This window comes from Variovorax sp. AB1(2024) (assembly GCF_037482385.2).
Taxonomy (GTDB): domain Bacteria; phylum Pseudomonadota; class Gammaproteobacteria; order Burkholderiales; family Burkholderiaceae_C; genus Variovorax.
Genome location: NZ_JBBHKP020000001.1, coordinates 3,046,570 through 3,102,678, shown reverse-complemented (window position 1 = coordinate 3,102,678; position 56,109 = coordinate 3,046,570). Strand labels below are relative to the sequence as shown.

Sequence of the window (56,109 nt, the reverse complement as noted above, 5' to 3'; positions counted from 1 at the left end):
GCGGCGGCATGAAGCTGCGGCTCAAGGGCCGGGGCCTCGCGGGCAAGACGCCCGGCGACCTGTACCTGCTGATCGAAATCGCGCTGCCGCCCGCCGACAGCGACGATGCCCGCAAGGCCTACGAGCAGCTGGCGCAAGCCACGGCATCGTTCAACCCACGCCAGCATCTGGGAGTCTGAGCATGGTGAATTTCACACTCACGACCGCCACCGCCATCAGCGCCTCGCAGCCGCTCGCGGCCAGCGACCTGGCGCATGCCGTGGGCGCAGACACCGCATGGGTGGTGCAACTGGTCGAGGTCGGCATCCTTCGCATCGAAACGCCCGAGACACAGCCCGAGCGCTGGCAGTTCTCGAGCACCGACCTGCAATACGCACTCGAGGCGCGCCGCCTGGAACGCGACTTCGGCGTGGGGCTGGACGCGGCGGCGCTGATCCTCGACCTGCAGCACGAAGTGCGGCGGCTGAAGGCGATGCTGCACGCGCACAGGCTGGGCTAGGCGGGCGGGATGAGCCAGCAGCCCCCGAAAATCCGATGCGCCTGGGCCCAGACCGACCCGCTTCTGGCCGCCTACCACGACGCCGAATGGGGTGTGCCCGAGCACGATAGCCGCGCGCTGTGGGAGAAGCTCATGCTCGACGGCTTCCAGGCCGGCCTGTCGTGGCTCACCATCCTGCGCAAGCGCGACGCATTCCGCAAAGCCTTCAAGGGCTTCGTGCCGGAGAAGATCGTCAAGTTCACCGAAGCCGACATCGAGCGGCTCATGCAGGACGCCGGCATCGTGCGCTCGCGCTCGAAGATCGAGGCCACCATCGGCAACGCGCGCGCCTACCTCGCCATGCAGGCGGCGGGCGAAGACTTCTCTGAATTCATCTGGGGTATGGCGGGCGGCAAGCCCATCGTGAACCGCACCGGAAGCGTGCCTGTGAAGACGCCGCTGTCGGAGGAAATCTCCGCCGCACTGAAAAAGCGCGGCTTCAAGTTCGTCGGGCCGGTGATCGTCTACGCATGGATGCAGGCCACCGGCATCGTCGACGACCACGCCGCGGACTGCCACCGGCACGGCGCCAGGCACAAAGCCAGGCCCCAATGAAAAAACCGGACGCTGCTTTCGCAGGTCCGGTTTTTCATTGGCTTGTGACCGAAGCGGCTTGCGCCGCCTTCATCGATTACAGGCCGGCTTGGCGCGTGAAGCTCAGGCTCTTGGCTTGAGCGGGGATCACGCTGCCGGCGAAGGTTTCGGGGCGCAGGTTCTGGCCCGGTGCGTGTGCAGCGGCGACGGCCTGGCTACGAACGGTGGCGCGGTCGACGGAAGCGGCCAGGACCGGGGTTGCGGTCGATGCGGCGCCTTCGTTGTCGCCGTAGGCGTTGCCGGCACGGGCGGCTGCCACGGCTTGGGGCGCCACGTCGGCGCGGCTGTAGCCGGAGGTCAGGGGCTGCACGCCTTCGTAGGTTTCTGCGTGGGCGCCAGCGGCGGCGAGCAGGGACAGAGCGGCGGCGGCGAGGATGTTCGAGGTCTTCATTTCAATTTCCTTCTTCATTGGGCTTTTGAGTGCCTCAAGTGTGCACCACGATTCCTAGGGAAAACCCTATTCAATCGAACCGCAGTGTTCATGAAATTGAAACAATGACGAGGAACTTTCTGACGCCGCTAACTCAATTGCCCTTTCATGCGCTGGAAACGTGCCGATTTGCGTATCCGCTCGCGGCTCGACAAGCTGCATGCACATTGCGTGCCAGTTGCTAGTCTTCCTTCATGCCCGTGGCCTTGACCACGCCGCCCAGCCGCACGCGCTCTTCGTCGACGAACTTGGTGAAGCTCGCCCGCGTGCCGCCGATAGGCTCGATGCCCATGCCCTTCAGGCGCTCGACCGTGGCCGGGGCCTTCATCGCGGCGTCGACGGCCGCGGCCATCTTGTCCAGGATGGCGTCGGGCGTGCCGCGCGGCGCATGCACGCCGGCCCAGTGGGCGATGCGGATCTCGGGGAAGCCCTCTTCCGCCGCCGTCGGCAGGTCGGGGTAGGCCGAAATGCGCTGTGTCCAGGTGCCGGCCAGCGCCTTCAGCTTGCCGCTCTTCACATAGGGCAGCACCACGATGCTGGCTTCCGAGGTGGCCTCGACCTGGCTGCCGAGCACCGCGGTGATCGACTCCGAACCGCTCTTGTAGGGCACAACGTCGAGCTTGCTGCCGTACTTCGTCTCGAGAATGCCTTCGACGAAATGCGGCGTGCTGCCCGTGCCCGCGGTGGCCCAGTGGAAGCCGCCGCCGGACTTCTTGGAGGCCGCGACGAACTCCTTCAAGTCTTTGTAGGGCGCATTGGCCGGCACCACGATGACCGAAGGCGCCAGACCGATCATTGCAACCGGCACCAGCGCATCGTCCTTGTACGGCATGCTCTTCTTGATCATGCTGTTCGACACCACGCCGGCCGCGCTCACGAGAAAGGTGTAGCCGTCAGGGGCGCTCTTGGCGACCACGTCGGCCCCCAGGATCGCGCCCGCGCCGGGCTTGTTGTCGACGATGACCGGCTGGCCGAGCTGCTTCGACGCGCCCTCGGCCGCCGCGCGCGCCATCAGGTCGTTGGCGCCGCCAGCGGAAAAGGGAACGACCAGCCGGATCGGCTTGGTGGGCCATGCCTGGGCGGCGGCGCCCTGTGCGATCACCGACACGGCAAGCCCGATGGCCAGCGAAACAATGCGGATGGGAAACATGAGTGAGGTCTCCTGTGTTGTTGTGGGATATGAGGAAGAAGGATCGAACCCGGGACGCCGGGCGTTTTCATGATGCCACGCGCCTCCGGATATGCGACGGCGACCGCCAGGGGCCGCCCCTGCGGCAACGCGGGTGCTGCGCTCAGGAGCGCGGCCAGCCGCGTATCAGCGTGCGCAGCGCCACCCCGCCGCTGCCCTTGACCTCGGCGCGGTAGGTTCCCACCAGCGCCTCGCGCTCGGCCGCCGCCTGCGGCTCGTTGCGCCAGGCCAGCAAGGCGGCCACGTCTTCGTCGGGCGACGCGGCCAGCAGCGCCTGCGTGACCTGCTTTTCGAATTCGCGCGCCACGATCATCAGGTTGCGCGGGCGCGTCGAAGTCACGCCGCGCGACCACAGGGTGTCCAGCGCCATGTCGAGCGTGCTGTCGGGCAAGGCGCTGAGCTGGCCGCCGTTGCCGCGCGCCAGCTGCTTGACCACCGCGCTCATCAGCAGCTGGCTCGAGAAATCGATTTCGCGCACGTCGCCCACGGCCATGCGTTCGAGCAGTTCGGTGCGCGCCGGGTCGGCCGGCTTGGCGCGTTCGCGGCTGAAGAATTCGGCCTTTCCGGCCTCGCTCATGGCGGCGTAGTCGGCGCGCAGCTTCGCGAAGCGGGCGACGGCGGCCAGCACCTGGGGGCTGGGCGCGGCACCGCCGTTGCCGGCAGATGCCACTTCCTGCTGGATTGCGGCCACGGAAGCCTTGGCGCTGAATGCCCGGCTGGCGGCGGCGTCGAGTGCCTTCAGGGCCTTGTCGGCGATGGCCTGGTCGTCGGGCTCCAGCAGCTCGCGCGCACCGCGCGCCACCGCGCCCGGCGCATACGAAGCCTGGTAGCGCGCCTGCACGCCTTCGAACTGCAGCAGCGCTTCCGCGCGGCTTTGCGCCCAACCCATCAAGGGGGCCAGCAGCAACGCAAGCAACAGAAAGAAACGGGTCGGGGAAAGTCGGTTCGAAGAAGGCATGGCGCCATTATTGGCACGCCCGCATTTCCCCTCCCTTGGCCGCTCAGAACAGGCTTGCGCCGATGTTGATGAGCAGCGCCAGCACCGTCGTGTTGAACAGGTACGCGAGGATGCAGTGCACCGAGCCGATGCGCCGCAGGGGCTTCGACACGAAGGACACATCCGCCGTCTGCCCCGAAGTGCCGATCACTGCCGAGAAGTAGAAGAAGTCGCCATAGGTCGGCACCTCGTCATCGGGAAACTGCAGCCCCGGCTTGCGCCCCTTGCTGACTGCCGCGTAGTAGTCGTGCGCATAGTGCAGCGTGAACATCATCTGCGTGAAGGCCCACGACGACATGACCGTGAGCCCGGCCAGCGCGATGTGCGCGATCTTCTCGAAGCCGTGCATGTCCTTAACCACCGCCAGCTCCCCGCCGATGGCCGCGAGGCTCGCGATGGCAGACACCACCACCAGCACGAGGATGACGATCTGCCCCTCGTCCTGCAGCTGCGCGCGGTAGCGCATGTGCTGCGGCGACGACCGGATCATCATCGTCGCGGCCAGTGCCACGTAGAGGCATGCGCCGGTGTTCCATGCGATGAGCAGCCGCGTGACCAGGTGGGCCTCGATGGCCGACGGCAGCAGGATGCCGACCGCGATGGCGATGGCCGCGGCAATGAAGAGCCGCGGCCGCGCGACCAGCGGGCGAAGAAGTGGGTGTCTTGAAGTTTTCATGTGGATCCGCAGAACGCCGTCGAGGATACGGCGCGCGCGCCGAACTGGCGACTGCGGGCGAAACTTCATCCACGCCCCAGGTTCATCTCATGGAAAGCCTCGCAGGTGCAGGCAAGCTGATCAGGGCCGTCCGGATTTGCCGGTCCGGTCGGCCGAGCCGCGCGAGCCGTCGAGCATGTCGGGCGCGAACATCGGATTGCCCTGGTGCGGCTCGATGTGCGAGAGGTTTTCCTCCACCGGCAACAGGCCGCCGAAGTCGGTGGCCGCGAAATCGGCGTCCACGTGCACGCCGTGCTCGTCGCGTCGCACGAGGCCGCGGCTCTCCAGGTCGCGAATGGTCTTGTTGACCACCTCGCGCGAAAGGCCGGAGTAAGAGGCGATCACCGACTGGGTGATGCGCTTGTCGTAGCCGCCGGTCACGGCCGGGGCGAGCTGGGTCAGCTGGTGCAGCACGCGGCTGACCAGGTCTTCGGACGACAGCGCGGAAATGCGGCGCAGTTGCCCGCGAATGACCGACATGCGCTTCATGGCGAGCCCCAGCAGGCCGATGGCCACTTCCGGGTACTGGCCGCACAGCTTGCGCACGGCCGCCACGGGCACGAGGTAGACCGAAGACGGCAAGGCCGCGACGAGCGTCTGCATGGCCTGGTAGCGGTCTTCGGAGAATGAGGGGCTGAGAAAGAAGTCGTCCTGGCGAATGAAGTCGGTGGTGACGTCGCCGCCGTCTTCGCGGCCGTGCGCGACCACGCGCAAGAGGCCGCTCGCCACACAGTAGATGCGGTCCGTCCATTCGTCGGCGTTGAGCACGACGTCGTTGCGCCGGTACGAGCGCAACTCGCTGCACTGGACCAGGGCCGCGCGTTCGGCGGGCGGCACTTTGGCTATGAGGGGATGCAGATACATGGCTGAAGGTTTTCCTGGCGAGAGGGCAAGCCGGAAGCGATGTGGATCGATCCGGAACCGGCGTACGGCATTGCCCAACCCGGCATGGCCCCGCCCTTGGGGCCTGCGACGCCGGACCGCGCAAGCGGCCCGGGCGGACAAGAAGCCCCGGCGAGGGAAATCCCGCCGGGGCTGGAGCGGCAACCCTTAGCGGGCCGACGCGATCGTGGACACGGCGGAGTTGCCCACCGCCGTGGCGGTGACCTGGTTACCCGCGGCGCGCAGGGTGCTGCCGTTGGTCGCACCCGTCACGCCCACGCCGTAGTTCACACCAGTGGCCGTCGCGACGATGGCGCCGCTGTTGGTCTGGTAGTTGCCGATGGCGGCGGTCGGGCGACCGGTGGCCGGTGCCGTCACGGTCAGCGTGTTGGTCGCGCTGTTGCCGTACGCCTGCGCGGCCACGGTGTTGCCCGTGACAGCCGCCGTGCCGTTGATCAGGCCCGGCACGGTGCCCACGGCCTGGCCGTTGAGCGCGACCTGGTAAGTCCCCGTGGCGTTCGACGTCACCGCACCCGAGTTGCCCTGGGTGTTCAGCACGGCGGCCGTGGCCTGCGTGGTACCCAGCGTGCTGCCGGCCGTACCGGCGGTCGAGGTGCCGTAGCTGCTGCCGGCCGCGACGTTCAGCGCGTTGGTGGCCGCGTTGCCGCGCGCCAGCGACGTGGTGCTGTTGCCGTCGATCGTCACGCCGCTGTTCAGCGCCGCGGCCGAGGCCGGTGCGGTGCCGTTCAGCTGGAACGTGGCCGAGGTGGTGGCGTTGGACGCCACTGCCGCGGAGCTGCTCTGCGTGTTGACCAGGCCGGCGTTGGCGCCTTGCAGCGCCGCACCGTTCAGGGCCACGCTGTTGTCGGCGCGGTTGGCGGAGGCTTCTGCCGCGGTGCTGTTGCCGGTCACGGTCACGCTGCTGTTCGCCAGGCCCGCGGTGGCGGTTGCCACCTGGTCCTGGTTGTACAGGCGCGTGCTGGCCGCGCTGCTCACGCTGGTGGAGGCAACCTGGTTGTTGTTCAGCACATGGTCGCCGGTGGCGGTGGCCGGGTTCAGGGTCGCGTTGACGGCGGCGCCGACGGGCGTCACGTTGGTGCCGGTGACGGCCAGCGTGTTGGTCACGTCGTTGATCACGCCGAGCGACACGTTCTTGTTGCCCGAAAGAGCAACCGACGAGTTCGACACCGCACCCGGTGCGTACAGCTCGAGTGCCGAGCCGGCCGACACCGCAGCCGCGCTGCTCTGCTGCGACGCCAGCGCCGTGGTGGCCTGCACGCTGTTGCCGCTCAGTGCCACGCTGTTGGCCGCCGTGTTGGCGACCGCGCTGCCGCGCTGGCTGTTGTTCGACACGCTCAGGGTCGAGCCCGAGATGGCCGCGCCCGCGGTTGTGTCGATGGCATAGGTGCCGAACACGCTGGTCGTGAGACTTGCGCCTTCGTTCACCTGCTGCACGTTCGACAGCGCATGGTCGGCCTGCGCACCGGTGCCGGAACCCAGCGGCAGCGTGCCCGCCGTTGCCACGGTGGCGCCGCTGCCCGCAGCGATGTTGCCGCCGGTGACGGACACGCTGTTGGTGGCGGTGTTGCCGGTGACCGCGCCGTTGGCGGTGTTGCCGTTGACGCTCAGCTGCGAGTTGGTGACCGCGCCGGCCACGGCGACGGTGACGCCGCCCTGGTTCGGTACGGCTGCCGTTGCGGACGCGCCGGGGATCGTTGCGTTGAAGGGTACCGATTGTGACGCGTGCAAGTTGTCGTAGGTGGTCGTCGAAACGACGCCCAGGATGTTGGCGGGTGCCGTCAGCAGACCGGCGTTCGCACCCGTGCCAACCGCCCAGCCGTTCGAGGTCAGGTAAGTGATCTCTGCAGGCGTCAGGCTGGACTGCAACACACCCAGCGTGCCGCTCGTGATTGTCGTGTTGCCGCCAAGGGTGTTGCCACCGAGGGCTTCCGGATCCAGCACGTGCGCGTTGTAAGTGAACGGCGTCGAAGGCGTAGCCGGCGAGCCAGGCGTACCGGCCAGGCCGATCAGCGCATTCACGTCGGCACTCGTTCCTTGCGAGTTCTGCAGCGCGCCCGAGGTGGCGATAGTGGTGCCCGCAAGCGTCAGGCCGTTGGTGGCGCTGTTGCTCGTTGCGGCAGCGCTGGAGCTGTTGCCGTTGGACGCGACCGTGGAGCCCGTGACCGAGCCGCCGATGTCCGTGCGCACCTGTGCGGCGAGGGGCGAAGCCGGGTTCGTGGTCGTGTCACGCTGGGTGGCGGTGACAGAGCCCGAGCCGGTCTGCACGTTCTGCACGCTGAACGAAGCATCGGTGATCAGCTGCCCGACGTTCGACACGGCGCCCTGGCGAACACCGGCGGTGCTTGCGGTGGACAGCGAATTGCCCGTCACCGACAGCGTGTTGCCGCTCGCGCGGTTGCCGTAGGCCAGCGCCTGGATCTGGTTGGTCGACGTCGAGACCGAGGAGTTCGCAAGGTTGTCCTCGATGCTCGTGTTCACCACCGAGCCACCGGACGCGGCTGCCTCGACGGCACCGGCCGCGTTCTGCACGCTGGTCACGTTCGCCACCGACGAGAAGCCGGTGGTCGTCACGCCGGTGCCCAGCGCGAGCTTCGCGCCGTTGGCCACGTCGTTGCCGTAGGCCGCGCCGACGAAGGCGTTGCCTTCGTTGGTGACGGTGCCGCGCGTGACGTTGCCTTCAACCAGCACTTGCAGTGCGCTCACCGGCAGGAGCTGCGCGGTGCCCGATGCGCTGGCGGTCACGTCGCCGAGCGCCGACTGGCTGCTCAGCACGCCGTAGCCGGCGCTGACGTTGTTGCCGGCAGCGAACACGACCGAAGCGGGTCCACCCGCCGCAGCCACGTTGGCGCCGTTGGCCGCAACGTTCAGAGTGTTGGATGCCGAATTGGCGTAGCCGACAGCGCGCTGCAGGTTGTTGGTCAGCGCCACGCTGGTGTCGGTCGAATGCGTGCCGAGGTACGCGGTGGCCGTGGCACCGACGAGTTCGGCCTGCACCGGCGAGTTGCCGTCGACGACCTGCACATTGGCCACGCCGGCGCCCGAGCCCACGCTGGTGCCGGTCAGCGACAGCGCATTGCCCGCGCTGTTGCCGACAGCCACTGCTTCCTGGGTGTTGCCGTTGACCGCGAAGGCACTCGCCTTGATGGTGTCGCCGCCGGTGCCGCGCGAATCGGCGCTCAGGCCGAGGACGGAGAGAGCGTTCGTGGCGCTGACCGCGGCGCCGTAGTTGCCTTGCAGGTTCGACACCGTTGCTGCGCCGTTGGCGTTCACGTTGCCGTCGGGCGTACTGCCGCCGTTGAGGAATGCGGTCCCGACCAGGGGCATTGCATTCGCTTCGAGCGACAGGTTCTGGCTCACGCTGCTGCCATAAGCGGTGGCCGCGATGCGGTTGTTGCCCACGGTCAGCGTGCTGGCGTTGTTGGTGCCGTTCTCGGAACCGGAGATCACGCCGACAGCCGACGGGCCGGTGCTGGCTTCCACGCTGGCGCGGTAGTTGCTCTGCTGGCTGGCCAGCGCGGCGGTGGCTGCAAATGCAGCCGCGTTATTTCCGCTGGCAATGGCGCTGGAAGCCGCGTTGCCGGTGGCTGCCGAGGTCACGCTGTTGCCCGAAAGGTTGACCGAGCCGTTGTCGATCGACTGCACCGCGGCACCGATGAACGTGCCCTGCGTCTGGCTGGAAAGCGAGACGCCGACATTGCCCTGGCTGTTGAGAATCGCCAGGTCGGCCGCCACGACGTTCGACAAGGCGCCGCCGTTGAAGCTTGCGTTGTTGAAGCCCGGGCCGCCGGAGCCGGTGACGGACATGCCGTCGCCCAGCACGATCCGGTTGCCCGCCACGCCCGCCGCGCCCAGCGACTCATTGCCGGTGACCGCGCTCGACACGGTGTTGCCCTGGACCGAGAGACCGCCCGTCAGCGTGTTGGTGACGCCCGGGGCGTTGCCGGCCACGGTCGCGCCGATGGTCGTGCCTTCGGTGACAGCGCTGTGGGTCACGCCGACGCCGGCAGCCTGGTTCAGCTGCAGGTTCGACACGACGGCCGAGCCGACGAACGTCGGCGCGCCGCCGGGCTGGATGCTGGCCGTGCTGGTCGCGGCGTTGCCCTTGAGAGTGGCCGAGACCGTGTTGTTGTCGAGCACCGGACCGGCAGTCACGGTGGCGATGGCGGGCGAGGTCAGGCTCAGCGTGACCTCGTTCTCGCCGGCCGTCGCGCTGGAGGCGGCGCCCGTGCCCATCTGCGCCGAAGTGATGGCGATGCTGCCTTGCGCGGTGGCGGAGTTGCCGCCGGGCGTGTAGCTGATGCTCGTGATGCCTGCCGTCCCGGAGGTGTAGTCGTTCGGCACCGTGCCGGCGATCGTCGAGGCGCCGCTGTTCAGCGTGGTGCTGGCCGCGATGGTGTTGGCCGTGTTCGAAGCGCTGCCGCTGGTGAAGCCGGTCAGGTCGACCTTCACGACGTTGTTGTTGGCGGTGCTCGACACCACGCCGCTGTTGGTCTGCACGCCGAGCGAAGCCGAGCCTTCGGCGCTCGAGTCGGGAGCATTGCCGGTCAGCGACAGGTCGATCGAGTTGGTGAAGGTGTTGCCGATGGCGGTGGGCTTGACCTGGTTGTTGGTCGTCGTGTTGCTGGTGCCGGCCTGCGGGCCGACCACGGTGACGCCGGTCGTCGTGTCCGAGGTGTCGGCGGAAACACCGACGGTGTTGCCCTGCACGCTCTGCACGGTCTTGTGGCCCGTGACCGTCACTGTGGACGGGGTGCCGAAGCTCACATCGGCGGCTTGCGCGCCGCTGCCCATCAGCATGGCGAGCACTGCAAGGCCGACGCTGCCGAGCGCCGGGGTGCCGGCGCCGTGATTCTTGCGATTCTTCTTCATGGATTTTCCTTTTTGGATCGGATGACTGACTCGATCCCGAAGGGGACCGATCTGGAAACGTGATGCGTTGTGGTGGTGGTGGTGCGGTTGAGGACTCGGTGTCGGTTACTTCCCTCCGGTTGCGTTCTCCTCGCGGACCGTGCGGGCCGGTCCACCCCTCCCCGCGCCCTGCACGCGGAGCTTGGCGATCTCCTGCAAGCCGGGACCGTCGCGATGGATCGACGTGTCCGCCTTGTCAGGCCGCCATGTGACGTTGATGCCGCCGGGGGCGATTCCGCGCGACGCGAGCGCGGACGTGACCACGCCGATGCGCTGGTCGGTCAACATGTCGCGCTTGCCGGCGTCCCAGTTCTCGGTGTCGCGCGCCACGAGCACGACTTCGGTCGCGCCCTTGGCGGCGGCCGCGGCGATCTGGTCGAGCAGGTTCAGCGTGCCGCCCGTGAGCGCGGCGGCGCCGAACTCGAACGGGATCTGCACGCTGGAGCCCGACAGGCTGGCGCCGGTCTGGCTGGCCGCGTTGACGGCCTCGCCCTGCTGCACCGGCGTGCCGGCCGAATCGACCAGCGGGTTGGCGACCCTGCGCAGCTTCTCGGCCGGCACCATCTGCAGCTGGTCGTTCATGCGCATGCCCAGGCAAGGCTCGGGGTCGACCTTGGAGACGGCGGCCACCAGGCGCACCACGCCCTCTTCGAGCGCGGCACGCACGCCCATCTGCACGGGTTCCTGCCCCTTGGCGCCGACGTCGATGTCGTACAGCTTGCTGCCGAAGAAGCGGAAGACGTTGAAGCCGACCTCGTAGCCGTTGAACTGCTTGGTCAGGCTGATGGTCTTGACGATCATCAGCGTCTTGGTGTCGACGATGCGCAGGTCCACGCCCACCGACTGGCTGAAGGTGCGCGCCTTGATGCCCACCTGGTTCACCGCGACCTCGGCGCCGCCGGAGTTGATGTTGTAGTTGAGCTCGGTGATGCCGCCGACGATGAAGTAGTCGGACTTGTTGATGGAACCGCCGAAGTACGGCAGCCACGGCACCACCTGCCCGCCGTTGGGGCCGGCGAGCTGGTGCGTGCGGCCATCGCCGAGCTGGCGGCGGTCGGCATAGCCGAGCTCGCGTTCGGCGATGACGGGGTCGAAGCGCTCGGCCACCTGCACCGCGCCGCCGAGCTTGCCGAGTGCCGAATACACCATCAGCGCGCCGCCCTGCGTGATGGCATTGCCTTCGTTGATGCTGTACTTGCCGGTGTAGTCCTTCACGTCGCCCACGGTGATGACGATGGGCGGACGCTGCATGGCGGCCACGTGGTCGCCGAAGCAGGCGAGCACGGGCTCCATCGGCGTGATGTTCTCGCGCACGGCTGGGCCGAGGACGATGGGCGCCTCTTTCGGCGCAAGCTGCTGCTGCGGCGCGGTCACGCAACCGGCCAGGCTCATGACGGCGGCTGCCGCCAGCAGGCCGCGCGACGCGGCCGTCTTCTTGACGCGCGGCAATGCGCGGATCGACTCGAACGTGATCATTCTTTCTTCTTCCCTGTCAGTTGAGCGCGCCGAATGCGCATGCCGAGCTGCCGCCGACGCTGGCGCTCTGGTTGCCGGTGTTGGTCTGGTTGGAGTTCAGGGCCTGGCTGGACCAGCCCTGCACGCTGCTGCTGGTGGACCCGTTCACGAACGAGCCGACGGTGCCGGTATTGGCCTGGCCCGTCGTCACCGTGCCCGCGCCGCCATAGCCCGTGTTGGCATTGCCCGTGGAATTGGCGGCCGGTCCGCTGGTGCTGGGCGAATTGGCGACCGTGCTGTTGGTGCCCTGGTTGCCCTGTGCCGTGGCCGTGATGTCGCAGTTGTATTGCTTGCCGACGTAGTTGTTGGTGGTGTAGTTGGCCGCCCCATAGCTGCCGGCCTTCTTGCGCTGGATCATGTCCTGCACCGCGGCCTGGTTGGCCTTGTCCGCGGAGGTCTGGAACTGCCAGGCGCTGTTCTCGCCCACGTTGTTGGCCGAAGCCCCCACTGCCGCGACCACGAAGAACGCATGCACACCCACTTGCATGAAGTGCCTGAGCGAAACGAAAGACAAGCGCTGGCGCAACCGGAGGTGTCGCGCGCCGGGGGGAACCTGGACGAGTTGGGTAGGCATAGGATTTCTGCGGGAGAGAGGAAACGTTGAAGGGGGAAGCGGTGTCATGCGCGCGTCGTGCTGCGCGCATCGGGCATGCGCAACGCGGCTTCGAGCGCCAGGTACTGGGCCTTGGCGACGATGTCGTCCGCACTCGCGTTGTCCGAGTGCATGACGCATTGCTGCATCAGGTCTTGCACTGCGCGTTGCAGCTGGAGCAGCTCGGTGTTCAACCGGGCAAGGCGAAGGTGCAGGTCCGTAGGCATGTTCATGAGAAGTCCACCTGTTGGCGCCGGGCGGCGGGCGCCTCGGCCTGGCTTTGCGGCTCGCTGCCGCGAACGCTGTAACCCTGAAGCCACTGCGCGCCCGCGGCCAGGGCGACGTGCACGTCGTCCTCGCGCTCGACGCCGTCGACCACCACGTGCGTCGCGAAGTGGCTGCACAGCGAGACCATTCCCTGCAGGCACTCGCGGCCGAAGGCGCTGCTGCGTGCACGGCGCAGGAAGGAAGCGTCGAGCTTCACGATGTCGGGGCGGCAGGCCTGCACGGCCGCCAGGTTGTCGCCGCCGCCGCCGAAGTCGCGCAGCGCGATGCGGCAGCCGCGCAACTGCAGCTGCACGCAGAAATCGCGCGCCGCCTCAAGGTCGGGCAGGCCGCTGCTGCCGGTGATCTCGATCACCAGGCGCGAGGCCAACGCAAACTCTTCGTCGAGCGCCGACAGCAGCGAAGCCCACCAGTGATCGGGCTTGGCGCTCTGCGCGCTGATGCGCACGCCGATGTGCGCCGAAGGACGCAGCCTCAGGGCTTCCATCGCGCGCCGCAGCACGAGGCGGTCGAAGGCGCGCGCAAGGCCCAGGCGCTGCAGGCATGGCAGGAACACCTCCGGCGCGAGCGACGCGGGTTCTCCGCGGCTCGGGGCGATGCGCGGGCGGCCCTCTCTGTAGAAGATGGTGGCGATGCCGCCCGCGTGCACCACGGGCTGCCATCCGAAGCTCAGCCCCTGGGCCAGCACGGCCTCGCTGACGTGCACGGCGACGTCCATGTCGGCGCGGTAGCGCTGGCGCCATCCGTCCGCCCTGCTCTCGCCCGACTCGGGGAAAGGCTGCGCGGTCCACAGCGTGAGCTCGATCTCGGCGGTGCCGAGTTCCTCGGGGGGGCGCACCTCGATCCAGTCGGCATGCAGCTGCGCCATTGCGGCGATCCCGCCGGCGCGCACCGGCTCCGCGCCGAGTTCGGCCAGCAGCGTCTCAAGCTCGCGGCTCACGGACGAGCCGGCGCGCACCGTGCCGGCCGCGAAGGCATCGTTGGCCCAGAGCAGGAAGCAGTCGTCGCGCAGGCGGGCGAGATCGGTCTCGGCCGAACACAGGAAATTCGCGCACAGGCGGCGCTGGATCTCGCGGCTGGCGCTCGACGCGAAATCTTGTCCGTAGGCCTCGGCGAGGTGCGGCAGGTTCGCGATGAAGACGTAGGCGCAAGGCCTGTGCCGCGGCTGGCGCGCGAAGAGCTCGGCGGGCACGGTGGAAACGAAGGGCACCGAGTCCGCATAGGGAATGCGCATCGTGTCCTGCGCGTCGCTCGCGTCGCGAGGCGGGCGGTCGTTTGCCGCGTCGCCCGTCGCCGACGCACGCGGTGCCCAGCCGGCGGGCAGGTCCGCGCCGAGAGGCCAGGTTGTCAGCGGAGAGAGAGCAGGCATTGCATCCTCGGTCGAAAATTTCTGCGTCGAAGTCACACAAGAGAAGAAAGAGCCACCGCGTTTCTTGCGGCAACAGTCGGCCATCCCACGTCGCAACGCGGGTTCGAACCGGACTTTTGGAAACTCGACGCGCAGGCGACAGCCGTCAGACGACGGGCCTTCTTTTCAGGAGGCCTCGCGATCGGCTATCGGGTCACGGCGAGGTAGTGCGCAGCGTCAGGCGGAGAACGCCTGCGCTCGCGCTGCGGCAGCTAGGAATAAGGCATGGACGTGGCCCTCGACTCATCGGCGCCACGCGTTCGTGAGGCAGACCCGCACACGGCATGGCGTGGCTTGTACGTTCGGAAGAACGGGGATCTTTGAACCATCACGTTGCAAGCTCCGTAGGACATTTGAAACAAAATGAATACTACGGATTACAGTAGCCGTTGGCATTCGCTTTCGGCCCGTGAATGTGTTCCTGCTCACATTTGTAAACAATGTTCGAAGAACACCGGACGGCTCACGGGACTGAGCTGGAGCGAGAGCGAACTGGCGCAATGGCTGTGCGAACGGCTCCAGGAGCCGTTCCGCCATCAGATCAACCGGCCGGTGTGGGCTTCAGGCCCCGGGCACGACCACATGAAGCTGGGCAACGATCACCACCGCGCCTGCGAGAGAGATGGCGCCGCCGATGAGCTTTCTGAATGTCTTCATGATGTTCTTCCAAGCTTGTCCAAGGAGAACATCGATGGTGCCGCGTTTGCCATCGCGCGTGGTTTGGCAATCTTCATGCGCGGGATAGGAAAAACATGGGCAAATGAAAATCTGCCGCAACCGTGGACTGCGTGAGAGAGTCCACGACCGCATCCCAAAGCCCGCCTTGCGCGGGCTTTCTTCATTTGAGCCTCAGTGCAGCTGCATCCGCGCTTCGACGTCGAGCAGCGAAATCCGTTCTCTCGCGAACTGGCTGGCCCGCAGCCGCACACGTGCCAGCGCGGCTTCCAGCGACGGCTGCTGCATGAAGACCAGAACGCCCCACTTGAGCCCCTGCAGGCTCAATTCGGCGACACCCGCGTAGCGGCCATTGGTGGTTTGCTTGATATCGATCCGGCTCGACCACCCGTCGGGCAGTTCGACCAGAAGTTGTTGTTGTTGCGTTGAACTCATGCGCCGAGAATAGGCCGCGGGCAATGTCACACCAAGGAATTAGTTCCTTGGTATGAGAAGAAGATTTTTCTAATGGCGCGATCGTTCTCTCGCCTTCCTCGTCTCCCGCCGCCCCTACGCACTACACGCGCTGGCTGCATCCGGTCGATGTACCGGATACCCGAGGCGGCGCCGGAGCCTCCACGAGTTGCGGCAGCACATGAATTCCGTCCTCGTCGCGTCGCACGAGCCCCCTGCTCTCCAGATTGCGCATCGTCTTGTTGACCACCTCGCGCGAGAGCCCCGAGTAAGAGGCGATCACCGACTGCGTGATGCGCCTGTCGTAGCTGCCAGCACCTGCTGGTGCCAAGTGGGTCAACTGCTGAAGCACGCGGCTCACCAAGTCTTCGGTCGGCAGTTCCGACACGCTGCGCATCTGCCCACGAATGCCGGACATGCGATTCATCGCAAGCCCCAGGAGACCGAGCGCCACCTCTGAATGCTTCGCGCACAACTCGCGCAGTGCGGCGGCCGGAACGAGGTACACCGACGACGGCAGCACCGCGATCAAGCCCTGCCTGGCTTGGTACCTGTCCTCGCTCAAGGATGGGCCGAGGAAGAAGTCGTCGGGACGAATGAAATCGGTCGTGACGTCCGTGCCATCGCCGCCGCCCGGGGCCGCTACGCGCAGCAGGCCATTCGCGACACAGTAGATGTGGCTTGTCCAATCACCGGCAACGAGAACCGGAGCGTTGCGCCGGTATGAGCGCAGTTCGCTGGACTGGACGAGCGCGTCGCGCTCGAGGGTGGGCAACTTGGCAAGAAGTGGATGCAGGTACATGACGGGAAGCGGTCTCCGGGCCGCCGCGACGTTGGCGTCGCAAGGCGGATACAGAGAGTGCTGGCTCGTCATCCACGGACTTGACCGGACGTCTCACTCCGGAGACTGGCCCTCTTCCGATTCGGTACTTTTTGACAGTTCTCGGCGATATCTAGCCGGAGCCCTTCAAGAAGAGCGCTATCTATGCGTGCAGAAAAGCCTGCATCACTCCCGAGCGCTTGAGATCCACTCCCGCACGAAGTGCGCGGCCCGCGCACATGCGCGCTCGAAGGCGCCGTCCCAGGTCAGTTGCTGGGTGATGACCAACGCGCACTTCTGCACACCACTGAGGCTCAGCCTGGCAATGCCGGCATAGGAGCCATGAAGGGTGCGGACGATCTCGAAATCAGCAGTCCAACCATCGGGCAGGTCAAGAATGTGGGTTGGTGCTCTCATCATGGTCTTGAGGATAAAAGGCACCGTCCCATAGGCACAGGAACTAGTTCACAAGCGCCAATCTGCTCGTCGAGCATTGCGCACAACCTTTGCCAATCGTGAAAAACATCTCGTCCAAGACTGAGGGCGTCAGTTCCACCGCAGGTCCAGGCCGGGTGAACCTCTGCTCGTCACGCGCAAAGAAAAACGGCCTACGCCTTGTGAGCGTAAGCCGTTGTTCCATCTACTGATTTTGGTCGGTGTGAAAGGATTCGAACCTTCGACCCCTTGCACCCCATGCAAGTGCGCTACCAGGCTGCGCCACACACCGAAGCTCTCAATTATAGCTGTGAAAATTCAGTGTCCGACAGTCAGCAGCTCACGAATTTCAAAGAGTTCGCGTCGAAGGTTCAGCAACTGCGACAGATCGGCCATCTTCGGCGCAGCGGCAGCCACGGGTGCCGGCGCGTCCTGAACGGCCGCATCGAATTCTTCCTGTTCGATCTCGATCGCTTCCATGCCTTCGAGCGGCAGTTCGCCACCGGCCTTGCGGCGATCGCGCTCACCTTGCACCAGTTCTTGCAGCTTGTTGCGTGCACCGCTGATGGTGAAGCCCTGGTCGTAGAGCAGGTCACGGATGCGGCGGATCATCAGCACCTCGTGGTGCTGGTAGTAGCGGCGGTTGCCGCGCCGCTTCATGGGCCGCAGTTGCGTGAACTCCTGCTCCCAATAGCGCAGCACGTGCGGCTTGACGCCGCAGAGCTCGCCCACCTCACCGATGGTGAAGTAGCGTTTGACAGGAATCGGCGGGAGCGTTTTCTCCATTGAAATCAAGACTGTGCGCGGGAAACCTTAGAGATTACTCTACGCAAGCGCGCAGCACCAAGCACTATTCATTCACTCGGTGCCAAGGCTCCACTCGACTTCGGTCGCCGCACCGCCCTGCGGCTCGATGCTGCCGTGAATCTGTTCCTTGAGCTTGGCGCTCGCGTGGAAAGTGGCCACGCGGCGCTCACCGATCGGAATGGCTTCGCCGGTACGCGGATTGCGCCCCGGCCGCGGTGCCTTCACGCGGATCTGGAAGTTGCCGAAGCCCGAGATCTTCACGTCCGTGCCTTCGATGAGGCTCCTTGCCACGAGCTCGAAGAACGCCTCGACCATGTCCTTGGACTCACGCTTGTTCAGGCCGATCTGCTCGAACAGCAGGTCTGCCAGGTGCGCCTTGGTGAGCGCAGGCGTTTCCAGGGCCTCGAGCGTGAAGTCGGCAGCATTCATTCTCTTCACCCCCTCAAGCGGCCGCCGAGCTTGGCGCCCAATTGTTCGACGATGGCACGCACCGCAGGCTCGACCTGCTCGTCCGTCAGCGTGGCGCTGTCGCTCTGGAAGCTCAGGCGCACCGCCATGCTCTTCTCGCCCTGTGCCAGCGCGCCCGGCGCAGCCACGGCGCCATCGCGCAGCGGCTGGGGACGGTAGATGTCGAACAGCGTCGCATCGCGCAGCAGGCCCTGCGCAGCCGTGGCCGCGCGGATGGTCTGCATCAGCGCGTCGTGCGTGACGGCTTCGGCCACGACGACGGCGATGTCGCGCTCCACGGCCTGGTGCTTGGGCACCGGCTGCGCCACGGGCACGGGGCGCGCCGTCACTGCGTCGAGATCGAGTTCGAACAGCACCGGCGCCTGGGCAAAGTCCCACTTCTGGCGCCAGCGCGGATGCAGTTCCCCGACGAAGCCGATGGCCTTGCCGTCGACCAGCACGCGCGCCGAACGGCCCGGGTGCAGCGCGGGATGTTCGGCTGCCTCGAAGCTCGGCACCAGCGGCGCGAGCAATGCTTCGACGTCACCCTTGACGTCGTAGAAGTCGATGCGCTCGGGCTTGCCGTCCCAGCGCGCTTCGTCGGCATCGCCCCATGCAAGGCCCGCCACGCGCATCGGCTGATGAACGCCGCGCACGGTGCTGTCGGTGGTGGCGACACTGTCGTCGCGCAGGTAGACACGACCCAGCTCGAACACACGCACGCGCGGCGCCTTGCGATCGAGGTTGAACTTGAGCACCTGCAGCAGCGAACCCAGCAGCGACGAACGCATCACGCTCATCTGGCTGGCGATCGGGTTCAGCAGTTTGATCGGATTGGCGTTGCCGGCAAGGTCCTGCTCCCAATGCGCCTCGACGAAACTGAAGTTGATCGTTTCCTGATAGCCCAGCGCCGCAACGGCGCGGCGCACCGCAAAGCGGCCACGCTGCGCCTCGGGCCGCACACGGGCCGTGATGGGCGCGAGCGGCGCGGTGGTCGGCAGGTTGTTGAAGCCGATCAGGCGTGCCACTTCTTCGATCAGGTCTTCTTCGATGAGCAGGTCGAAGCGATGCGGCGGCGGGGTCACTGTCAGCGTGCCTTCGCCTTCGGTGATGGCAAAGCCCAGCCGGTTCAGCGCGTCGGCGCATTGCGCCTGCGTCAGCGGCATGCCGATCACGCGCGCGGCGCGCGCCACGCGAAGCGTGACGGGGACGGCCTCGGGCACGTGCAGTTTCTGGTCGTCCATCGCGCCGGCCTGGCCGCCGCAGATTTCGACGATCAACTGCGTGATGCGCTCGATGATCTGCACGGTGCGGCTCGGATCGACGCCGCGCTCGTAGCGATGGCCGGCGTCGGTCGAGAAGTTGAAGCGGCGCGAGCGGCCCTGCACGGCGGCAGGCCACCAGAACGCGGCCTCGACGTAGATGTTCCGCGTGTCGTCCGAAACGGAGGTGGCGTCGCCGCCCATGATGCCGGCGAGCGACTCGACCTCGCGGTCGTCGGCAATCACGCCGACCTTGTCGTCCACCGTGATGGTCGTGCCATTGAGCAGCTTGAGCTGCTCGCCCGCCTTGCCCCAGCGCACGGTGAGGCCGCCATGGATCTTGTCGAGGTCGAAGATGTGGCTGGGCTGGCCGTACTCGAACATCACGTAGTTCGAGATGTCGACCAGCGGCGTCACGCTGCGCTGGCCGCAGCGCGCCAGGCGCTCGACCATCCATGCCGGCGTGGCCACCTTGGTGTTCACGCCGCGCACGATGCGGCCCGAGAAGCGGCCGCAAAGCTCGGGCGCCTCGACCTTGACGGGCAGCACGTCGCTGAACGCCGGGGCCACCGGCGCGATGGCCGGCGTCTTGAGCGGCGCGCCGGTGAGCGCGGCGAGTTCGCGTGCCACGCCGTACACGCTCAGGCCGTGCGCCAGGTTGGGCGTGAGCTTGAGGGTGAGCAGCGAATCGTCGAGCTTGAGCACATCGCGCACGTCGGCGCCGATGGGCGCGTCGGCAGCGAGCTCGAGCAGGCCGCCGTGGTCTTCGCTCAGGTGCAGTTCTCGCGCCGAGCACAGCATGCCCTGGCTCTCGACGCCGCGCAGCTTGCCCAGCTTGATGAGGAAAGGCTTGCCGTCTTCACCCGGCGGCAGTTCGGCGCCGACGAGAGCGCACGGCACCTTGATGCCGACGCGCGCATTGGGCGCGCCGCACACGATGTTGAGCAAGGCGCCCTGCCCCACGTCGACCTGGCACACGCGCAGGCGATCGGCATTCGGGTGCTGCTCGGCTTCCTTGATTTCGCCGACCACGATGCGCGTGAAGGGCGGCGCGACCGGACGGCGCTCTTCGACCTCGAAACCGCCCATGGTGAGCGTTTCGGCCAGTTCGGCGCTGTCGAGGGGCGGATTGCAGAACTCGCGCAGCCAGGATTCCGGGAATTGCATCTCTTCGATCTCGATCTGGTTTTTCTATGTATGGAGGGGGCTTACTGGAACTGCGAGAGAAAACGCAGGTCGCCGTCGAAGAACAGGCGCAGGTCGTTCACGCCGTAGCGCAGCATCGTGAGCCGGTCAGGGCCCATGCCGAAGGCGAAGCCGATGTAGCGCTCGGGGTCGAGGCCCATGTTGCGCACCACGTTCGGATGCACCTGGCCCGAACCCGACACCTCGAGCCAGCGACCGGCCAGCGGGCCGCTGGCGAACTGGATGTCGATCTCGGCGCTCGGCTCGGTGAACGGGAAGAAGCTCGGGCGGAAACGCAGCACGAGGTCGTCGCGCTCGAAGAAGGTGCGGCAGAAGTCGGTGAAGACGACCTTGAGGTCCTTGAAGCTCACGTTCTCGCCGAGCCACAGGCCTTCGCACTGGTGGAACATGGGCGAGTGGGTGGCGTCGCTGTCGACGCGATAAGTGCGGCCCGGCGCGATCACGCGGATCTCGGGCGCCTTCACGGTGCCAGTGGTGTCGGCCGCCGCGGCGGCGAACTCGGCGGCGTACTTCTTGATGTGCTGATGCGCATAGCGCACCTGCATCGGGCTGGTGTGCGGACGCAGGTTGTAGGGAATGCCGTCGTCGCCGTTGATGTCGACGTAGAAGGTGTCCTGCATCGAACGCGCGGGATGGTTCGGCGGGTTGTTGAGCGAGGTGAAGCTGTGCCAGTCGCTTTCGATCTCGGGGCCGTCGGCCACGTCGAAGCCCATGCTCGAGAAGATTTCCTCGATGCGCTCCAGGGTGCGGCTCACGGGATGCAGGCCGCCCGGGATGCGGCGGCGGCCGGGCAGGCTCACGTCGAGGGCTTCGGCGCGCAGTTGCAAGGAGAGTTCTTCGTCGGCCAGTTGCTGGCGGCGATCGGTCAGCGCGGCCTCGATGGCCTGCTTGGCCACGTTGATCGCCGCGCCGCGGGACTTCTTCTCTTCGACGCTCAGCGCGGCCATGCCCTTCATCAGCTCGGTGATGCGGCCCGACTTGCCGAGGAACTGGGCCTTGGCGTTTTCGAGCTCTGCGGGCGTTTTCGCTTCGGCGAAGGCGGCGCGTGCGGTGTCGACAAGGGAGTCCAACTCGTTCATAGCAACAAAAATCTTCGAGGGGAAATAAAAAAGAGCTGGAGCCTTTTAAAGCGCCAGCCCTTGAGCCGTGGGCGCAGGAAGCCGCCCGGAGGCGGCAGCCTGCTGTGCAGAATCAAGCAGCCAGCTTGGCCTTGACCTGCTCCACGATGCCGGCAAATGCGGCCTTGTCGTGCACGGCGATGTCCGCAAGCATCTTGCGGTCGATCTCGATACCGGCCTTGCGGATGCCATTGGCGAACTGGCTGTAGGTCAGGCCCAGTTCACGCGAGGCGGCGTTGATACGCGCGATCCACAGCTGACGGAACACGCGCTTCTTGGTACGACGGTCACGGTAGGCGTATTGGCCCGCCTTCATCACCGCCTGTTTGGCGATGCGGAAGACATTGCCGCGACGACCGCGGAAACCCTTTGCGAGTGCGAGAACTTTCTTGTGGCGGGCGCGAGCCGTTACACCACGTTTGACGCGAGGCATGTGTGTACTCCTTGTTCGTCTGAGTTAAATGCCACGGCCGGGCAGCATGGCGGCGACAGAAACCATGTTGGTTTCATGCACTGCGACTGCACCACGCAGGTGACGCTTGTTCTTGGTGGTCTTCTTCGTCAAGATGTGACGCTTGAAGGCTTGACCGCGCTTGACGGTGCCACCGGGACGAACGCGGAAACGTTTTTTCGCGCTGCTCTTGGTCTTCATTTTGGGCATGTGAATGCTCCTTTAGTTTGTGCTCGTGAGGCGCCATGGATGCTCCACGGACTTGTTGGCCCCGAGACACTTCTTTATCTCGCCCCTGCCAGCCCTTCTTGCGAAGCGCGGGCAAAGGCGAAATCCCTTCAAAACCTCTCTACCGCAGACCTCAGGCCGCCGCAGGTGCAGCAGCGTCAGCCGCAGGCTTTGGCGCTCCGCCACCAGCCTTCTTGCGCCCTGGCGCGATCATCATGATCATCTGCCGGCCTTCGAGCTTCGGGAACTGCTCGACCATGATCAGGTCGCCCAGTTCGTCGCGAATGCGTTGCAGCAGTGCCAGACCCAGCTCCTGGTGCGTGATCTCGCGGCCGCGGAAGCGCAGCGTGATCTTGCATTTGTCGCCGTCTTCAAGAAAGCGCTTGATATTGCGCATCTTGATGTTGTAGTCGCCATCGTCGGTCCCGGGGCGGAACTTGATTTCCTTGACCTCGATGACCTTCTGCTTCGACTTCGCCTCGGCCGCCTTCTTCTGCTCGTGGTACTTGAACTTGCCGTACTCGATCAGGCGGCACACCGGCGGATTGGCCGCCGCGACGACCTCCACCAGATCCACGTCCTGCTCACCGGCAAGGCGCAAGGCCTCGGCAAGACTCACGACACCCAATTGCTCGTTATCCGGGCCGATCAGGCGGACTTCCGGGGCCATGATTTCCCGGTTCAGGCGGTGTTGGCGTTCCTCGCGGTGGCGGCGGTCGCGAAATGCAGTAGCGATGGTCAGAATCCTTCAAAATTTGCTACAAAATCTGTAGCGAACGCCGTTCAGTCCTCGCGGACAAGCGGCACGATTTGGCAAGGAAACATATAGGGTGTTTCAGAGACAAATCAACGCTTGTCAGCAACATCCTGGACGAGCCGTTGTGCAAACGATTCGAGGGACATTGCACCGAGGTCTTGATTTCCCCGGGCGCGCACTGCGACGGCACCTGCTTCCTTTTCCTTGTCACCCACGACAACGATGTAAGGGAGCTTTTGCAACGAATGCTTCCGTATTTTATACGTAATCTTTTCGTTGTGCAGATCCAGCTGGGCCCTAAGCCCTTGATTTTGCAGCGTTTTCGCAACTTGCGCAGCGTAATCGGCCTGTCCTTCGCTGATATTGAGCACTGCAACCTGCACCGGAGCGAGCCATGCGGGCATTGCGCCGGAGTGGTGTTCGATCAGCATGCCGATGAAGCGCTCCAGGCTGCCGACAATCGCGCGGTGCAGCATCACAGGGTGTGCGCGACCGCTCGATTCCGTCACGTATTCGCCGCCCAGCCGCTCCGCCGTGTTGAAGTCGACCTGCATCGTGCCGCACTGCCACTGGCGGCCGATGGCGTCGCGCAGCGTGTACTCGATCTTCGGGCCGTAGAAGGCACCGTCGCCGGGCGCGATGACGAAGTCGACGCCGGAGCGGCGTAGCGACTCCATCACCGCATGCTCGGCCTTGTCCCACAGTTCGTCGGAGCCCACGCGGTTCTCCGGCCGCGTGGCGACCTTGTAGAGGATGTCCGTGAAGCCGAAGTCGGCGTAGACCCTCTGCAGCTGCGCCGTGTACGCAATGCACTCGTCGAGGATCTGGTCTTCCGTGCAGAAGATGTGCCCGTCGTCCTGCGTGAAGCCGCGCACGCGCATGATGCCGTGCAGCGCGCCGCTGGGCTCGTTGCGGTGGCACTGGCCGAATTCGCCGTAGCGCAGCGGCAGGTCGCGGTAGCTGCGCAAGTCGCTCTTGAAAATCAGCACATGGCCCGGGCAGTTCATCGGCTTCAGCGCGTACTCGCGCTTCTCCGACTCCGTCGTGAACATGTTGTCGCGGTAGTTCTGCCAGTGGCCCGTTTTCTCCCACAGGCTCTTGTCGAGGATCTGCGGGCCCTTCACTTCCCAGTAGCCCGTGTCACGGTAGATGCCGCGCATGTACTGCTCCACCTGCTGCCAGATCGCCCAGCCCTTCGGGTGCCAGAACACCACGCCCGGCGCCACTTCGTCGATGTGGAACAGGTCGAGCTCCTTGCCCAGCCGGCGATGGTCGCGCTTCTCGGCTTCCTCGATGCGCTGGATGTACTGGTCGAGCTGCTTCTTGTCGGCCCAGGCCGTGCCGTAGATGCGCTGCAGCTGCTCGTTCTTGGCGTCGCCGCGCCAGTAGGCGCCTGCCAGCTTCGTGAGCTTGAAGACCTTCAGGAAGCGCGTGTTCGGCACGTGCGGGCCGCGGCACATGTCGACGTATTCCTGGTGGTAGTAGAGGCCCATGGCCTGCTCGTCGGGCATGTCCTCGACGAGGCGCAGCTTGTAGTCTTCGCCACGCGACTTGAAGACTTCGATGACTTCCGCGCGCGGCGTCATCTTCTTGATCACGTCGTAGTCCTGCGCGATCAGCTCGCGCATGCGCGCCTCGATGGCGGCCATGTCTTCGGGCGTGAAGGGGCGGTCGAACGAGATGTCGTAGTAGAAGCCTTCGTCGATCACGGGGCCGATCACCATCTTGGCCGTCGGGTAGAGCTGCTTCACCGCATGGCCGACCAGGTGGGCCGTCGAGTGGCGGATGATCTCCAGGCCCTCGTCGTCCTTGGGCGTGATGATCTGCAGCTTGGCGTCATGGTCGATGACGTCGCTGGCATCGACGAGCTTGCCGTCGACCTTGCCGGCCACCGTCATCTTGGCGAGGCCGGGGCCGATGGACTGGGCAACCTGGGCCACCGAAACCGGGCCGGGGAACTCGCGGCGCGAGTTGTCGGGGAGCGTGATCTGGATCATGTGAAAACCTCGGGGAGAAAAACAAAAAAGCGCGGTGGAAGACCGCGCTTTGCTTGGTTGTAGAGCTGGCAGAAACCAGCGTGCGCGGGGCTACCGGCCTTTTCCTTCAGTGAAGAAAAAGCCGCTGAATCCTTGCGGAGTAGTTCGCGGTGTCATAACCAAGGTGCCTTTCTCGCTCTTGTTGAGTGCAGAGTCCGCGATTCTAGCCGCTGCCCGCTCGGGATGCGGGCGCTGCATCCTCGAGGCCTGATCCCGGGCGCAAAAAAGCCCGGCGCGCGGCCGGGCTCAAAGTGACAGCGAAATAAACCCTCGGATCAGTGGAACTGTTCTTCTTCGGTCGAGCCCGACAACGCCTTCACGCTGGACGAACCGCCCTGGATGACGGTGGTCACGTCGTCGAAGTAGCCCGCGCCCACTTCCTGCTGGTGCGACACGAAGGTGTAGCCCTTGTCGCGCGCCGCGAATTCGGGCTCCTGCACCATGTTGACGTAGTGCTTCATGCCTTCGCCGCGAGCGTATGCGTGGGCGAACTGGAAGGTGTTGAACCAGTTGACGTGGATGCCGGCCAGCGTGATGAACTGGTACTTGTAGCCCAGCTCCGACAGGTCTTCCTGGAACGAAGCGATCTGCTTGTCGTCGAGGTTCTTCTTCCAGTTGAACGAAGGCGAGCAGTTGTACGACAGCAGCTTGCCCGGGCAGGCAGCGTGCACGGCCTGCGCGAACTCACGGGCGAAGCCGATGTCGGGCACGCCGGTTTCGCACCACACCAGATCGGCATAGGGGGCGTAAGCCACGCCGCGGCTGATGGCTTGCTCCAGGCCGTTCTTGACGCGGTAGAAGCCTTCCTGCGTGCGCTCGCCCGTCAGGAAGGGCTTGTCGTTGGCGTCGTGGTCGGACGTGATCAGGTTCGCGGCTTCGGCGTCGGTACGGGCCAGCACGATGGTGGGCACGCCCATCACGTCGGCGGCGAAGCGGGCCGAGATCAGCTTCTCGCAGGCTTCCTGCGTCGGCACGAGCACCTTGCCACCCATGTGGCCGCACTTCTTCACTGCGGCCAGCTGGTCTTCGAAGTGAACGCCGGCAGCGCCGGAGGCGATCATGTTCTTCATCAGCTCGAAGGCGTTCAGCACGCCGCCGAAGCCGGCCTCGGCATCGGCCACGATCGGCAGGAAGTAGTCGATGAATTCCTTGTCGCCCGGGTTGATGCCGCGGCCCCACTGGATTTCATCGGCACGGCGGAAGGTGTTGTTGATGCGACGGACCATCGTCGGCACCGAGTCGTAGGCATAGAGCGACTGGTCGGGATACATCGTTTCCGACGTGTTGCCGTCGGCAGCGACTTGCCAGCCCGACAGGTACACGGCTTCCAGGCCGGCCTTGGCCTGCTGCATTGCCTGGCCTGCGGAGATGGCGCCGAACGCGTTCACATAGCCCTTCTTGGCGCCGCCGTTGATCTTGTCCCAGAGCTTCTCCGCGCCGCGCTTGGCCAGCGTGTGTTCGATGGGGAACGAGCCGCGCAGGCGCACCACGTCGGCCGCGCTGTAGCCGCGCTTGACGCCCTTCCAGCGGGGGTCGGTGGCCCACTCTTTTTCGAGGGCGGCGATTTGCTGTTCGCGGCTGAGTTGTTCTGTGAGGGTCTGGGGCATGGTCACTCCGTGAGGTTGATTGAGGGTTGGGCGCTGCGGCCGTGGAGTTACTTTAATCCGGCTCCGGACTCTTATGTCTTATAGAAGACATATTTTTCACACATCAAAATCAACAACTTACAGAGATATTTCTCAATGCAAAATTATTTTTCTCGTATTGAGAAAAAATATTGCGGCGCAGCAGCGGAAGATTTCGCAATGCGCAATCAATCTTTCGGTGGTGAAAATCAAGCACCGATGCGCACCGCGTGCGCGATCCAATCCCCGCCTTCGATCACGCGCCGGCCCACGATGCGCGACGGATGGATCTCGTACACCAGGCAATCGATCCACTGCCCGCCCACCTCCACGCGCACCCGCCGCCTGATGTACTCGCCCGTGTCGTCGTCGGCCACCTCCTCGAGCAGATCGAGCGCCGCCTCCACCGAGGGGTCGATCGCATACACCTCGCCCTTCACGCACCGCGCCCCGCCCAGCACCACGCCCGGATAAGCCCCCAGGTCGTACAGCGTGCCGCCGATCGCCGCCTCGCCCACCAGCACAGGCGCGGGCCGGTAGCGCGCGATGTCGTTGCGTCCGCCGCGGCGCAGCGTGCCGTAAACAAAAACGTGGGGCATCATCGAAAAACCGCCTTCCCAGCAACTACGAAAACTTCAGTCTATTGAACTCCGCCGCCCCCACACCAGGCCGCCTCGTGGCCTACGGCTGCCTGGCCTTGAGCATGTCGCTCGTCGGCGGCTACGTTGCCCTCTCCAAGCCCCTCGTTGCCGCCTTCCCTGTGCTGTTGCTCGCATGGCTGCGCTTCGGCATCGCCGCCCTGGCCATGCCGCATTGGCTCAAGCGCACCCCCGACGAGCCACCCATGACGGCGCACACGCGCTGGCTCGTGTTTCTCGAATCGTTCCTCGGCAACTTCCTGTTCTCGATCTGCATGCTGTTCGGCGTGAGCCTGACGAGCGCTGTGTCGGCCGGCGTGATCATGGCGTCGATCCCCGCCTGCGTGGCCGTCGCGAGCTGGCTCTTCCTGCGCGAGCGCATCACGGTGCGCATCGGCCTGGCCATCGCATGCGCCGCGCTCGGCATCGGCCTGCTGGCGCTCTCGCCCGCGCATGCATCGGCCACGCCCTCCGCCTCGCCGGCGTCGATGCCCTGGCTGGGCAACCTGCTGGTGTTCTGCGCGGTGCTCTGCGAGACGGCCTATGCGGTGATCGGCAAGTCGCTCACCGGACGGCTCGGCCCCAAGCGCATCGCGTCGCTCATCAACCTCTGGGGCTTCGCGCTGTCGATGCCCTTCGGCATCTGGTTCGCGCTGCAGTTCGACTTCACCGCCGTGCGCTTCGGTACATGGGCACTGCTCGTGGCCTATGCGCTCGCGGCGAGCATCTGGACGGTGTGGCTCTGGATGACCGGACTTCGCAACGTACCAGCCGCACAAGCGGGTGTTTTCGCTGTGCTGCTGCCGGTCAGCGCAGCCCTCGTGGGCGTGCTCGTGCTGGGGGAAAGCCTCTCTTCGACACAGCTGCTCGCGTTCGTGATCGCACTCGTGGGCGTGGTGCTGGCGACGTGGCCCGGGCGCCGGCGGTGAAAACGGGGCTTCTCCCCTCTGAAAAAACAACAACTCCCAATGAAAAAAGCGCTTTTTCCCTTGGAAACGCGTTTCTTCTCATTTAGCATCCGCATTGCCACTGGAGACGCAAGTTTTTCATTGGTGAGTGTTCAACCAAAAAAGGAAATCAACCATGGCAACTGCAAAGAAGGCTCCGGCCAAGAAAGCTCCGGCAAAGAAGGCTGCGGCTCCTGCGAAGAAGGCCGCCGCTCCGGCCAAGAAGGCTGCTGCACCGGCAAAGAAGGCCGCTGCTCCCGCCAAGAAGGCCGCACCGGCGAAGAAGGCTGCTCCTGCAAAGAAGGCCGCTCCCGCAAAGAAGGCTGCTCCCGCAAAGAAGCGCACGCCCAACGCAGCGTTCATGAAGGCACTGACCCCCAGCCCCGCACTGGCTGCCGTGGTCGGTTCCACGCCGCTGCCGCGTACCGCTGTCGTGAGCAAGCTGTGGGACTACATCAAGAAGAACAACCTGCAAGACAAGGCCAACAAGCGCAACATCAACGCCGACGCCAAGCTGAAGGAAATCTTCGGCAAGGCCCAAGTGTCGATGTTCGAACTGGCCGCGCTGATCGGCAAGCACGTCAAGTAAGCGCCAGGGGCCTCGCGCTCCTGAATCAAGAAGCCGGCTTCCAGCCGGCTTTTTTTTGCCCGCGAGCGGGGCCTTTCAGGTGCCTTTCACGCCTCGAAGAAGCGCGACGGCGTTCGCCTGAAGTGCTTGCGGAAGGCCTCTATGAAGGCGCTGACCGAGGTGTAGCCCACCGTCAGCGCCACCGCCGTCACCGGCTCCTTCAGGCTCAGAAGCTCCACCGCCTTGAGCAACCTCGCCTGCTGGCGCCACTGCGCAAAGCTCAATCCGGTCTCGGCGGCGAAGCGGCGCGTGAGCGTGCGGCGGGCCATGCCGATTCGATCGGCCCAATCGTCGATGGTGTCGGGCAGCGACGGGTCGTCGGCCAGCGCGGCGGCCATCGCGGCAAGGCGCTTGTCCTGCGGCATCGGCAGGTGCAACGAAGGACGTTCGCCCGCCGCGAGTTCATCGACCAGCACGCCGACCAAGCGCGCGCGGCGCGCATCGAGCGAACCGGCAGAAGCATCGAGCGAGGTCAGCCGGTCGACCAGCCCCTGCACCAGCGGCGTCGCGGCAAACACATGCGGCCCATCGGGCAGTAGTGCGGCCAACCGAGCGTCGACGTGCAGGCTCCAGCCCGCCGTAGGACCGAAGCTCTGCGCTGCGTGAGCGCACCGCGGCGCGATCCATCCGATCCACCCCGGCGGCTGCACCCAGCGGCCCGAAGGCGTCTCGATGACCTGCAAACCCTCGCGCAAGGCGAACAGCTGCCCGTCCTCATGGGCGTGGTAGCCCGTGACGCGCGGCGCCACGTAGGCGCTGATCCAGAGCTTCACAGGGCCATCAACAGCCATGGGTGGCCCGCCGGCGGTATCGATTGGCCCCGCGCCGCAAGCCCGAAGACCTGCTGCGGCCTAGCATCGGCCTCATCTTCACTGCCCCTTCAAAGGAACAAAGATGAGAGCCCAAGACGTATTGCCCGACGGCCAGGACTTCGCCGTCATCGACGGCCAGCCCCTGCGCAAGGGATCGGTCGCCGCCTTCCTCGCCAACGTGCGCATCCTCGAAGACGCAAGCACGCCGGCCGCCGACAGGCAAGCCGCCGAGCAAGACCTGGTTTCCCTGATTCCCACGCTCGACGCACTGGGCTTGTTCGACGTGTTCGAGCTGCGGTCGCCCGCCTTGCGCGCCGAGGTGGCACGTCATCGCGCGGCGCTCAGCCCCGCGCCTGCTGCTGCTGCTTTGCCGCGCGCGTGATCGACGCCAGCGTGCCGCGCGTGGTGATCACCTCGGGGTCCAGGGGAATCTCGATCAGCGTGCCCGTGTCGGCCGCCAGCGCGCGCAGCAGCGCGGCCTCGAACTGCGACGTCTGCGTCACGCGCTCGGCCGCATAGCCGTAGGCGCGCGCGAGGCCGCAGAAGTCGGGGTTGCGCAACGCCGTGCCGCTCGTGCGGTCCGGGTACTCGCGCTCCTGGTGCATGCGGATGGTGCCGAACATGCCGTTGTTCAGCAGCACGACGATGCTCTTGCCGCCGTGTTGCGAAGCCGTCGCCAGTTCCTGCCCCGTCATCAGGAAATCGCCATCGCCTGCAATGGTGAAGGCCACCCGCCCCGTCGCCAGGTTGGCCGCAATGCCGGCCGGCACCCCGTAGCCCATCGCGCCGCTGGTGGGCGCCAGCTGCGTCTTGGCGCCCTTGGCGAGCCCGTGATAGCGGAAGTAGCGGTGCACCCAGCTCGCGAAGTTGCCCGCGCCGTTGGTGATGGCGGCGTCCGCCGGCAGGTGCTTCTGCAGCAGCGCGACGACCGCCGCCATGTCGACCGGCCCGCGCGGTGTTTCGGCGGGCATGCCGGCCAGCGCCTGGGGCTCGAGGTTGGCCTCGTAGTCCGCGTGGGCCTGCAGGGCCCATTCTTCCCAGGGCAGCGTCGGCGGCGCGCTCAGCACCTCGAGGCTGCGCGCGGCGGCGCTCATGCCGGCGTTGATGGCCAGGTCGGCCTGGTAGACGCGGTTGAGTTCTTCCGCGCTCGCGTGGATGTGCACCAGCGTCTGCTTCGCCTTGGGCGCCTCGAGCAGCGTGTAGCCGCCGGTCGTCATCTCGCCCAGGCGAGGGCCGATGGCCAGGATCAGGTCGGCATCTTTCACGCGCTGCGCAAGCTTCGGGTTGATCGCGATGCCGACGTCGCCCGCGTACAGCGGATGGTGGTTGTCGAAGGTGTCCTGAAAGCGGAAGGCATTCGCCACCGGCAGCCGCCAGTTCTCGGCAAAGCGCTGCAGCGCCTGCGCGGCCTGCGTCGTCCAGCCGCCGCCCCCCGCGATGACCAGCGGACGCTGCGACTTCAGCAGCAGCTCGCGCAGCGTGCGCAGGGCGCCAGGGTCGCTCCACGGCTCGACAGCCTCCACACGCGCCAGCGGCCGCGCGCTGGTCTCGCTGCGCAGCATGTCTTCCGGCAGCACCAGCACCACCGGGCCCGGCCGCCCGTTCATTGCGGTGGCGAAGGCGCGCGCCACGTACTCCGGAATGCGGTCGGCGTCGTCGATGCGCTCCACCCGCTTGGCGAAGCCCTTGGTGCTCGGTCCGAAGAAGCTGCCGTAGTCGACCTCCTGGAAGGCCTCGCGGTCGCGGAAGTCGCTGCCGACGTCGCCCACGAACAGCACCATCGGCGTCGAGTCCTGGAAGGCGTTGTGCACGCCGATCGACGCATTGGTCGCGCCCGGGCCTCGGGTCACGAAGCACACGCCCGGGCGCCCCGTGAGCTTGCCGTGCGCCTCGGCCATGAAGGCCGCGCCGCCCTCCTGCCGGTTGACGATGAAGCGCGCGCGGTCGCGGTATGCATGAAAACCGTCCAGCACCGCCAGGAAGCTTTCGCCCGGCACGCCGAACGCGATATTCATCCCTTGCTCGACCAGGCACTCCACGATCAGGTGGCCTGCGGGTTGTGATGTACTCATGTGAAGAAGAACCTCGCTAAGAATGTCTCCGGCAATTATGTGCGCCCCCTGCAGACGCCTTGCGTTAATTCCCCAATTGGTTAAATTCGCGACATGAAGGCCCCCAAGGACTCCACGCCCGACGCCCATGAAGCGGCCGAAACGCTCGAGCCACGCTCGCGCGACGCCGATCGCTCGCAGCTCGCCATCCTCGCGTCGGCGCGCGACGAGTTCTCCGCGCGCGGGCTCGCCGGCGCGCGCATGGACAGCATCGCCGAGCGCGCCGGGCTCAACAAGCGCCTCATCTACTACTACTTCGGCAGCAAGGACGACCTGTTCCTTGCGGTGCTGGAGCGCGTGTACGCCGATATCCGCGAGGCCGAGCAGCGCCTGCACCTCGACGAGATCGACCCCGTGGAGGCCATCCGCCAGCTGGTGTCGTTCACCTGGCACTACTACCTGGAGCACCCGGAGTTCATCACGCTGCTCAACAGCGAGAACCTGCATTGCGCGTCGCACCTGAAGCGTTCCGAGCGCATCCAGGAAATGAACTCGCCGCTGGTGCAACTGCTCGACACCGTGCTCGAACGCGGCCGCCGCGACAACCTGTTCCGCGCCGGCGTGGACCCGGTGCAGCTCTACATCTCGATCGCGTCGCTGTGCTACTTCTACCTGTCGAACAACCACACGCTGTCGGCCATCTTCGGCCGTGACCTGCGGGCCCCCAAGGCGATGGCGCAACGCCTCTCGCACATGACAGACCTCGTGCTGGGCTACGTCCTGCACTGACGCACCGGGCGCGCCCATCCGCGGCGCGCCCTCCGACTCTCCGGGTATTCACTAGGCAGCGGCCGTTGACGCTGCGGCGCAGCCATTTCTAAAATCCATAATTCACTCAATGGTGAATTGATCGATACAAGAAGCGGCCCGACCGCGCGGAGACATCCATGAAGTTCTTTGCAAGCACTGCACGCATCACTGCCGTTGCCTCGCTGACCTGCATCGCCGCCCTGCTGCCGGGCATCGCCTCGGCACAAAACGGCTACCCGTCCAAGCCGATCCGCGTGATCGTGCCCTTCGCTGCCGGCAGCACCACCGACATCATTGCGCGCGCCATCACCGACAAGATGGGCGCGAGCATGGGCCAGCCGCTGGTCATCGACAACCGCGGCGGCGCCAGCGGCACCATCGGGCAGCAGGCGGTGGCCACGGCCGCGCCAGACGGCTACACGCTGATGATCCACTCGTCGTCGCACACGGTTAGCCCATCGACATTCGCCAAGCTGCCCTTCGACACGGTGCACGACTTCGCCGGCGTCACGCCGATCTCGTCGCTGCCCAACGCGCTGGTGATCTCGCCGTCGAAGAACATCAAGACCCTGCCGCAGCTGCTGGCAGCCGCGCGCGCCAAGCCGGGCAGCATGAACTTCGCCTCGGCCGGACAGGGCAGCGCCACGCACCTGAACGCCGAAAAATTCAAGCTGGCCGCGAAGATCGACGCGACCAACATCCCGTTCAAGGGGTCGGGCGAAGCCGTCACCGAGGTGCTCTCCGGCCGCGTCGACTACTACTTCTCGCCCATCGCGCCGGTCATCGGCCAGATCAAGGAAGGCCAGCTGCTGGCGCTGGCCGTCGGTTCGCCCAAGCGTGCCGCCGCGCTGCCCGACGTGCCCACCACCACCGAGGCCGGCGTGCCCGGCTCCGAGTTCAACTTCTGGATCGGAATGATGGCGCCCGCCAAGACGCCGCGCGACATCGTCGAGCGGCTGCACGCCGAAGTAGCGAAGGCGCTGGCCACGCCGGAGGTGAAGGAGCGCTTCGCCAAGCTCGGCGCCGATCCGTGGACGCTCAAGCCCGCGCAGTTCGACGCCTACATCAAGGAAGAGATCGCCAGCAACGCCGACCTCGTGAAGGCCGCCGGCCTGTCGGTCCAACAGTAAGCCAGAAAGTCCCGGCACCTCCATGCTCCGCAAGCTCCTGCTCTCCCCTGCCCTGCGCCCTTTCCTGCTGATCCTGATGCTGCTGGTGCTGTGGGACCTGGCGATCCGCCTCTTCAAGATTCCCGCCTACCTGATTCCGCCGCCGTGGGAGGTGGTGAAGCAGCTCGCGGCCGAATGGCCGCACCTGCTCGCCGAAAGCTGGAAGACCACGCTCGCCACGCTCGGCGGCTTCGGCCTGACGATCCTGATCGGCATTCCGATCGCGATGGTCATCGCCTACTCGCGCGTGGTCGAGTCGTATGTGTACCCGCTGCTGGTGTTCTCGCAGAGCATTCCCAAGGTGGCCATCGCGCCGCTGTTCGTGGTGTGGTTCGGCTTCGGCATCTTCCCCAAGGTGATCAGCGCCTTCCTGCTGGGCTTCTTCCCGGTGGTGGTGTCCACGGTGATGGGCTTCAAGTCGGTGGAGCCCGACATGCTCGATCTCTCTCGCTCGATGGGCGCGAGCCGCCTGCAGACCTTCTTCAAGATCAGCCTGCCGCAGGCCCTGCCCCAGATCTTCAGCGGCCTGAAGGTGTCGGTCACGCTGGCCGTGGTGGGCGCGGTGGTCGGTGAATTCGTCGGCTCCAACTCCGGCATCGGCTACGTGCTGCAGGTGGCCAACGGCAACTTCGACCTGCCCCTGATGTTTGCCGCGCTGGTGGTCCTGTCGAGCATCGGCGTCATTCTTTTCGTCGCGGTCGACCTGGTCGAGCGCGTGATGATTCCGTGGCATGCCTCGCAGCGCCACACGCACTGAGTTACTTCGCAAAAACCGACAACTCCCGGAGACAACACCATGAAGAAACTGCTTCCCTCGCTGCTCGCCGCGGCAGCGCTCGCCACCTTTTCCATCGCACCGGCCCATGCCCAGGGCGACAAGCCCAAGGACAAGGTCACGCTGATGCTCAACTGGTACCTGTACAGCGAGCACGCGCCCTTCTTCCTCGGCAAGGAAAAGGGCTTCTACGCCGACGAGGGCATCGATCTCGACATCCAGGAAGGCCGCGGCTCCGCCGTCACCGCGCAGGCGGTGGCCGCCAAGTCGGCCACCTTCGGCTACATCGACGTCACCACCATGATCAAGGCCGCCGCCAAGGGCGCGCCGCTGAAGTCGACCGGCGTGCTGTTCCAGGTGAGTCCGATGTCGGTCATGGGCTTCACCGAGAAGAACATCAAGACGCCGAAGGACATCATCGGCAAGACCGTGGCCGTGACGCCCGGCGACTCGATGTCGCAGATGTGGCCGCTCTTCCTCAAGGTCAACGACATCAAGCCCGACCAGGTGAAGATCGTCTCTGGCGACGGCCAGACCAAGCTCAATGCCGTGACCAACGGCCAGGCCGACCTGCTGCTGGGCTACGTGATGGACCAGGCCATCAAGCTGCAGGACGCTACCGGCAAGCCCGTGACGCCGATCCGCTTCGCCGACTCCGGCGTGAACCAGATCAGCTCCGGGATCATCACCAACAAGAACCTGCTGACCGAGAACCCCGACCTGGTGAAGCGCTTCATGCGCGCCTCCACCAAGGCCGCGGAAGCCGCCGAGAAGAGCCCCGAGGCGGCAGTCGACGCCATGCTCAAGGCCAACGCCAAGGCCGGCGTGCGCGACACGCTCATCGTGGGCATGAAGCAGAGCATCGCCCTCTATCACACGAAGGAAACCGCCAACCAGCGCCCGTTCCGCGTGACCATGAAGAACGTCAGCGACTCGCTCGACCTGCTGGTGCAGTACGGCGGCATGGACGCTTCCACGCGCGGCAAGCCGGAAGACTACGTCACCCTCGACTTCCTGCCCTGACCCGCCCCTGCCCCTGAACCCGCGCGCCTTTCGCTGCCGCCACCTCTCACGCATTCCATGTCCCAAGTCAACCTGATCGAAGCGCGCGGCGTCTCGAAGATCTACCAAAGCAAGGACGGCCCGGTCGAGTCGCTCAAGCCGCTCGACTTCGCCATCGGGGAAGGCGAGTTCGTCTCGGTCGTCGGCCCCTCGGGCTGCGGCAAGAGCACCTTGCTGAAGATGGTGGCGGGCCTGCTGCCGATCAGCGGCGGCAGCCTCACGCTGGCCGGCAAGCCCATCAAGGGCCCGCAGAAAGATGTGGGCATCGTGTTCCAGAGCGCGGTGCTGCTGCCCTGGCGCAGCGTGGAAGACAACATCCTGCTGCAGGCCGAGATGCGCCATCTGCCCATGGACGCCGCGAAGGCCCGTGCACGCAACCTGATGGAGATGGCCGGCCTGAAGGGCTTCGAGGGCAAGTACCCGTGGCAGCTGTCGGGCGGCATGCAGCAGCGCGCGTCGATCTGCCGCGCCCTGCTGCACGACCCGTCGGTGCTGCTGATGGACGAGCCCTTCGGCGCGCTGGACGCCATGACGCGCGAGAAGATGAACCTGGAACTGCAGCGCATCTGGATGGCGTCGAAGAAGACGGTGATGCTCATCACCCACAGCATTCCCGAGGCCATCTTCCTGTCGGACCGCGTGATCGTGATGAGCGAGCGGCCCGGCTCCATTGCCGCGGTGTACGACATCGACCTGCCACGCGCCCGCACGCTCGACATGATGGCCTCGCCCGAGTTCGGGGCCTACACGAAGCTGGTGCGCGCGCATTTCTTCTCGCAGGGCATCCTGGACCACTGAAGGCGACGGCCATGGACGCGATCCGTTTTCATGTCGAGGAGATCCGCTTCGCCGAGCGCAACGTGGCGCTGCGGCTGCCGTTCCGCTTCGGCGCGGCCACGGTCACGGCCTGCCCTCAGGTCTACGTGAAGGCCCGCATCCGTTTCGCGGACGGCCGCACGGCCGAGGGTTGCGCCGCCGAGATGATGGTGCCCAAGTGGTTCGACAAGAACCCCGCGCTCACCAACGAACAGAACTTCGAGCAACTGCGCTTCGCCCTGCGCGATGCGCGCGAGGCCTATACCGCCGAGGCCGACGCCCAGACCGCGTGGACGCACTTCGCCTCCAACTACGCCGCGCTGCAGGGCCGCGCCAAGGCCAAGGGCCTGCAGCCGCTGGTGGCCAGCTACGGCCCGGCGCTGATCGACCGCGCACTGCTTGACGCCCTGTGCCTGCACAGCGGCCTGAGCTTTGCTACCGCGATGAGCGGCAACCTCGCCGGAATCGACATCGCGGGCAGCGGCCTGGCCGACGACCTCGCGGGCTTCGACATGCCGGGCTTCCTGGCCAGGCAATCGCCGCGAACCCGCATTGCCGCGCGCCACACCGTGGGCCTGGCCGATGCCATCGACGACAGCGACGCCCTGCCCGATGCGCCCGATGCGCCCGATGACGGCCTGCCCGCCACGCTCGCAGCCGCCGTGCGCCGCTACGGCCTCACCCATTTCAAGCTCAAGCTCTGCGGCGACACCGCGCAGGACATCGCGCGGCTCGAACGCATCGCCAACGTCATCGACGGGCACGCGCAGTTGGTGACGCTCGACGGCAACGAGCAGTACGCCGACGCGGACGCCTTCGGCGCGTTCCTCGACCGCATGCTGTCCACGCCCTCGCTGCGCACGCTGGTGCGGAAGACGGCGTTCGTCGAGCAGCCGATCCGCCGCGACGCCGCATTGCAGCGCGACGTGTCGGCACTGGGCAAGCGCATTCCGCTTCTCATCGACGAATCCGACAGCACGCTCGACGCCTTCGTGCAGGCCCGAACGCTGGGCTACACCGGCGTGTCGAGCAAGAGCTGCAAGGGCTTCTACAAGTCGATCGTCAACGCCGCGCGCTGCGCGCAGTGGAACGCGGCCGGCGACACGGCACGCCACTTCCTGTCCGGCGAAGACCTCACCATGCAGGCCGGCATCGGCGTGCAGCAGGACCTGGCGCTGGTCGCCTGGCTCGGGCTCTCGCACGTCGAGCGCAACGGCCACCACTACGTCAACGGCCTCGCGGCCTCGCCCGAGGCCGAGCAGCAGGCGCTGCTGAAGCTGCATCCCGGCCTCTACGAACCCAGCGACGGCGCAGTGCGCCTCGCCATCCGCGAAGGGCAGCTCGATCTGTCCTCGCTCGCCAACGCGCCCGGCTTTGCCACCGGCAAACCCGGCGCCGGCATCTCGTGGGACGCCATGCGTTCCGTCTACTGAAGCACCCTCTTCAATCTCTGTCTCTCTCGCATCTCAAGGAAGCAAACGATGGCCACCCAACGTCTCGGAATCATCATGCACGGCGTCACCGGCCGCATGGGCATGAACCAGCATCTGATCCGCTCGATCTGCGCGATCCGCGCGCAAGGCGGCGTCACGCTGTCGAACGGCGACAAGGTGATGCCCGACCCGATCCTCATCGGGCGCAACGCCGAGAAGATGGAAGCGCTGGCCAAGGCGCACAACATCCCGCGCTGGGGCACCGACCTCGACAAGGCCCTGGAGAACAAGGACGACACCATCTTCTTCGACGCCGGCACCACGCAGATGCGCCCCACGCTGCTGGCCAAGGCCATCCGCGCAGGCAAGCACGTGTACTGCGAGAAGCCGATTGCCACCAACCTGAACGAGGCCGTCGAAATCGCACGCCTGGCCGAAGGCTCGGGCCTCAAGCACGGCGCGGTGCAGGACAAGCTCTTCCTGCCCGGCCTGCGCAAGCTCGACATGCTGCGCCGCGCCGGCTTCTTCGGCCGCATGCTCAGCGTGCGCCTGGAGTTCGGCTACTGGGTGTTCGAAGGCGACCTGCAGCCCATCCAGCGCCCGAGCTGGAACTACCGCAAGGAAGACGGCGGCGGGATGATCCTGGACATGATGTGCCACTGGCGCTATGTGCTGGACAACCTGTTCGGCGAGGTGAAGTCGGTGTCGTGCATTGGCGCCACGCACATCCCCAAGCGCTGGGACGAAGCCGGCAAGCCGTATGAGGCCACCGCCGACGACGCCGCCTACGCCACCTGCGAACTCACCGGCCACAACGGCGAACCGGTCATCGCGCAGATCAACATGAGCTGGGTCACTCGCGTACGCCGCGACGACCTCGTGACCTTCCATGTCGACGGCACCGACGGCTCGGCCGTGGCCGGCCTGTCGAGCTGCCGCGCCCAATCGCGCGTGGCCACGCCGCGCCCGGTGTGGAACCCCGACGAGAAGCAGACCATGAACTTCTTCGACCAGTGGCAGGAGATTCCGGACTCGCAGGTCTACGACAACGGCTTCAAGATCCAGTGGGAGCACTTCATTCGCCACGTGGTCGAGAACGCACCCTACAAGTGGACGCTGCCCGAAGGCGCCAAGGGCGTGCAGCTGGTCGAGGCCGCGCTCGAGTCGTGGCAGGACCGCCGCTGGGTCGACGTGCCGGCGCTGAAGGTCTGAGGCAGGCATGGCGCTTTCTCTCACCCTCCCCACCGCAGGCGGCACGCTCGCGCCCTACGCGTTGCGCGGCACCGCGCCGGTCAAGCCCGGCGCGGGCGTGAAGTTCAACCGCATTGCGTACTCGGCCGCGCACGTGGTGGCCGACCCGCTGGCCGCCATCGATCCGTGGCTGCAGTGCGCGGTCGACTGGGACACCACCATCGCCTACCGCCGCCACCTGTTTTCGCTGGGCCTGGGCGTGGCCGAGGCCATGGACACCGCGCAGCGCGGCATGGGCCTGGACTGGCCCACCTCGCTGGAGCTGATCCGCCGCTCGCTCGACGCGGCCAAGGACGTTCCGGGCGCTCTGGTGGCTTCGGGCTGCGGCACCGACCACCTGGACATCGACAGCGTGAAGAGCGTCGACGACGTGATCCGCGGCTATGAAGAGCAGATGGCCGCCATCGAGGCCCTGGGCGGCAAGCTGATCGTAATGGCCAGCCGCGCGCTCGCCCGCGTGGCGAAGAGCCCTGCCGACTACGAGCGCGTGTACGACCGCATCCTGAGCCAGGCGAAGCAGCCCGTGGTGCTGCACTGGCTGGGCGACATGTTCGACCCCGCATTGGCCGGCTACTGGGGCACCAAGGACGTGGACGCGGCCATGGACACGGCGCTGGGCATCATCGCCGCGCACCCGGACAAGGTCGACGGCATCAAGATCTCCCTGCTCGACAAGGACAAGGAAATCGCGATGCGCCGCCGCCTGCCGGCCGGTGTGCGCATGTACACGGGCGACGACTTCAACTACGCCGAACTGATCGCGGGCGACGGCTTCGGCGACGAGCCCACGCACTGCAAGAGCGACGCACTGCTGGGCATCTTCGACGCCATCGCCCCCGCGGCCAGCGCGGCCCTCGGGGCATTGGCGCAGGGCGACGAGAAGAAGTTCCACGACATCCTCGGCCCCACGGTGCCGCTGTCGCGCCACATCTTTGCGGCGCCCACGCGCTTCTACAAGACCGGCGTGGTGTTCATGGCCTGGCTCAACGGCCACCAGAAGCACTTCACGATGGTCGGCGGCCAGCAGAGCACGCGCTCGCTGCAGCACTTCGCCGAACTGTTCCGGCTGGCCGATGCGGCCAACCTGCTGGAGCAGCCGGAGCTGGCAGTGCAGCGCATGAAGACGCTGCTGGCCCTGCACGGCGTGGAAGGTTGAAGCAGCCCATGCGCGATTTCTCGCAAGACCACGACTGGCTGTCGATCAACACCGCCACGGTTCGCAAGCAACTGGGCGCCGAGGTGCCGCTGGACCGCATCATCGACCAGTGCGCCGAGCGCGGCATCCGCGCGATCAGCCCGTGGCGCGACCAGGTGGCGGCTGTCGGTCTCGACAAGGTGGCGAAGCAGTTGAAGGCGCACGGCATCGGCCTCTCGGGCTACTGCCGCGGCGGCTTCTTCCCCGCGCCGGATGCAGCGGGCCTGAAGGCCGCGCTGGAAGACAACCGCCGCGCCATCGACGAAGCGAAGACGCTCGACGCGCCCTGCTTGGTGCTGGTCGTCGGCGCGCTGCCTGGTGCGCTCGACGGCAAGGCGGCCTACAAGGACATCGGCCGCGCGCGCGGCGAGGTGCGCGAGGGCATTGCCGCGTCCCTCGAGTACGCCCGCGAGGTCGGCATGCCGCTGGCCATCGAGCCCCTGCACCCGATGCAGGCGGCCGACCGCGCATGCATCAACACGCTGGAGCATGCGCTCGACCTGTGCGACGAGCTCGACGCGGGCAGGAGCGGCATGCTGGGTGTGGCGCTCGACATCTATCACGTGTGGTGGGACCCGAAGCTGCAGCAGCAGATCGCCCGCGCGGGCCGCGAGCGGCTGCTGGCGTATCACGTCTGCGACTGGCTCACGCCCACGCGCGATCTGCTGAGCGATCGCGGGATGATGGGTGACGGGGTGGTCGAGCTGAAGAAGATCCGGGGGTGGGTGGAGGACGCTGGGTTCTCTGGCTTCAGCGAAGTGGAGATTTTTTCGAATCTCGACTGGTGGCAGCGGGCTGGTCACGAGACTCTGGACGTCTGCATCGAGCGGCACAAGCAGGCTGTCTAAAGCCGATCTTTGTTCGGGGCGCGTGCACAGTCCACCGGGTACTCCCCGCCGCGAATGTCCCCCGGCCTGCGGCCTCCTCCTTTATTTCGCTGCGGGGAGCACCCGGCGCCCTGTGCACTGTGACAGCGGCTGTGGGGTTTGGGGGTCAGTCGGCGCCCCTCGCCTTCTCGTTCAGCTGAAACAGCTCCCCCGCCTTGCGAGCGAGATCCGCCGCAAGCCAAAGCAGGTTGTCCAATCGTCGAGGCCCATCTCCGGCGCACCAGTCGATGTCTTCCCCGTGGCAGACCCACAGGAGTGCTTCGAGTTGAGAGAGGGTGCTTTCGAGAAGATCCGCCGGGTCTTGGGCGGTTTCTGCGGAAGCTACCGGCGTGCGAGGCCGGGCTATAGTCTTGCTAGCCATTTTTGTGCGTTCCTTCCAAGGTGTGTGCACGAACTTGGTTAGACGGCCGGGGTGCTGCTAACACCCCGGCCGTCGCCTTTTGATACCTCGCATCCGCATCGCTGCTTTCGCACCGACGACCTGCCGCGAGGCAAGCAGCCTTCAAACATCTGGGCAGTGGTGGGGTTGTCGCGCCTTCCTTCTCCCCTTGGTGGGGTGCTGAGTGACAGGGGCATTCACTCTAGAGAAGAACTGGGCAAAGCAGCCGTTTCATGCGACACGAAGTCCCGCAGAGCGCCAACAAATGCAGCTTCCACGACGGCGCATCACGATCACGTCGATGGGGTGCCTTGCGCAGCGAAATAAAGGAGGAGGCCGAAGGCCGGAGGACATTCGCGGAGCAAGGTACCCCATCGACGTGATCGCGCCCTGAACAACAGCGCAGCAAAGCGCAAAGCCGCGACCTGTGCTGCAATCCGCGAATGCCCGCCCCGACCCTGGACGACCTGCGCCGCTACGCCGTCGCGCGCACCCTCTTCAAGCCGACCACGCTGCCAGCAGCGATCCGCCAACTCGGCTTCGTGCAGGCCGACCCGATCCGAGCCCCGGCGCGTGCACAAGACCTCACCCTGCGCCACCGCGTAAAAGACTACCGCGCTGGCGATCTGGAAAGCCGCTACTCGCGGCTCGCCATCGAAGAAGACTGCCTCGTCAACTACGGCTTCCTTCCGCGCGAACACCTTGCGCTCATGCATCCGCGCGAAGCCAAGCGCGTGTGGGACGCCGACACACGGCGCAAGGCTGCAGACGTGCTGGCCTATGTGCAGGAACACGGACCTGTGCATCCACGACAAGTCGAACAGCACTTCGCGCATGGCCGCATCACGAACTACTGGGGCGGTTCGAGCAACGCCACCACGCACCTGCTCGACGACATGCACTACCGCGGCATGCTGCGCGTGGTGCGGCGCGACAGCGGCACACGCGTCTACGAAGCCGTGACGCACCAGCCCGCCGACGACAGCCCCGCCGGCCGCGCACAACGCGCCGCCGCGCTGATCGAACTGGTGGTGCGCAAATACGCGCCGCTGCCGGCCGCGAGCCTCACCTACCTCGTGCGCCTGCTCGGCTACGGCGCGCCGCATCTCTCGGCACAGACGCAGGCAGCGCTGCGCATCGCACGAGAAGAACTCGCGAGCTGCCGCATCGACGGCACGACCTGGTACTGGCCCGCCGACGAGAACCCGGCCTCGCGCCGCCACGCGCCCGACGATGCGGTGCGCCTGCTCGCGCCCTTCGACCCTGTCGTGTGGGACCGCCGCCGTTTCGAGCTGCTCTGGGGCTGGACCTACAAGTTCGAGGCCTACACACCCGCGCCCCAGCGCCAGTTCGGCTACTACGCGCTGCCGATGCTGTGGCACGACCGGGTGATCGGCTGGGGCAACTTCGGCAGCTCGGCCGAGGGACGGATGAAGCCGATGTTCGGCTATGCCGGCAAGAAGCCGCGCGACGCGGCATTCCGCGCGGCGCTCGACGACGAACTGCAGCGAATGGCGCTGTTTCTCGCGGGACGATGACGCCTTTCTTCCTATAATCGCCAGCCTCAGCCAGCTGCCCGCAACGGGCGCCAGCCGTCTTCGAAGGAACGAAGACCGCAGCTTCGACAGCTGCCCGCGACGACGCAACAAGAACCCATAAAACCCACCGGCCGCCAGCCCTAAGCCAGCCGCCGGTTTGCGCTCGTCCGAACCGCATCGACCGGATCAGAGACGAGAAGCCATGGCGCGCCCGCATTCGGCGCGCGCCGCAGCCACTCCCCCCCAAACGCAGGACACAGGAGAAGCTGCACATGACATCGAAGAAGCATCGGCGCCCCGCTTGGCGCCATTCACCTACCCGCCGCGTCACGCTCGCGGCAACCGCCCTGGCGCTGGGCGCCGCCGTGCCGGCCTACGCCGAGGAGAAGGACGACGCCGCCGAAACCCGCAAGGCGCTGCCCACGGTCACCGTGACGGGCGATGCCGGCGAGACCGCGACCGGCCCGGTCACCGGCTTCGTCGCCAGGCGCGGCGGCAGCGCCACCAAGACCGACACCCCGCTGATCGAGACGCCGCAGGCCATCTCGGTGGTCACGCGCGACCAGATGGAGGCCCAGGGCGCGCTCACGCTGCGCGAAATCACCAACTACACGGCCGGCGTGGTGTCGAGCTACTTCGACAGCCGCGTCGATTCGTTCAAGGTGCGCGGCGGCGACGCGACGCAGTACCTCGACGGGCTGCTGCGCACCTATGGCACCTACAACTCCAGCAAGCTCGACCCGTACATGCTGGAACGCGTGGAGCTGCTGCGCGGCCCGTCGTCGGTGCTCTACGGCCAAGGCGCCGTCGGCGGCGTGTTGAACATGGTGTCGAAGCGGCCGCAGGCCGAGACCCAGCGCGAAGTGCAATTGCAGTTGGGCAGCAACGCCCGCAAGCAGGTCGCGGCGGACTTCACCGGCCCCGTCGACCCCGAAGGCAAGTGGCTCTACCGGCTGGTGGCGGTGAACCGCGACAGCGGCACGCAGGTCGACCATGTGCCGGACGACCGCATCCTGGTCGCGCCCTCGCTCACCTGGCGCCCGAACGCGGACACCTCGCTCACCCTGCAGGCGCTCTACCAGAAGGACAAGAGCGGCTCGCTGATCGGCTTCTTCCCTTGGCAGGGCACGCTGCTGCCGTCACTCTACGGGCAGATTCCCACCTCGACTTTCCTGGGCGAGCCGGGGTTCGACCGCTACGACACCCGCACCACGTCGCTGGGCTACCTGTTCAGTCATCGCCTGAACGACACCTGGACTTTCCGCCAGAACCTGCGCTCGACCGAGAGCAAGGTGGTCTACAACACGTCGTACACCAGCTTCACCGCCAACCGGCTCACCGGCCGCCCGGCCCGCCCGGTTTTCAACGCCGACCAGCGCACGCTCGAGCGCGACCTGAGCAGCGACATCAACGGCGGCAAGATGCTGCTGTTGGACAACCAGGCAGAGGCCCGCTTCAAGACCGGCGATGTCGAGCACACGGTGCTGCTGGGCGCCGACTTCCAGCGCAACACCACCTCCAAGCTGTCGGGCCGCGGGCGCGCCGGCGCGCTCGACGTCTATGCACCGGTGTACGGCAACTACACGCCGCCCACCAGCTACACGCGCTCGCCCGAGGTGGTGCAGAAGCAGGCCGGCATCTACGTGCAGGACCAGGTCAAGTACGGCCGCTGGATCGGCGTGCTGGGGCTGCGCCACGACAAGGCCACCACCGACACCCAGGGCCGGCCTGCGGCGGCCGGTGACGACAAAGCCACCACCAAGCGCGCCGGCCTCGTGTATCTGGCCGACGGCGGCTGGGCGCCTTACCTGAGCTACGCCGAATCGTTCTTTCCGCTGGCCGGCGCAGACGTCAACAACACGCCCTTCAAGCCCCAGCGCGGCAAGCAATGGGAAGCCGGCGTGAAGTGGGAGCCCGAAGGCCAGCGCAGCTCGTTCATGGCGGCGGTGTACGACCTGCGCGACACCAACCGCAAGACCACCGACCCGACCAACCCGCTCAACAGCGTGCAGCTCGGCGAAGTGCACGTGAAGGGGCTGGAGCTCGAATACAAGCGCAGCATCGCGCGCGACTGGGACTGGATCGCCACCTACGCCTACACCGACGCGCGCGTTTCGCGCAGCAACGCCGCCGACCTGGGCAAGCGCATTTCGGGCGTGCCCACGCATGCGGCTTCGGCATGGGTGACGCACCGCTTCTCGATCGGCGGCGTGCCCGGCTTCTCGGCGGGCGGGGGCGTGCGCTACGTCGGCAAGTCGTGGGACGGCATGGACGCCAACCCGGTGCCGGCGGTCACGCTGCTGGACGCGATGTTCGCCTGGGACAACGGCCCGCTGCGCCTGTCGCTCAACGTGGCCAACCTGACCGACAAGGTGCAGCTCACCACGTGCCTGGCGCGCGGCGACTGCTTCTACGGCCAGCGCCGTACAGTGACTGCATCGGCCACGTATCGCTTCTGACGAAAATCCCCGCGCAGCCGAAGGTCTGGCGCGCGGGTGACAAGCCCGGCCGCGGCGCGCTCCTAGAATCGCGCCGTCGTCCGGCCAGCCGGACGGCAAGCGTTCTCAGGGCGGGGTGCAATTCCCCACCGGCGGTAATGGCGGCTTTTTCTCGAAAGGGATGCCGCACAAGCCCGCGAGCGCCTGGCGCCCTCAACGGGTTCCAGGGTCAGCAGATTTCGGTGCGATTCCGAAGCCGACGGTCACAGTCCGGATGAAAGAGAGCGCGAAATGCGGGTCGACCCGCGTGCCCTGCCATGCAGGCGCGCGGGTGGCCCCGTGGTTTCGTGCGCCCTGATTCAGGAAACCTGCTTTCAAGAGGCACACCATGAGTCAGATCAACGACCTTCCCCTCTCCGCCATCACCGCGTCGGGTTCGCCGCGCGGCACGCGCATCGCATTCGTCGAGGCGCAGTGGCATTCCGACATCGTCCACCAGGCGCGCGACGCCTTCCTCGAAGAAATGGCACGGCTCGGCGTGGCGCGCGAGCTCATCGACATCTTCGACGTGCCGGGCGCCTTCGAGATCCCGCTGCATGCCAAGCGGCTGGCCAACTCGGGCAAGTACGCGGCCATCGTCGGCTGTGCGCTGGTGGTGGACGGCGGCATCTACCGCCACGAGTTCGTCGCGAACACGGTGGTCAGCACGCTGATGTCGCTGCAGCTGGAGACCGACGTGCCGATCTTCTCGGCCGTGCTCACGCCGCACCACTTCCATGAGCACGTGGAGCACCGCAAGTATTTCCATCGCCACTTCGCCGTCAAAGGGACTGAAGTGGCCGAGGCCTGCGTCAGGACGCTCGAAGCGCTCAAGCAGGTCGACGCGCTGCTGGCTGCGTGACAACGGCCGCGAGGCTGAAGTAATCTGGGCGGATGAGCTCTTCATCATCCGCCTCGAACGACCGCTACACACTCTACGGCGCGCCCGGCTCCGGTGCCACGCCCATCCATGCGGCGCTGACGCTCATCGGCGCGCAGGTCGACACCGTGGACGTGGCCGCATGGGAGGGAGAAGCTGAGCGCGAACGCGTCTCGGGCGTCAACCCGATGCGCCAAGTGCCCGCGCTGGTGCTGCCTTCTGGCGAGGTGATGACCGAGAGCGCGGCCATCCTGATCTGGCTCGGCGACCGCTACCCGGAAGCCGGCCTCTGCCCCGCGCCCGACAGCCCGCTGCGCGCGCGCTACCTGCGCTGGATGGTCTACCTGCCGGCCGCCATCTATTCGCTGTTCTGGGTGCGCGACGATCCCTCGCGGCTCGTGCCCGACCCCGCCGGCCAGCCCGCGATGCTCGATCGATCGGCCGAGCGCATCGCGCATTGCTGGCACCTGATGGACACGCAGATCGACGAGCCCGCGCCCTACCTGCTCGGCGACAGGCTCGGCATGCTCGACCTGTACGTGACCGTGATGTCGCGCTGGACGCCGCGGCGCGCGCGCTTCTACCGCGAGGCGCCGCGCATGGCGCCGGTGGTGAAGCGCGTGGACGCCGATCCGCGCCTGGCCGGTTTCTGGGCCGAGAGATTTCCGTTCACGCCCGGCTGGGAAACCACGGGAGCGTAGCGCCCTGCTCTTTTCATAATCGACGCCATGACCGCTCGCCCCCCCACCACCGACTATCCGATGACGATCTACCACAAGCCCAACTGCAGCACGTCGCGCAACGTGCTGCAGCTGATCCGCGAAAGCGGCGTGGAGCCCGAGATCGTTCTCTACCTGGAAACCCCGCCGGGCAAGAAGAAGCTGCGCGAGCTGGCCAAGGCCATGGGCCTGGGCGCGCGCGACCTGCTGCGTACCAAGGAAGCGCCCTACGAAGAGCTCGGATTGGCCGACGAGAAACTGAGCGACGACCAGCTATTCGACGCCATCGTGGCGCACCCCATCCTGCTGCAGCGGCCCATCGTGGTGTCGCCGCGCGGCACGTTGATGTGCCGGCCGTGGCAGCGCGTGGAAGAGATCCTGCCCGCGAAGAAAAGCTAGGCGGGCACTTCCTGCCCGAGGCCCCACGCCACGTGCTCGCGCACGAGCTCGCTGGGGTGCTCCGCGCGCGTGGCGAGCGCTTCCTTTGCGCCGTCTTCGCCCGCGCGCACCGCATTGCCCAGCGCCACCGCAATGTTGCGCAACCAGCGCTCATGGCCGATGCGGCGGATCGGGCTGCCTTCGGTGCGGCGCAGGAAGTCGGCCTCGGTCCATGCGAAAAGCTCCGCCAGCGAGCGCCCGGTGAGCCCTTCGCGCGCGTCGAAATCGGGCAGCTCGCTCTTCTTCGCGAACTTGTTCCAGGGGCAGATCAGCTGGCAGTCGTCGCAGCCGTAGATGCGGTTGCCCATCAACGGGCGCAACTCCAGCGGAATGGCGCCGCCGTGCTCGATGGTGAGGTAGGAAATGCAGCGCCGCGCGTCGAGCCTCCGGGGCGCCACGATGGCCTGCGTCGGGCACACGTCGATGCATGCGCTGCAACTGCCGCAATGCGCGGTCACGGGTTCGCTCGGCGGCAGCGCCATATCGACGTAGATCTCGCCCAGGAAGAACATCGAGCCCGCGTCGCGGTCGAGCACCAGCGTGTGCTTGCCGCGCCAGCCCTGCCCGCTGCGCGAGGCCAACTCCGCCTCGAGCACCGGGGCCGAGTCGGTGAAGGCGCGGTGGCCGAAGGGCCCGACCTCTTCGGCGATGCGTTCCGCCAGCTTCGCGAGCCGGTTGCGCAGCACCTTGTGATAGTCCCTGCCCCGCGCATAGACCGACACGATGGCTTCGCCGGGCCGCGTGAGGCGGTCGAACTCGACGGCCTGCCACTCGGGGGCGGTGTCGCGCGGCAGGTAGTTCATGCGCGCGGTGATCACGCTCACCGTGCCCGGCACCAGTTCGGCCGGCCGGGCGCGGCGGGTGCCGTGTGTTGCCATGTATTGCATCTCGCCATGGAACCCATGGGCCAGCCACTGCATCAGACCGTCCTCGGCGCTCGATAAATCGACGCCCGCGATTCCGATTTGGGAGAATCCGAGTTCCCGGGCCAAAGCCTGAATACGAACAACGAGTGGATGGCTGACGATCACTTGCCGATTGTAGAAACGCAAACGAGCACCCGCACCCTGCGCTGGCGCAGCGAAGACGACACCGCCGCTTTCGCGCAGGCGCTCGCCGCATCGCCCGCGTTGCGCGACGCCTTCATCGCGCTGCACGGCGACCTCGGTGCCGGCAAGACGACTTTCGTTCGGCACCTGCTGCGCGCGCTCGGCATCGCGGGGCGCATCAAGAGCCCCACCTACGCGGTGGTCGAGCCGCACGATGCGCCCGACGGCCTGCAGATCTTCCATTTCGACTTCTATCGCTTCGCCGACCCGCGCGAATGGGACGACGCCGGTTTCCGCGACATCTTCGCGGGGCCGGGCCTCAAGCTGGCCGAATGGCCCGACAACGCCGCGGGCCGCACACCAGTTGCCGACCTCGCTATTAAAATAGAAGCAATGACTGACGACACACGCAGCGTGACCCTCCTCGCGAACACCCCTCGCGGCAGCGATCTGCTGGCGCGCATCGCCGCATGAAGGCGGTCGGCCTGAAACGGCGCGTGCTTCTGCAGGGCGGCAGCATCGCGCTGATGCTCGGCGTGCACCAGATCGCGCGCGGCGCGACCATCCTCGCGGTGCGCGTATGGCCCGCCGCCGACTACACCCGCGTGACCATCGAGTCCGACGCGCGCCTCAATTCGCAACAGCTCGTGGTGGGCAGCCCGCCGCGGCTCGCGGTCGACATCGAGGGCATCGACCTCAACCCCGAACTGCGCGAGCTGGTCGGCAAGATCAAGCCGGGCGACCCGTACATCAACGGCCTGCGTGTCGGGCAGAACGCGCCGAAGGTGGTGCGCATCGTGTTCGACCTGAAGCAGGCCGTGGTGCCGCAGGTGTTCTCGCTCGCTCCAGTGGCCGCGTACAAGCACCGCCTTGTGCTCGACCTGTACCCCGAGCAGGCCGTCGACCCGATGGAAGCGCTGATCGCGGAGCGCCTGCGCGACGCGCCCCGCGCACCACAGGGCAGCAACCCGCCCGTGGCCGGCATCGTGCCCTCGAACCCGACCGCGCCGGCGGGCGACCCGCTCGGCGACCTGATGGCGCAGCAGGCCATGCGCCCCGGCCCGCAGACGCCGCCGCCAGCCGTGGTGGCGGGCAACGATCGCCCGCAGGCGCCGGTGATCTCCGCGCCGCCGCCACCTGTGGTGGGCACCGCGCCCGTCAGGCCGTTGGCGCCACCCGCATCGCCACCGCCGGTGGCCGCGCCCCGCGGCGGCACCGCCACGGCGAGCCGCACCGACCGCATCATCATCGTGGCGCTCGATCCCGGCCACGGCGGCGAAGACCCCGGCGCCATCGGCCCCAGCGGCACGCGCGAAAAAGACATCGTGCTGCAGGTTGCGCACCGCCTGCGCGAACGCATCAACGCGGGCAGCGTGAACGGCAGCCCGATGCGCGCGTTTCTCACGCGCGACGCCGACTTCTTCGTGCCGCTGGGCGTGCGCGTGCAGAAGGCCCGGCGCGTGCAGGCCGACCTGTTCGTGAGCATCCATGCCGACGCCTTCACCACGCCCGCCGCGCGCGGTGCCAGCGTGTTCGCGCTGAGCCAGAGCGGTGCGTCGAGCAGCGCCGCGCGCTGGATGGCCAACAAGGAAAACGAAGCAGACAAGGTCGGCGGCGTCAACGTGGGCGGCCATGAGGCGCAGGTGCAGCGCGCCCTGCTCGACATGAGCACGACCGCGCAGATCAACGACAGCCTCAAGCTCGGCGGCGCCATGCTCGGCGAGATCAAGAACATCGGCGCGCGGCTGCACAAGGGGCAGGTCGAGCAGGCCGGCTTCGCGGTGCTGAAGGCGCCAGACATTCCCAGCGTGCTGGTCGAAACCGCCTTCATCAGCAACCCGGAAGAAGAAGCGAACCTGCGCCGCGTCGACTACCAGGAAAGCCTGGCCGATGCGCTGATGCGCGGCATCCAGCGCTACTTTGCACAGAACCCGCCGCTTGCGCGCAGCCGCCAGCTCTGAGCCGCAGGCGGGGCTTTTGTAAAGCCAAAGCATGCCCTGCTGTCCCACGCGGGGCGGCCCGTGACAGCGCACAGGGAGGCGCGGCAGACTCCTACACCGTGCCAAAGCGCAACCTGGACATGATGGCTCATCACTCCTTGAAAGGTGCACATCATGAAGACACGACTCTGGATCGCAGCGGCTGCAGCCACTTCCGTCATGGCTATCGCGGGTTGCGCAAGCGGCCCCAACCAGAACCTCGGAACTGGTGTGGGTGCGGTAGGCGGTGCGCTGGTGGGCAATGCCATCGGCGGCAACACGGCAGCCACCGTCGGCGGTGCAGCCATCGGCGGCATCATCGGCAACCAGGTGGGCCGCAATGCCGACGAACGCAACTACTACAACCAGCAGCGCTACCCGAGCGGCAGCGGCTACTACCCTGGCAACGGCCCGAACTACTGATCAGGTTCAGGCCCAGTGATGAAAAAAAGCGCGCCCTCGTGGCGCGCTTTTCTGTTTCTGCTCGGGTGAATTGATCGCGGATCAGGCCGCGGGCAACTGCGCTGCGCGCGCCTTCTCGGCCTTGGAAGCGCGCCATGCGCCGAAGATGGCGAGCAGGCCCGGAATGAAGATCAGCGCCCAGATGATCTTGTCGAGATGCTGCCGCACGAACGGCAGGTTGCCGAAGAAGTAGCCGGCGGTCGCGATGCCCAGCACCCAGATCAGCGCGCCGGCGACGTTGTATGCCGTGAACTTGCCGCGGTTCATCTCCGCTACGCCGGCAACGAAGGGCGCGAAGGTGCGAATGAAGGGCATGAAGCGCGCGAGCACGATGGTGATGCCGCCATAGCGTTCGTAGAAGCCATGCGCCTGGTCGAAGGCCTTGCGGTTGAAGAATCGCGAACTCTCCCACTGGAACACCTTCGGTCCGAAGTAGCGGCCGATCGAATAGTTGCACTGGTCGCCCAGGATGGCCGCCACAATCAGGATGCCGCACGCCAGCGGATAGCTCATGAGTCCCGCGCCGCACAGCGCGCCGACGATGAACAGCAGCGAGTCGCCGGGCAGGAACGGCATCACCACCGCGCCGGTCTCCACGAACACGATCAGGAAGAGCAGCGCATAGACCCACGGACCGTAGGCGATGACGAACTGCTCGAGGTGCTTGTCGACATGCAGGATGAAGTCGACGAGAAAGCTGATGATTTCCATGGGCGCGGATTATCCTTGCTCAACCCGAACGCCCCCTGAATCACCCCAACATCGGGCAGCGCGGCACGCCTCCTAAAATGGCTCGGTGAGTGCCCTCCCAACCTCTCCCCTTCCCACCGAACGCCGCCCCATCCGGGAACTGCCCGACGAGCTGATCAGCCAGATCGCCGCCGGAGAAGTGGTCGAGCGGCCCGCCTCGGTGGTGCGCGAACTGCTGGACAACGCGCTCGATGCGGGCGCCCGCCAGATCACGGTGCGGCTGGCCTCGGGCGGCGTGCGGCTGATCTCCGTCGAGGACGACGGCATGGGCATTCCGCGCGAAGAACTCACCGTGGCCCTGCGCCGCCATGCCACCAGCAAGATCGCGAGCCTCAACGACCTGGAAACGGTCGGCACGATGGGCTTTCGCGGCGAGGCGCTCGCGGCCATCAACGCGATCGCCGAACTCAGCATCCTTTCGCGCTTTGCCGGCGCCGACACGGCCTTCGCCCTGGACGGCCGCACCGGCGAACTGCGGCCGGTGGCCCGCTCCACCGGCACCACGGTCGAGGTGCGCGAGCTGTTCTTCGCGACCCCCGCGCGCCGCAAGTTCCTGAAGACCGACGCCACGGAACTCGCCCATTGCATCGAGGCGGTGCGCCGCCATGCGCTGGCGCGGCCCGAGGTGGGCTTCTCGATCTGGCACGACGGCAAGCTGGTGGAGCAATGGCGCGCGGCCGAGGTCCGCGAGCAGCGGCTGGCCGATGCGCTGAGCGACGATTTCGTGGCGCAGAGCGTGGCGGTCGACCGCGTCGGCGGTCCGGTGCGCGTGGTCGGCCGTGCCGGCATTCCCGATGCGGCCCGCTCACGCGGCGACCAGCAGTTCTTCTACGTCAACGGCCGCTTCGTGCGCGACAAGGTGCTGTCGCATGCCGTGCGCAGCGCATATGAAGACGTGCTGCACGGCCACCGCCAGCCGATCTACGCGCTCTACCTCGAGATCGATCCGTCGCGGGTCGACGTGAACGTGCATCCCACCAAGATCGAGGTGCGCTTCCGCGACGGGCGCGAGATCCACCAGGCGGTGCGCCATGCCATCGAGGACGCGCTGGCGGCGCCGCGCGCCGGCGACGCCGTGGCCGCATCCGGCCCGCCGCAGCCCTTCTTCAGGCAGACACCGCTGCCACCGAACGCCAGCTGGGCCCAGCCTGCTATCAATTTCGTAGCTCAGGAACGCGGCGCCGGGGATTTCGAAGCGCTGTGGCCCCAGCAGCGCGCCGATCGCTCCGACGACCAGCCACGGACTGAAACAGCCTTTCGTCCGCCGGCCGGACTCGGCCTGTCGGCGGTCGCTCCCGCTGCAGCGCCGGCGCCGACGGCGACCAACGACGAGGCCTGGCCCCTGGGCCGCGCGCTGGCCCAGCTGCAGGGCATCTACATCCTGGCCGAGAACAGCCAGGGCCTGGTGGTGGTCGACATGCACGCGGCGCACGAGCGCATCGTCTACGAGCGGCTCAAGACCCAGCTCGACGGCGCGGCCATCACCAGCCAGCCGCTGCTGATTCCCGCCACCTTCGCGGCCACGCCGCAGGAAGTGGCCACGGCCGAAGCCTGCGCGTCGGTGCTGCCGACGCTGGGGCTGGAGATCACGCCGTTCTCGCCGCGCACGCTTGCGGTGCGCGCGGTACCCGGAACGCTGGCCGACGGCGACCCGGTGGAGCTGGCGCGCAGCGTGCTGGCCGAGCTGGGCCAGCACGACGCAAGCACCGTTGTGCAGCGTGCCCAGAACGAATTGCTCTCCACCATGGCCTGCCACGGCGCCGTTCGGGCCAACCGCAAGCTCACCATCGACGAAATGAACGCACTGTTACGCCAGATGGAAGCGACCGAGCGTTCCGACCAGTGCAACCACGGCCGACCCACCTGGCGGCAGCTATCCATCCGCGAGCTGGATTCGCTGTTCATGCGCGGCCGATAGCCCCGGAAAGCGCCTTTCAGAGGGTTTTCGAGGGGTTCGGGCGGTCATCCGCGTTCCGGGCACGCACGTTGCATAGGCTCCACAAAGCGCCTGCGAGCGTTGTTTCAGGGAGTTAACCGCGGCGCGATGTCGGCACGCCGCGGCCAACGCAGGTGAACTTTTCCGCCGACTTCGCTGTCCCTCAACCTCATGATGAAACGCTGGACCCTCCTCGCGTCAGTCTTTTCGCTTTGCGCCCTGCTGGCGGCGGGTTGCTCGACGCTCGACGAACAGCAGCGCCAGTGGATCTTCCAGCCCAGCGACCGCAGCTGGGGCAATACAGCTTCCATGGCCCAGGGCATGGAAGACGTGTGGATCGACTTCCAGTCCTCCCTTACCGGCGAGCCCGCGCGCCTGCACGGCCTGTGGCTGGGCGGCAAGCCCGAGACGACCGACACGCCCGTGCTCCTGTACCTGCACGGCGCCCGCTACAACGTCGCCGGCTCGGCACCGCGCATCCAGCGCATGCACGAGCTGGGCTTCTCGGTGCTGGCCATCGACTACCGCGGCTTCGGGAAGAGCTCCAAGGGCCTGCCCTCCGAGGAATCGGCCCGCGAAGACGCCCGCGCCGCCTGGACCTGGCTGGCCGCGCGCCATCCCAAGCAACACCGTTACATATTCGGCCATTCGCTCGGCGGCGCCATCGGCATCGACCTGGCGGCCCACGTGAACGACGAGAGCGGCGTGATCGTGGAAAGCACCTTCACCTCGATCGCCGACGTGGTGAGCGGCTTCAAGTGGGGTTGGCTGCCATTCGGCCCCTTCATTACCCAGCGATTCGAGGCAATCAACACGGTCAAGAACATCTCCGCGCCGCTGCTGGTCGTGCATGGCACGGCCGACAGCCTGATCAACCCGACGCTGGGCCGCAAGCTGTATGACGCGGCCACGGTGCCTAAACTCTTCGTGCTGGTCGAGGGCGGCTCGCACCACGACACCAACTCGGTTGGCGAGTCGCAGTACCGCGCGGCGCTGGCGCAACTGTTCCGCATGAAGCCGGAGGCCACGCTCGCCAGCAATGGCGGCCCGGCCCGCCCGACACCCCGGCTCGCACCGCCAGCCAATGCGCCCACCGCGCAAGACGTGCGCGGTGCCGCGCCTGCACCGGTGCCAGCGGCCATCTGAGCGACAGTTCCGTGCAAAGGCGTGCGCGGGCAAGCCCCGCGGCGCCGACGCCCCCGCGCCATTTGCTACCCTCGGCGCATCATGTCTCCCAGCTTCCCCCCGGCCGCCGCGGCCAACGCGGCTGCCTCCCCGGCATCGCCGGGCGCCGCGACCCTTCCCGATTCACCGCGCTATGTCGCACTTGCCGGCCCCACCGCATCCGGCAAGACAGCGGTGGCGCTGGCCATGGCGATGGTCCGCCCGGTGGAGATCGTCAGCGTCGATTCGGCGCTGGTCTACCGCGGCATGGACATCGGCACCGCCAAGCCCACCGCCGTAGAGCGCGCCGCCGTGCCGCACCACCTGATCGACATCCTCGATCCGCATGAAAGCTACAGCGCCGCCGCCTTCGTGGCCGACGCCACGCGGCTCATCGGCGAGATCCGCGCGCGCGGCGCGCTGCCGCTGCTGGTGGGCGGCACCATGCTGTATTTCAAGGCGCTGTTCGACGGCATCGACGCCATGCCGGCAGCCGATGCCGCCGTGCGCGCGCGCATCGACGCCGAGGCGGCCGCGCTCGGCTGGCCCGCCATGCACGCACGGCTCGCGCAGGTCGACCCGGTCACGGCCGCGCGGCTCGCTCCGCAGGACAGCCAGCGCATCCAGCGCGCGCTCGAGGTGTGGGAAAGCAGCGGGCAGCCGCTGTCGAGCTTTCATGCGAGCGACAACAAGACTGCCAGGCCCGTCGAAGGCGGCGTGCTGTTCTCGCTCGAGCCCGCCGACCGCGCGTGGCTGCACAAGCGCATTGCCGAGCGCTTCGACGCGATGCTGGCGGCCGGCTTTCTCGACGAGGTCAAGGCGCTGCGCGCGCGCGGCGACCTCTCGACAGACCTGCCCTCGATGCGCTGCGTCGGCTACCGCCAGGCTTGGGAAACGCTCGACGCGTGCGGCACGTCGCAACCCGACGCCCGGGCCATGGCCGACCTGCGCGAACGCGGCATCGCCGCCACGCGCCAGCTCGCGAAGCGGCAGGTCACCTGGCTGCGCAGCATGCCGCAGCGCACCGTGATTGCCTGCGACGCACCCTACGCGGTGCAGAACGCCGTTCAACTGATTGCAAAGGCCATGAGCCCCAAGAGCCCCGGATGACGCTGCGCATTTCCAACCTCGGCAAGCACTACGGTGAATCGCCCGTCTTCGAGAACGTGACACTCGCCGTCGAGCCCGGCGAATTCGTCGCCATCGTCGGCGAATCGGGCGTCGGCAAATCGACCTTGCTCAACTGCATGGCCGGCCTCGACAGCTGGGACCAGGGCACGGTCACGCACGACGGTACCGACATCGGCGCGCTCGACGGCGAAGCCTGTGCGCTCTGGCGCCGCCGCCACGTGGGTTTCGTGTTCCAGGCCTTCCATGTGCTGCCGCACTTGGACGTGGCGCAGAACGTGTCGCTGCCGCTGATGCTGCTGGGCCAGCAGCGCGACGACGGCCGCGTGGCGCACATGCTCG

At 66.6% G+C, this 56,109-nt stretch carries 55 protein-coding genes, 1 tRNA gene and 1 riboswitch (2 of these 57 cut by a window edge); of the genes, 28 read left to right on the top strand and 28 right to left on the bottom strand.

The genetic code is table 11. The features are described 5' to 3' along the window. The 3 genes in view from WIX39_RS14430 to WIX39_RS14420 are tightly spaced (at most 9 nt apart) and all read left to right on the top strand, a layout consistent with a single transcriptional unit that may run on beyond the window. On the top strand, positions 1-179 hold the 3' portion of the coding sequence (locus WIX39_RS14430) for a DnaJ C-terminal domain-containing protein (protein ID WP_081266683.1). The gene continues 784 nt to the left of window position 1, outside the view; the window shows 179 of its 963 coding nt (coding positions 785-963); its start codon lies off the left edge, out of view; its stop codon occupies positions 177-179. Between the two features lie 2 nt (positions 180-181). Next, the gene (locus tag WIX39_RS14425) at positions 182-499 is read left to right on the top strand and encodes a chaperone modulator CbpM (RefSeq protein WP_081266682.1); all 318 of its coding nucleotides are present in this window, start codon (positions 182-184) and stop codon (positions 497-499) included. 9 nt (positions 500-508) lie between these two features. Next, on the top strand, positions 509-1,093 hold the full coding sequence (locus tag WIX39_RS14420; RefSeq protein ID WP_409195269.1) for a DNA-3-methyladenine glycosylase I: 585 nt from the start codon (positions 509-511) through the stop codon (positions 1,091-1,093). 76 nt (positions 1,094-1,169) lie between these two features. On the opposite strand, the gene WIX39_RS14415 is transcribed toward WIX39_RS14420, so the two are convergent. The 10 genes from WIX39_RS14415 to WIX39_RS14370 form a co-directional block, all read right to left on the bottom strand. After that, entirely contained in the window at positions 1,170-1,523 is a 354-nt protein-coding gene (locus WIX39_RS14415) for an alpha/beta hydrolase (protein WP_081266769.1), read from the bottom strand. Positions 1,524-1,743: 220 nt separating this feature from the next. Beyond that, positions 1,744-2,712: a Bug family tripartite tricarboxylate transporter substrate binding protein gene (locus WIX39_RS14410; protein WP_106934930.1), complete on the bottom strand. Its 969-nt coding sequence runs from the start codon at positions 2,710-2,712 to the stop codon at positions 1,744-1,746. A gap of 142 nt (positions 2,713-2,854) precedes the next feature. Continuing rightward, positions 2,855-3,709, bottom strand: coding sequence for a hypothetical protein (locus tag WIX39_RS14405; protein ID WP_106934931.1), 855 nt, complete (start codon positions 3,707-3,709; stop codon positions 2,855-2,857). 43 nt (positions 3,710-3,752) lie between these two features. Beyond that, entirely contained in the window at positions 3,753-4,424 is a 672-nt protein-coding gene (locus WIX39_RS14400; RefSeq protein ID WP_234382670.1) for a DUF1345 domain-containing protein, read from the bottom strand. Between the two features lie 120 nt (positions 4,425-4,544). Beyond that, positions 4,545-5,327, bottom strand: a complete 783-nt coding sequence (locus tag WIX39_RS14395; RefSeq protein ID WP_106934932.1) for a Crp/Fnr family transcriptional regulator — start codon at positions 5,325-5,327, stop codon at positions 4,545-4,547. Positions 5,328-5,513: 186 nt separating this feature from the next. Continuing rightward, positions 5,514-10,235 (bottom strand): beta strand repeat-containing protein, encoded by a 4,722-nt coding sequence (locus WIX39_RS14390; RefSeq protein ID WP_409195268.1) that lies wholly within the window; start codon positions 10,233-10,235, stop codon positions 5,514-5,516. A gap of 105 nt (positions 10,236-10,340) precedes the next feature. Further along, positions 10,341-11,750 carry a CsgG/HfaB family protein gene (locus tag WIX39_RS14385; RefSeq protein ID WP_081266676.1) on the bottom strand — a complete coding sequence of 470 codons (1,410 nt, stop codon included), beginning with the start codon at positions 11,748-11,750 and terminating at the stop codon, positions 10,341-10,343. Positions 11,751-11,766: 16 nt separating this feature from the next. Beyond that, complete coding sequence (locus WIX39_RS14380; RefSeq protein ID WP_081266767.1) at positions 11,767-12,276, bottom strand: hypothetical protein; 510 nt, start codon at positions 12,274-12,276, stop codon at positions 11,767-11,769. Positions 12,277-12,407: 131 nt separating this feature from the next. After that, entirely contained in the window at positions 12,408-12,614 is a 207-nt protein-coding gene (locus WIX39_RS14375) for a hypothetical protein (RefSeq protein ID WP_081266675.1), read from the bottom strand. Beyond that, on the bottom strand, positions 12,611-14,035 hold the full coding sequence (locus WIX39_RS14370; RefSeq protein WP_106934934.1) for an EAL domain-containing protein: 1,425 nt from the start codon (positions 14,033-14,035) through the stop codon (positions 12,611-12,613). The genes WIX39_RS14375 and WIX39_RS14370 overlap by 4 nt, the downstream gene beginning before the upstream one ends. Positions 14,036-14,437: 402 nt before the next feature. On the opposite strand from WIX39_RS14370, the gene WIX39_RS14365 reads away from it, so the two are divergent. Continuing rightward, positions 14,438-14,866, top strand: a complete 429-nt coding sequence (locus tag WIX39_RS14365) for a hypothetical protein (protein ID WP_409195267.1) — start codon at positions 14,438-14,440, stop codon at positions 14,864-14,866. A 57-nt stretch (positions 14,867-14,923) separates the two neighbouring features. Here WIX39_RS14365 and WIX39_RS14360 read toward each other — a convergent pair whose 3' ends face one another. The 14 genes from WIX39_RS14360 to WIX39_RS14295 all read right to left on the bottom strand — a co-directional run bounded on the left by WIX39_RS14360 (position 14,924) and on the right by WIX39_RS14295 (position 26,996). Continuing rightward, positions 14,924-15,184 (bottom strand): hypothetical protein, encoded by a 261-nt coding sequence (locus tag WIX39_RS14360; protein ID WP_081266673.1) that lies wholly within the window; start codon positions 15,182-15,184, stop codon positions 14,924-14,926. Between the two features lie 121 nt (positions 15,185-15,305). Continuing rightward, positions 15,306-16,004, bottom strand: coding sequence for a Crp/Fnr family transcriptional regulator (locus WIX39_RS14355; RefSeq protein WP_106934935.1), 699 nt, complete (start codon positions 16,002-16,004; stop codon positions 15,306-15,308). Positions 16,005-16,208: 204 nt separating this feature from the next. Next, complete coding sequence (locus WIX39_RS14350; protein ID WP_172839801.1) at positions 16,209-16,439, bottom strand: hypothetical protein; 231 nt, start codon at positions 16,437-16,439, stop codon at positions 16,209-16,211. Positions 16,440-16,672: 233 nt separating this feature from the next. After that, a tRNA-Pro gene (locus tag WIX39_RS14345) sits at positions 16,673-16,749 on the bottom strand. Between the two features lie 26 nt (positions 16,750-16,775). Further along, complete coding sequence (locus tag WIX39_RS14340; protein WP_081266643.1) at positions 16,776-17,243, bottom strand: MerR family transcriptional regulator; 468 nt, start codon at positions 17,241-17,243, stop codon at positions 16,776-16,778. 72 nt (positions 17,244-17,315) lie between these two features. Then, on the bottom strand, positions 17,316-17,693 hold the full coding sequence (locus WIX39_RS14335; RefSeq protein WP_081266764.1) for an integration host factor subunit alpha: 378 nt from the start codon (positions 17,691-17,693) through the stop codon (positions 17,316-17,318). Between the two features lie 5 nt (positions 17,694-17,698). After that, entirely contained in the window at positions 17,699-20,140 is a 2,442-nt protein-coding gene (gene pheT, locus WIX39_RS14330; protein WP_409195266.1) for a phenylalanine--tRNA ligase subunit beta, read from the bottom strand. Positions 20,141-20,181: 41 nt separating this feature from the next. Further along, positions 20,182-21,258, bottom strand: a complete 1,077-nt coding sequence (pheS, locus tag WIX39_RS14325; RefSeq protein ID WP_081266641.1) for a phenylalanine--tRNA ligase subunit alpha — start codon at positions 21,256-21,258, stop codon at positions 20,182-20,184. A 112-nt stretch (positions 21,259-21,370) separates the two neighbouring features. Further along, positions 21,371-21,730: a 50S ribosomal protein L20 gene (rplT, locus tag WIX39_RS14320; RefSeq protein WP_012747009.1), complete on the bottom strand. Its 360-nt coding sequence runs from the start codon at positions 21,728-21,730 to the stop codon at positions 21,371-21,373. A 24-nt stretch (positions 21,731-21,754) separates the two neighbouring features. Next, the gene (rpmI, locus tag WIX39_RS14315; RefSeq protein ID WP_007832497.1) at positions 21,755-21,958 is read right to left on the bottom strand and encodes a 50S ribosomal protein L35; all 204 of its coding nucleotides are present in this window, start codon (positions 21,956-21,958) and stop codon (positions 21,755-21,757) included. Between the two features lie 151 nt (positions 21,959-22,109). Further along, positions 22,110-22,721 carry a translation initiation factor IF-3 gene (gene infC / locus WIX39_RS14310; protein WP_106934938.1) on the bottom strand — a complete coding sequence of 204 codons (612 nt, stop codon included), beginning with the start codon at positions 22,719-22,721 and terminating at the stop codon, positions 22,110-22,112. Between the two features lie 101 nt (positions 22,722-22,822). Further along, positions 22,823-24,730, bottom strand: a complete 1,908-nt coding sequence (gene thrS / locus WIX39_RS14305; protein ID WP_409195265.1) for a threonine--tRNA ligase — start codon at positions 24,728-24,730, stop codon at positions 22,823-22,825. A 314-nt stretch (positions 24,731-25,044) separates the two neighbouring features. Continuing rightward, positions 25,045-26,376 carry an isocitrate lyase gene (gene aceA, locus WIX39_RS14300; RefSeq protein WP_007832492.1) on the bottom strand — a complete coding sequence of 444 codons (1,332 nt, stop codon included), beginning with the start codon at positions 26,374-26,376 and terminating at the stop codon, positions 25,045-25,047. A 227-nt stretch (positions 26,377-26,603) separates the two neighbouring features. Continuing rightward, on the bottom strand, positions 26,604-26,996 hold the full coding sequence (locus WIX39_RS14295; RefSeq protein ID WP_409195264.1) for a gamma-glutamylcyclotransferase family protein: 393 nt from the start codon (positions 26,994-26,996) through the stop codon (positions 26,604-26,606). A gap of 41 nt (positions 26,997-27,037) precedes the next feature. Between WIX39_RS14295 and WIX39_RS14290 the strand changes: the two genes are divergently transcribed. Together WIX39_RS14290 and WIX39_RS14285 are read left to right on the top strand one after the other, a co-directional pair. Beyond that, entirely contained in the window at positions 27,038-27,961 is a 924-nt protein-coding gene (locus WIX39_RS14290) for a DMT family transporter (protein WP_106934941.1), read from the top strand. 154 nt (positions 27,962-28,115) lie between these two features. After that, positions 28,116-28,568 carry an SWIB/MDM2 domain-containing protein gene (locus WIX39_RS14285; RefSeq protein WP_081266636.1) on the top strand — a complete coding sequence of 151 codons (453 nt, stop codon included), beginning with the start codon at positions 28,116-28,118 and terminating at the stop codon, positions 28,566-28,568. A gap of 86 nt (positions 28,569-28,654) precedes the next feature. Here the strand turns inward: WIX39_RS14285 and WIX39_RS14280 are convergent, their stop codons facing one another. After that, entirely contained in the window at positions 28,655-29,398 is a 744-nt protein-coding gene (locus tag WIX39_RS14280) for an AraC family transcriptional regulator (protein WP_205367018.1), read from the bottom strand. Positions 29,399-29,501: 103 nt separating this feature from the next. Between WIX39_RS14280 and WIX39_RS14275 the strand changes: the two genes are divergently transcribed. Then, entirely contained in the window at positions 29,502-29,801 is a 300-nt protein-coding gene (locus WIX39_RS14275; protein ID WP_106934943.1) for a hypothetical protein, read from the top strand. Here the strand turns inward: WIX39_RS14275 and WIX39_RS14270 are convergent. Further along, positions 29,761-31,491: a thiamine pyrophosphate-binding protein gene (locus WIX39_RS14270; RefSeq protein ID WP_409195263.1), complete on the bottom strand. Its 1,731-nt coding sequence runs from the start codon at positions 31,489-31,491 to the stop codon at positions 29,761-29,763. The two genes, WIX39_RS14275 and WIX39_RS14270, sit on opposite strands and share 41 nt — an antisense overlap. Before the next feature lie 93 nt (positions 31,492-31,584). Here WIX39_RS14270 and WIX39_RS14265 point away from each other — a divergent pair, with 93 nt between their 5' ends. The 14 genes from WIX39_RS14265 (at position 31,585) to arsC (ending at position 47,260) form a co-directional block, all read left to right on the top strand. Beyond that, complete coding sequence (locus tag WIX39_RS14265; protein WP_409195262.1) at positions 31,585-32,259, top strand: TetR/AcrR family transcriptional regulator; 675 nt, start codon at positions 31,585-31,587, stop codon at positions 32,257-32,259. Between the two features lie 158 nt (positions 32,260-32,417). After that, positions 32,418-33,410, top strand: coding sequence for a tripartite tricarboxylate transporter substrate binding protein (locus WIX39_RS14260; RefSeq protein ID WP_409195261.1), 993 nt, complete (start codon positions 32,418-32,420; stop codon positions 33,408-33,410). 22 nt (positions 33,411-33,432) lie between these two features. Beyond that, positions 33,433-34,206 carry an ABC transporter permease gene (locus WIX39_RS14255; protein WP_409195260.1) on the top strand — a complete coding sequence of 258 codons (774 nt, stop codon included), beginning with the start codon at positions 33,433-33,435 and terminating at the stop codon, positions 34,204-34,206. A 39-nt stretch (positions 34,207-34,245) separates the two neighbouring features. Then, a complete protein-coding gene (locus WIX39_RS14250; protein ID WP_106934947.1) occupies positions 34,246-35,247 on the top strand; it encodes an ABC transporter substrate-binding protein in 1,002 nt (333 codons plus the stop codon). A 57-nt stretch (positions 35,248-35,304) separates the two neighbouring features. Beyond that, entirely contained in the window at positions 35,305-36,084 is a 780-nt protein-coding gene (locus tag WIX39_RS14245) for an ABC transporter ATP-binding protein (RefSeq protein ID WP_106934948.1), read from the top strand. Positions 36,085-36,095: 11 nt separating this feature from the next. Further along, the gene (locus tag WIX39_RS14240; protein WP_106934949.1) at positions 36,096-37,535 is read left to right on the top strand and encodes an enolase C-terminal domain-like protein; all 1,440 of its coding nucleotides are present in this window, start codon (positions 36,096-36,098) and stop codon (positions 37,533-37,535) included. A 48-nt stretch (positions 37,536-37,583) separates the two neighbouring features. Beyond that, complete coding sequence (locus tag WIX39_RS14235) at positions 37,584-38,747, top strand: Gfo/Idh/MocA family protein (protein WP_081266627.1); 1,164 nt, start codon at positions 37,584-37,586, stop codon at positions 38,745-38,747. 7 nt (positions 38,748-38,754) lie between these two features. Beyond that, complete coding sequence (locus tag WIX39_RS14230) at positions 38,755-39,942, top strand: dihydrodipicolinate synthase family protein (RefSeq protein ID WP_409195259.1); 1,188 nt, start codon at positions 38,755-38,757, stop codon at positions 39,940-39,942. An 8-nt stretch (positions 39,943-39,950) separates the two neighbouring features. Next, positions 39,951-40,829, top strand: a complete 879-nt coding sequence (locus WIX39_RS14225; RefSeq protein WP_409195258.1) for a sugar phosphate isomerase/epimerase family protein — start codon at positions 39,951-39,953, stop codon at positions 40,827-40,829. A gap of 861 nt (positions 40,830-41,690) precedes the next feature. Next, positions 41,691-42,785: a DNA glycosylase AlkZ-like family protein gene (locus tag WIX39_RS14220; protein WP_409195257.1), complete on the top strand. Its 1,095-nt coding sequence runs from the start codon at positions 41,691-41,693 to the stop codon at positions 42,783-42,785. Between the two features lie 272 nt (positions 42,786-43,057). Then, positions 43,058-45,244, top strand: a complete 2,187-nt coding sequence (locus WIX39_RS14215) for a TonB-dependent siderophore receptor (RefSeq protein WP_409195256.1) — start codon at positions 43,058-43,060, stop codon at positions 45,242-45,244. A gap of 97 nt (positions 45,245-45,341) precedes the next feature. Continuing rightward, positions 45,342-45,513, top strand: a riboswitch (FMN riboswitch). 98 nt (positions 45,514-45,611) lie between these two features. Then, on the top strand, positions 45,612-46,124 hold the full coding sequence (locus WIX39_RS14210) for a 6,7-dimethyl-8-ribityllumazine synthase (protein ID WP_081266623.1): 513 nt from the start codon (positions 45,612-45,614) through the stop codon (positions 46,122-46,124). 32 nt (positions 46,125-46,156) lie between these two features. Further along, positions 46,157-46,843: a glutathione S-transferase family protein gene (locus WIX39_RS14205; RefSeq protein WP_409195255.1), complete on the top strand. Its 687-nt coding sequence runs from the start codon at positions 46,157-46,159 to the stop codon at positions 46,841-46,843. A 27-nt stretch (positions 46,844-46,870) separates the two neighbouring features. Next, positions 46,871-47,260: an arsenate reductase (glutaredoxin) gene (arsC, locus tag WIX39_RS14200; protein ID WP_205367017.1), complete on the top strand. Its 390-nt coding sequence runs from the start codon at positions 46,871-46,873 to the stop codon at positions 47,258-47,260. Here arsC and queG read toward each other — a convergent pair. Continuing rightward, positions 47,257-48,330, bottom strand: a complete 1,074-nt coding sequence (queG, locus tag WIX39_RS14195; RefSeq protein WP_081266620.1) for a tRNA epoxyqueuosine(34) reductase QueG — start codon at positions 48,328-48,330, stop codon at positions 47,257-47,259. The two genes, arsC and queG, sit on opposite strands and share 4 nt — an antisense overlap. On the opposite strand from queG, the gene tsaE reads away from it, so the two are divergent. From tsaE to WIX39_RS14180, 3 genes are all read left to right on the top strand, one after another. After that, the gene (gene tsaE, locus WIX39_RS14190) at positions 48,316-48,822 is read left to right on the top strand and encodes a tRNA (adenosine(37)-N6)-threonylcarbamoyltransferase complex ATPase subunit type 1 TsaE (RefSeq protein WP_409195254.1); all 507 of its coding nucleotides are present in this window, start codon (positions 48,316-48,318) and stop codon (positions 48,820-48,822) included. The two genes, queG and tsaE, sit on opposite strands and share 15 nt — an antisense overlap. Next, entirely contained in the window at positions 48,819-50,309 is a 1,491-nt protein-coding gene (locus WIX39_RS14185) for an N-acetylmuramoyl-L-alanine amidase (RefSeq protein WP_106934955.1), read from the top strand. Before tsaE ends, WIX39_RS14185 begins: the two co-directional genes overlap by 4 nt. Positions 50,310-50,462: 153 nt before the next feature. Beyond that, positions 50,463-50,750, top strand: coding sequence for a glycine zipper domain-containing protein (locus tag WIX39_RS14180; protein WP_081266617.1), 288 nt, complete (start codon positions 50,463-50,465; stop codon positions 50,748-50,750). Positions 50,751-50,831: 81 nt separating this feature from the next. Here WIX39_RS14180 and WIX39_RS14175 read toward each other — a convergent pair whose 3' ends face one another. Continuing rightward, positions 50,832-51,500, bottom strand: coding sequence for a DedA family protein (locus tag WIX39_RS14175; protein WP_106934956.1), 669 nt, complete (start codon positions 51,498-51,500; stop codon positions 50,832-50,834). Between the two features lie 85 nt (positions 51,501-51,585). Between WIX39_RS14175 and mutL the strand changes: the two genes are divergently transcribed. The 4 genes from mutL to WIX39_RS14155 all read left to right on the top strand — a co-directional run. Next, positions 51,586-53,457: a DNA mismatch repair endonuclease MutL gene (mutL, locus tag WIX39_RS14170; protein ID WP_106934957.1), complete on the top strand. Its 1,872-nt coding sequence runs from the start codon at positions 51,586-51,588 to the stop codon at positions 53,455-53,457. A 192-nt stretch (positions 53,458-53,649) separates the two neighbouring features. Further along, positions 53,650-54,621, top strand: coding sequence for an alpha/beta hydrolase (locus WIX39_RS14165; protein ID WP_081266761.1), 972 nt, complete (start codon positions 53,650-53,652; stop codon positions 54,619-54,621). A gap of 81 nt (positions 54,622-54,702) precedes the next feature. Then, positions 54,703-55,749, top strand: coding sequence for a tRNA (adenosine(37)-N6)-dimethylallyltransferase MiaA (gene miaA, locus WIX39_RS14160; protein ID WP_409195253.1), 1,047 nt, complete (start codon positions 54,703-54,705; stop codon positions 55,747-55,749). Further along, on the top strand, positions 55,746-56,109 hold the 5' portion of the coding sequence (locus WIX39_RS14155) for an ABC transporter ATP-binding protein (protein ID WP_081266613.1). 287 nt of this gene lie beyond the right edge of the window; the window shows 364 of its 651 coding nt (coding positions 1-364); the start codon lies at positions 55,746-55,748; its stop codon lies beyond the right edge, outside the window. The genes miaA and WIX39_RS14155 overlap by 4 nt, the downstream gene beginning before the upstream one ends.

Coding starts and splice junctions, on each gene's coding strand:
- WIX39_RS14205 (WP_409195255.1), top strand. CDS start 46,157: ATGAGCTCTTCATCATCCGCCTCGAACGACCGCTACACACTCTACGGC.
- WIX39_RS14295 (WP_409195264.1), bottom strand. CDS start 26,996: ATGATGCCCCACGTTTTTGTTTACGGCACGCTGCGCCGCGGCGGACGC.
- rplT (WP_012747009.1), bottom strand. CDS start 21,730: ATGCCTCGCGTCAAACGTGGTGTAACGGCTCGCGCCCGCCACAAGAAA.
- WIX39_RS14250 (WP_106934947.1), top strand. CDS start 34,246: ATGAAGAAACTGCTTCCCTCGCTGCTCGCCGCGGCAGCGCTCGCCACC.
- thrS (WP_409195265.1), bottom strand. CDS start 24,730: ATGATCCAGATCACGCTCCCCGACAACTCGCGCCGCGAGTTCCCCGGC.
- arsC (WP_205367017.1), top strand. CDS start 46,871: ATGACCGCTCGCCCCCCCACCACCGACTATCCGATGACGATCTACCAC.
- WIX39_RS14245 (WP_106934948.1), top strand. CDS start 35,305: ATGTCCCAAGTCAACCTGATCGAAGCGCGCGGCGTCTCGAAGATCTAC.
- WIX39_RS14240 (WP_106934949.1), top strand. CDS start 36,096: ATGGACGCGATCCGTTTTCATGTCGAGGAGATCCGCTTCGCCGAGCGC.
- rpmI (WP_007832497.1), bottom strand. CDS start 21,958: ATGCCCAAAATGAAGACCAAGAGCAGCGCGAAAAAACGTTTCCGCGTT.
- WIX39_RS14380 (WP_081266767.1), bottom strand. CDS start 12,276: ATGCAAGTGGGTGTGCATGCGTTCTTCGTGGTCGCGGCAGTGGGGGCT.
- WIX39_RS14425 (WP_081266682.1), top strand. CDS start 182: ATGGTGAATTTCACACTCACGACCGCCACCGCCATCAGCGCCTCGCAG.
- WIX39_RS14420 (WP_409195269.1), top strand. CDS start 509: ATGAGCCAGCAGCCCCCGAAAATCCGATGCGCCTGGGCCCAGACCGAC.
- WIX39_RS14260 (WP_409195261.1), top strand. CDS start 32,418: ATGAAGTTCTTTGCAAGCACTGCACGCATCACTGCCGTTGCCTCGCTG.
- WIX39_RS14360 (WP_081266673.1), bottom strand. CDS start 15,184: ATGAGTTCAACGCAACAACAACAACTTCTGGTCGAACTGCCCGACGGG.
- WIX39_RS14365 (WP_409195267.1), top strand. CDS start 14,438: ATGAATACTACGGATTACAGTAGCCGTTGGCATTCGCTTTCGGCCCGT.
- WIX39_RS14370 (WP_106934934.1), bottom strand. CDS start 14,035: ATGCCTGCTCTCTCTCCGCTGACAACCTGGCCTCTCGGCGCGGACCTG.
- WIX39_RS14235 (WP_081266627.1), top strand. CDS start 37,584: ATGGCCACCCAACGTCTCGGAATCATCATGCACGGCGTCACCGGCCGC.
- WIX39_RS14225 (WP_409195258.1), top strand. CDS start 39,951: ATGCGCGATTTCTCGCAAGACCACGACTGGCTGTCGATCAACACCGCC.
- WIX39_RS14400 (WP_234382670.1), bottom strand. CDS start 4,424: ATGAAAACTTCAAGACACCCACTTCTTCGCCCGCTGGTCGCGCGGCCG.
- WIX39_RS14410 (WP_106934930.1), bottom strand. CDS start 2,712: ATGTTTCCCATCCGCATTGTTTCGCTGGCCATCGGGCTTGCCGTGTCG.
- WIX39_RS14335 (WP_081266764.1), bottom strand. CDS start 17,693: ATGAATGCTGCCGACTTCACGCTCGAGGCCCTGGAAACGCCTGCGCTC.
- WIX39_RS14390 (WP_409195268.1), bottom strand. CDS start 10,235: ATGAAGAAGAATCGCAAGAATCACGGCGCCGGCACCCCGGCGCTCGGC.
- WIX39_RS14165 (WP_081266761.1), top strand. CDS start 53,650: ATGAAACGCTGGACCCTCCTCGCGTCAGTCTTTTCGCTTTGCGCCCTG.
- WIX39_RS14220 (WP_409195257.1), top strand. CDS start 41,691: ATGCCCGCCCCGACCCTGGACGACCTGCGCCGCTACGCCGTCGCGCGC.
- WIX39_RS14415 (WP_081266769.1), bottom strand. CDS start 1,523: ATGAAGACCTCGAACATCCTCGCCGCCGCCGCTCTGTCCCTGCTCGCC.
- WIX39_RS14405 (WP_106934931.1), bottom strand. CDS start 3,709: ATGCCTTCTTCGAACCGACTTTCCCCGACCCGTTTCTTTCTGTTGCTT.
- WIX39_RS14180 (WP_081266617.1), top strand. CDS start 50,463: ATGAAGACACGACTCTGGATCGCAGCGGCTGCAGCCACTTCCGTCATG.
- WIX39_RS14340 (WP_081266643.1), bottom strand. CDS start 17,243: ATGGAGAAAACGCTCCCGCCGATTCCTGTCAAACGCTACTTCACCATC.
- WIX39_RS14285 (WP_081266636.1), top strand. CDS start 28,116: ATGGCAACTGCAAAGAAGGCTCCGGCCAAGAAAGCTCCGGCAAAGAAG.
- WIX39_RS14270 (WP_409195263.1), bottom strand. CDS start 31,491: ATGAGTACATCACAACCCGCAGGCCACCTGATCGTGGAGTGCCTGGTC.
- WIX39_RS14280 (WP_205367018.1), bottom strand. CDS start 29,398: ATGGCTGTTGATGGCCCTGTGAAGCTCTGGATCAGCGCCTACGTGGCG.
- WIX39_RS14395 (WP_106934932.1), bottom strand. CDS start 5,327: ATGTATCTGCATCCCCTCATAGCCAAAGTGCCGCCCGCCGAACGCGCG.
- tsaE (WP_409195254.1), top strand. CDS start 48,316: ATGGCTGACGATCACTTGCCGATTGTAGAAACGCAAACGAGCACCCGC.
- WIX39_RS14355 (WP_106934935.1), bottom strand. CDS start 16,004: ATGTACCTGCATCCACTTCTTGCCAAGTTGCCCACCCTCGAGCGCGAC.
- WIX39_RS14255 (WP_409195260.1), top strand. CDS start 33,433: ATGCTCCGCAAGCTCCTGCTCTCCCCTGCCCTGCGCCCTTTCCTGCTG.
- WIX39_RS14185 (WP_106934955.1), top strand. CDS start 48,819: ATGAAGGCGGTCGGCCTGAAACGGCGCGTGCTTCTGCAGGGCGGCAGC.
- WIX39_RS14385 (WP_081266676.1), bottom strand. CDS start 11,750: ATGATCACGTTCGAGTCGATCCGCGCATTGCCGCGCGTCAAGAAGACG.
- WIX39_RS14230 (WP_409195259.1), top strand. CDS start 38,755: ATGGCGCTTTCTCTCACCCTCCCCACCGCAGGCGGCACGCTCGCGCCC.
- pheS (WP_081266641.1), bottom strand. CDS start 21,258: ATGAACGAGTTGGACTCCCTTGTCGACACCGCACGCGCCGCCTTCGCC.
- WIX39_RS14215 (WP_409195256.1), top strand. CDS start 43,058: ATGACATCGAAGAAGCATCGGCGCCCCGCTTGGCGCCATTCACCTACC.
- WIX39_RS14175 (WP_106934956.1), bottom strand. CDS start 51,500: ATGGAAATCATCAGCTTTCTCGTCGACTTCATCCTGCATGTCGACAAG.
- WIX39_RS14275 (WP_106934943.1), top strand. CDS start 29,502: ATGAGAGCCCAAGACGTATTGCCCGACGGCCAGGACTTCGCCGTCATC.
- WIX39_RS14375 (WP_081266675.1), bottom strand. CDS start 12,614: ATGAACATGCCTACGGACCTGCACCTTCGCCTTGCCCGGTTGAACACC.
- miaA (WP_409195253.1), top strand. CDS start 54,703: ATGTCTCCCAGCTTCCCCCCGGCCGCCGCGGCCAACGCGGCTGCCTCC.
- aceA (WP_007832492.1), bottom strand. CDS start 26,376: ATGCCCCAGACCCTCACAGAACAACTCAGCCGCGAACAGCAAATCGCC.
- WIX39_RS14265 (WP_409195262.1), top strand. CDS start 31,585: ATGAAGGCCCCCAAGGACTCCACGCCCGACGCCCATGAAGCGGCCGAA.
- pheT (WP_409195266.1), bottom strand. CDS start 20,140: ATGCAATTCCCGGAATCCTGGCTGCGCGAGTTCTGCAATCCGCCCCTC.
- WIX39_RS14350 (WP_172839801.1), bottom strand. CDS start 16,439: ATGAGAGCACCAACCCACATTCTTGACCTGCCCGATGGTTGGACTGCT.
- WIX39_RS14210 (WP_081266623.1), top strand. CDS start 45,612: ATGAGTCAGATCAACGACCTTCCCCTCTCCGCCATCACCGCGTCGGGT.